Source organism: Micromonospora aridisoli, assembly GCF_056150025.1.
This window is the reverse complement of record NZ_JAXCFK010000005.1, coordinates 1-56059: the sequence shown is the minus strand read 5'-3', so window position 1 is coordinate 56059 and position 56059 is coordinate 1. Positions and strand designations below refer to the sequence as shown.

Below are 56059 nucleotides of genomic sequence, written 5' to 3'. Positions count from 1 at the left end.
CCTGCGCGGCCACCACCGACGGCGGCAGCCGCAGCGGCCGGCCGGTCCACGAGGCCCACCGCAGCCGGGCCACCCCGCGCACCCCGAGACTGGTGGCGACCCGCCCGCCGGTCAGCGCGCGCAACCGGGTCAGCCGGGAGTCGCTGAACGAGGCCAGCAGCACCCGGTCGGCGGCACCGGCCCGGTCGACCGTGGCGACGGTGGGTGCCACCCCGGCGTCGGACTTGACGTCGATGTTGAACCGGACCTGCGGCCACGCGTCCAGCACCTCGTCGAGGCGGGGCACCACGGCGGAGCCGCCGACGCGCACCGTGGCCAGGTCGGTCCAGCGCATTGCGCCCACCCGGCCCCGTTGCCCGGTGACCCGCTCCAGGGTGTCGTCGTGGAACACCACGGCCACCCCGTCGGCGGTGCCGTGCACGTCGGTCTCGACGTACCGGTAGCCCAGCGCGACCGCCCGGGCGAACGCGGCGGCGGTGTTCTCGTCGCCGTCGGCGGCGCCGCCGCGATGGGCGAAGGCCAGCGGGACGGGTGCGTCGAGGTAGGGGTACACGGCAGGTGACACGCCGCGCAGTATGCCTGCCGCCGGTGACCCCCGGGTGGCGGGCCGGCGGCCGGCCGGGTGAACCCGACCGTCCACACCCCGACGGGTGATTGCAAGAAGCCGGACAGTAACCTTCCCGGTCGGCGCGAACCCGGCGACGATGCCCGGGTGATGGCGTGGATGGATCCCGCACGGCGGCGGGACGATCGGCCGTCGGCACCGGCGGTGCTGACCACCCGTCCCGTGCACGCGCTGCCGGGACGGGTCGCGTCGCCGCACCGCCCGCCGACCCGTGGGGTCCCGGCCGGCTTCGCCGTGGTGCTGGTCACGACGCTGGCCGTCGGCAGCCCCTGGGGATACCAGGCGACCAGGGAACTGAGCCTCGCGCTGCCCCGGACCGACGGCCCGGCCGGAATCGTCACGACGGTGCTCGACGCGATGCTGCGGGGGCTGTCGTGGCTGCGCTGGGGCGGCGTGGGGGACACGCAGACGTGGTCCGGTTACCAGTTGGGCCGGGCCCTCCAGGTGGTCCTGTTCCTGCTGGTCCTGCTGCTGTTGGCGCGCCGGCTGGCCGGCGGGGCCACCCCGTCGCGGGCGTACCGCTTCTTCGGCGCGCTCGGCGTCTCGGTCGCGGCGGCGGCCCTCGCCACGCTCGGTGCCGCCTTCGTGTACCCGGCCGTCGGCAGCGACATCTACCTCGGCTCGGGCACCCGCGGGGAACTGCTCAACGAACTGGTCGGGGCGCTGCTCTGCGGTGTCGTCATCGGGCTGTTGCTGGCGGTGTCGTCCGCCCGAGGTTCCCCGTCTCGACCGACCATCCCCGGCCTGGGAGGGAACTGACATGGTCATCCGCCAGGGCGCCGGCGCGACCTCGCAGGCGGGTCCGGTGGACGCGGCCAGCGAGGCGACCCGCTACCTGTGCGTGGCGGCGCACACCGACGACAGGTTCGCCGATTCGGCCCTGGCCGAGGTCTTCGACGACGACCTGCGGGCGGTGGCGCCCTCGGTCGGGTTCGACCTGACCACCGTCCTGCGGCACTGCTTCGAGGCCCGCCGGCGGCGCATCCGCCGCGACGCCGGTCTGCTGATCGCCGGAGGTCTGGCGCTGCTGCTGGCGCCGCTGTGGACGCTGCTCGCCGCGGCGGTGCTGGCGATCGGCATGTCACTGGCCCGGACCAACCGGCACGGTCCGCTCGGCCCGGCGCTGGCGTTGGTGGCCGTCGCCTGGGTGTCGCTGTGGCTGGTGGGGCAGTTCGCCGGGATCGACACCGACGACGAGGACGGCATGCTCGGCTGGCTGATCGGCCTGCCGTGGCTGGCCCTGGTGGCCGGGCTGGTCGCGTACCTGATTCTCGTGCTGCACCTGCTGGACACCCGGCGGCTGCTGGCGGACCGGCTGCGACGCGGCCACTTCCGACCCGCCACGACCGGCACCGGCCCGGTACCGCAGCGGCACGCCGCACGCCTGGCCCGCCTCGACTCGGCGCAGCGCGGCAACGTCACGATCTACAGCGGGTACACCCCGTTCGTCGGGCACGGCGCCCCGGTGGCCGGCTGGTCGTTCGCCCTGCCGATCCGCCCGGCAGATCCGACGTCCGCCGACGACGCCACCGTCCGGTTCCCCGTCGTGGACCTGATCGACCACGTGCGGCAGCGGCTGGCGGGGATCCGCCTCGACCCGGCCGGCGAGCCCGAGGTGAATCCGGAACGACTCGCCGGGCTGGTGCTTCAGGACCGGGTCTTCGTCAACGGCGGCCTGCTGACCGACGATCCGCAGTTGCTGCCCGACCGTGACCGGATGCCCCGGCACAGTTGGTCCGACGAGCGGTTGCGGGCGGTCGCCAGCCGGCCGCAGGGCGCCGCCCGACACTACCTGTGCGCGCTGGTGCCCTCCTGGGGCGGCGAGGTGGTGGCCTGCACCTTCCTGCATTTCTCCACCGATGGTCGGGTGCTCTACCTGGAGTGCGCCCGGACCCTGCTGGAGCCCCCACGCATCGAGTACCACGACGTGGACCGGCTGACCGAGTGGATCCCGGCGCGGCAGTTCGTCCAGTTGTTCACCGCCGCCGCCGAGCAGTTGGTCCGTACCGCGTTCGGTGCGCCGGCACGCCTGACCCGCGACGGCGTCCAGGTGCTGCGCCACCAGATCCGGCAGGCGCGCGCCCGCCGGATGGCCCGCGAGGACCTCGGCTACGACTACGGCGCCCGGGCCGGGGTGCGGGAGATGGCCACCGGAACCACCTACCACAACTACTTCCAGGTGCTCGACGCCGCGAAGCACCTCAAGGTGGTGGAGCGTCACGTGCTGGCGGCGATCGTCGACTTCCTGGAGGACCGAGGTGCCGACACCGCCGAGTTCCGCACCCGGCAGACCATGATCCTGAACCAGGGCGTCATCCAGACCGGCGGGCTCAGCGTCGTGGGCAACCAGGCGGTGGGTGCCGGGGCGCGGGCCGAACAGCAGACCACGGACCAGTCGTCGCCGCAGGACACCAATCGTCGAGCCGGCACCGGGAGGCCGTCATGACCACGTCCGACAACTCGATCAACTTCGGTGTCCAGCAGTCGGGCGGGGTCAGCCAGGTCGGCAACCAGGCGGTGGGCCCGGGGGCCCACGCCGTCGGCGGGGCACTGTGGGCCACGGCGCCGGGGGTGGACGTACCGGCCCTGGTCACTCGCCTGGTGGAGACGCTCGACCGGCACCGCGACGAGTTGCCGGAGCCGGCCCGGGCGGTCGCCGCCGAACTGCGCGTCCAGCTTGCCCGGCCGGCGCCGGAGCCGGCGCGGGTGACCGCGCTGTTGCAGCGCCTGGCGGCGCTGGCCGCGCCGGTGGCGCCGGTGGCCTCGGCCGTGACCGAGGTGTTGCGGGCGGTGCAGCAGGCGAGCTGAGCTCAACCGGCGGGGCGGCGCCGGTGGGTGCGGCTGGTGTCGACCGGCCGACCGGGGTCGACGTGCCGGGGCCGGTCGGGTTCGTCCGGCCGCAACGGGACGAGGGCGTCGGTCAGCGCGTCGATGATCCGGTCGGTGGCCCGTCGGGCCGCACCGGGCGCGCCGTGGGCCAGGTCGGCCAACTCCACCGGGTCGCCGAAGTGCACCCGTACGGTGGGGCGACGCACCAGTGCCCGGGCGATACCGCCCAGCAGCCCCTCGGGGGCACGGTAGGGCAGCACCTCGTGTGAGCCCCACTGGGCGAGCGGGATGACGGGCGCGCCGCAGGCCAGGGCGAGTCGGGCGGCCCCGGTCTTGCCACGTTCGGGCCACATGCCCGGGTCGAGCCCGATCCGCCCTTCCGGGTAGACCAGGATCGGCGCGCCGGCCCCGACCGCGGCGGCGGCGTCGTCGAGGGCCCGGTGCACGCCGCTGGTGCCCCGGTCGACGCGGATGTGCCCGGCGCTGCGCATCGCGGCACCGATCAGCGGGGCCCGGAACAGCCCGCCGGTGGCCATGATCCTCGGTGCCACCCGCCGGGACCGGCAGGCGGCGGCCAGCACGATCGGGTCGAAGGGGCTGATGTGGTTGGCGGCCAGGATCAGCGGCCCGTCGCGCAGCCGGGCCGGAATGTCGCCGGTGACCTCCAGCCGGGCCAGCATCCCGACGACGACGCGGGCCAGCAGCAGCGCTGCCCGCCAGATCAGCGGCGGGCGCCAGGGGGAGTGGGCTGCTTCCATCAGCGGGACATGGTCGCACGCCGGGCGGGAGCCACGGCGGCCAGGGCGGGCCGTACGGCAGAGGTGAGCAGGGTCATTGGTCCCGGCCCGGATCGGGCCGCCCGCCTCTGCCGATCCGCGTACGACGGACTGTAGTATTTACTACGTCTTGTAGTATGAACAGCTGGGGGTCGCAGGTGGACGCGTTGGACGTCGCCCGCTGGCAGTTCGGTGTCACCACCGTCTACCACTTTCTCTTCGTACCGTTGACCATCGGCCTGTCGGTCCTGGTCGCCATCCTCCAGACGCTCTGGCACCGCACAGGTGACGAGAAGTACCTGAAGCTCACCAAGTTCTACGGCAAGCTCTTCCTGATCAACTTCGCCATGGGCGTGGTCACCGGCATCGTGCAGGAGTTCCAGTTCGGCATGAACTGGAGCGACTACTCCCGCTTCGTCGGCGACATCTTCGGCGCACCCCTGGCCATCGAGGCCCTGGTCGCCTTCTTCCTGGAATCCACCTTCATCGGCCTGTGGATCTTCGGTTGGGACCGGCTGCCCAGACGCCTGCACCTGGCCAGCATCTGGGCCGCGGCCATCGGCACCAACCTGTCGGCCTACTTCATCCTCGCCGCGAACTCGTTCATGCAGAACCCGGTCGGCTACCGCTACAACCCCGAGACCGGCCGGGCAGAACTGACCGACTTCGTCGCCGTGCTGACCAACAAGGTCGCCCTGATCACCTTCCCACACACCATCGCCGGCTCCTTCCTGGTCGCCGGGTCGCTGCTGGTGGCCGTCGCCCTGTGGCACCTGATCCGCAACCGCGACAGCGCCGACACCCCGGCCTACCGCTTCGCCGCCCGCTTCGGGTCCTGGGTCACCCTGGTCTCCGCCGCCGTCGTGGTCATCACCGGCGACATCCAAGGCAAGATCATGACGCAGGTGCAGCCGATGAAGATGGCCGCCGCCGAAGGGCTCTACTCCACCGAGAGCCCCGCGTCGTTCTCCGTGCTGACCATCGGCAGCCTCGACGGCAGCCGCGAGCTGTTCGCCCTCAAGATCCCGTACCTGCTGTCCTACCTCGGCACCGGCGACCCCAACGGCACCGTGCAGGGCATCAACGACCTGCAGGCCCTCTACAGCGCCCAGTACGGCGCCGGCAGCTACACCCCGATCATCCCGGTCACCTACTGGAGCTTCCGCCTGATGATCGGCTTCGGTCTGGCCGCCGCCGCCATCGCCCTGCTGGTGCTCTGGACCCAGCGCAAGGGCCGCACCGTCCCGAACAGCAAGTGGCTGCTGCGCGCCGGCCTGGCCATGCCCCTCCTGCCGCTGCTGGCCAACTCCTTCGGCTGGATCTTCACCGAGATGGGTCGCCAGCCCTGGATCGTCTTCGGCGAGATGCTCACCCGCGACGGCGTGTCCCGCAGCGTGTCGCTGACCGAGGTCCTCACCTCCTTCACCGCCTTCACCCTCATCTACGCCGTCCTCGCCGTCATCGAGGTGAAACTGCTGATCCGCTACGCCAAGGCCGGCGTACCCGACCTCACTCCGGCCCCCGAACCCGACGACACCGACGACGCCGAGCGCCCGCTCGCCTTCGCCTACTGACCTGCGGAGCCTGCCGTGGAACTGACCACCATCTGGTTTCTCCTCGTCGCCGTGCTGTTCACCGGCTACTTCATCCTGGAGGGCTTCGACTTCGGCGTCGGCATGCTGCTGCCCGTGCTCGGCCGCGACGACCGGGAACGCCGCGTCATGATCAACACGATCGGGCCGGTCTGGGACGGCAACGAGGTCTGGCTGATCACCGCAGGCGGCGCCATGTTCGCCGCCTTCCCCGAGTGGTACGCCACCCTCTTCTCCGGCTTCTACCTGCCCCTGCTGCTCATCCTGCTGGCCCTGATCGCCCGCGGCGTCGCCTTCGAGTACCGCCACAAGCGCCCCGAGGCGTCCTGGAAACGCCGCTGGGACGCGGCCATCTTCTTCGGCTCGCTCGTCCCGGCCGTGCTGTGGGGCGTCGCGTTCGCCAACATCCTGCGCGGCGTGCCCCTGGACGCCAACCACGAGTACGTCGGTGGCCTGTTCGACCTGCTGAGCCCCTACGCCCTGCTCGGTGGCGCGACCACCGCCGCGCTGTTCGCCACCCACGGCGCCGTCTTCGTCGCCCTCAAGACCGTCGGCGACATCCGCGGCCGGGCCGCCGTCCTGGCCGTGCGGCTCGGTGTCACCGCCGCGGGCCTCGCGGTGGCCTTCCTGAGCTGGACCCTGACCATCCGGTCCAGCGCCGCCGCCGTCGTGCTCGCCGTCGGCGCCGCTCTCGCCCTGCTCGGCGGGCTCGCCGCCGCCACGGTACGCCGGGAAGGCTGGGCGTTCATCGGCACCGCCACCGCGATCGGCCTGGCCGTGGCGACCCTGTTCGCGGCCCTGTTCCCGAACGTGCTGCCGTCCACCCTGGACCCCGCCGGCACGCTCACCGCCACCAACGCCGCCTCCACCCCCTACACCCTGACGATCATGACGTGGGTGGCGGTGTTCTTCACCCCGATCGTGCTGGCCTACCAGGGCTGGACGTACTGGGTGTTCCGCAAGCGCATCGGCGTGGCCCACATCCCGCAGCATTGACCGATCGGCGGGACCCGGACCGCAACCGGGTCCCGCCGATCGGTCACGCCGCCGCCAGGGCCCGCTCGGCCCGCCGCCGAACCACCTCCAGTACCCGCGCCGCAGCCGCCAGGTCGCGCTCCGGCAGATCGGCCCACAGGCGGGCACCGATCTCGGCGGAGGCCGCCGCGACCAGGCGCTGCACCTGCCGTCCGGTCGGGGTGACCGCGACCCGGGAGGCGTCGCCGGCCAGCGGCGTCACCAGGGTCGCCGCGATCAATTCGGCCAGCGTGTCGCGCGCGCTGGCGGCGTCGACCCGCATCGCGTCGACCAGTCGCTGGGCGGCCTCGGCGCGGGGGAGCGGGGCATCGGCGGCCACCAGCGCGTTGAGCAGCAACGCCTGCGGAAAGGTCAGCCCGAGTCGGGTCAGCTCCCGCTCCAGCACCGCCCGAGCGGCATAGTGGGTCCGGCCGAGGGTCTGACCGTTGACAGTGGACATGACGCGCTCCTACCTATTGGTCGAACCAACGTTGGCCCGACCAACGTAACACGGGTCGTGGGTGCCGCCAACGATGTCGCGTACAGTCCACCGCATGGAGCACACCAGCGCCCCCACACCAAGCCGACTGCGCACCACCCCCAGCTGGTTGCTCACCCAGACCGCCGCCCACGCCACCCGCCTCGTCACCACCGCCCTCGGCGCCCGCGAAGCCCGCGGCTACCACTACCGGCTACTGGCCACCCTCGCCGAAACCGGCCCCGCCAGCCAGGCCGACCTCGCCCGACACAGCGGCATCGACCGCAGCGACATCGTCGCCACCCTCAACGACCTCACCGACCGCCACCTCGTACGCCGCCAACCCGACCCCACCGACCGACGCCGCAACATCGTCCACATCACACCCGCCGGCCAACGCGAACTCACCCACCTGCAACACGCCCTCGACACCGCCCAGGACACCCTGCTCGCGCCACTGGACCCCGCCGACCGCCGCGAACTCGTCCGCCTGCTCGACCTGCTGCTCACCCACCACGAACCGAAAGGCCGCTGATGGCCCGCGACCACCACTACGCCACCACCGTCACCTGGACCGGAAACCTCGGCACCGGCACCAGCGGCTACCGCGACTACCGCCGCGACCACGACATCACCACCGACGGCCGCCCACCCATCCCCGGCAGCTCCGACCCCACCTTCCGCGGCGACCGGACCCGCTGGAACCCCGAACAACTCCTGCTCGCCGCCCTGTCCCAGTGCCACATGCTCGCCTACCTGCACCTCTGCGCCGACAACGGTGTCGTCGTCACCGACTACGTCGACCACGCCACCGGCACCATGACCACCGACCGCACCGGCAACGGCCACTTCACCGAAGTGATCCTGCGCCCCCACGTCACCGTCGCCGACCCCGCCACCGTGGACCTCGCCACCACGCTGCACGACGACGCCCACCACACCTGCTTCATCGCCAACTCCGTCAACTTCCCGGTCCGCCACCAACCCGCCACCACCACCTGAAACCCGGTCGACACCCGCACCACGGCCGCTATCGTCGACCGGTGCCCGACGTACGTGAACTCACCCCCGACGAGATGGCCGACGCCTGGCAACTCGGCCGGCTCGCCTTCGGCTCCGACCCCCAACCACCCTCACCACCATCCCCGGTCGGCCGCACCCACTACGGCGCCTTCGACCCCGCCGGAAAGCTCATCGGCAAAGCCGTCGACCTGCACGACGAGCAGTGGTGGAGCGAACGAGCCGTACCCGCCGCCGACGTCGCCGGCGTCGCCGTCGCCCCCGAGGCACGCGGCACCGGAGTGGCCCGCGACCTGCTCCGCACCCTGCTCCGCGACGCCCGTGACCGGGGCGCCGCCGTCAGCGCGCTGTTCCCCACCACCGCCGCCCCCTACCGCGCCTGCGGCTGGGAGATCACCGGACAACTGCGCACCCTCGACCTGCCCACCGCCACCCTGCCCCGACACCGCCCCGAGCCGCGGCTGACCGTACGCGCCGGCGCCGCCGCCGACCTGCCCGCCACCGTCGAGCTGTACCGCCGCGTCGCCCACCACCGCAACGGCCTGCTCACCCGCACCCACCCCCGGTTCACCAGCACCGACGAACTGCCCTACGACGGACTCACCCTCGTCGAACACGACGGACAACTGCTCGGCCACGCCGGCTGGGACCGTGGCCGCGGCTACGGCCCCGACGCCGTCCTCACCGTCGAAGACATCCTCGCCACCACCGCCGACGCCGCCCGCGCCCTCGTCGGTGTCCTCGCCAGCTGGCACAGCGTCACCCCGACCCTGCGTCTGACCCCGCTGCCCGACGACACCGTCAGCCTGCACCTGCCCCTGGAACGCGCCCGCGAACACGAACGTGACGCCTGGATGCACCGGCCCGTCGACATCGTCCGCGCCGTACAGGCACGCGGCTGGCCCACCCACACCCACGGCGAGGTCACCTTCACCCTCACCGACGACCTCGCCGACTGGAACACCGGCACCTGGCAGCTCACCGTCGCGGACGGCCACGCCGACCTGCGGCGCAGCACCGGCGACGCCGACCTGCACCTGACCGTACGCGGCTTCGCCCGCCTCTACACCGGCACCGCCACCGCCCGCACCCTCGCCGAGTCCGGGCTGCTGCACCACAACACGCCCGACCCGAGCGCCCTGGACCTGCTCGCCGCCGGACCCACCGCCCACCTCATCGACTACTTCTGACAAACGCCGGTGGCCCGGCCAGGCGTGTACGTGCCCGGCCGGGCCACCGCTGAACCAAGACCCACGGCGTCGCTCAGCCCGCCTCGCGCAACTCCGCCAACCGAGCCTCGATCTCCGCCAACTCGGCCCGCAACTTCTCCGCCTGCCGCTCCGCCTCCGACCGCTCCGCGGCCAGGATCTGCTCCACCGCCTCGTGCACCCCCGGCACGTCCACCAGCGCCACCATCCGCAGCGCCTCCGCCGGCTTGAGCACGTAAGGCTTGGCCAACACCTTCCCACCCTGCTGCGCCGAGACCGTCCACTCACCATCGGCGTAGGCCAACGTGACGGTCAACCCCGCCGGCCCCTTCGGCTTGGCCGCCTTCACCGCCCGCCGCGCCGGCGGCTTCGCCTCCACCTTCGGCTCCACCGTCTCCACCCTCGGCTCCTCCCGGCCCAGCTGCTCCTCGCGGCGCGGCTGCGGCACCCGATCCAACACGAACTCCGGCCCCACCACCGCCGGTGCCGGCTCCACCTTCGACTCCGCCGGCCGACGACCCGCACCCCGCGGCGCCACCGCCACATCGGCGGGGGAGAAGGGCAACTCGTCACGCCCGAACCGCACCACCACGAACTCGTCGGACTCCGCCGGATCGGTCAACTCCACCACCTGACCCAGCTGACCGGCGATCTGACCGGCCGTCGCCGTGAACACCACCTTCGGCTTACGACCCGCGGCCAACGCCTCCCGGATGCCGCGCACCTCGTCCTCGGACAACCCCTGACCAGCGGCACCCATCGCCCACCCTCATTCCTCGTACACGTGTTCAGCCGCCTGCCTTGATACCAGCCGCCAGCGACAACCCGAAGATCAGCCCCCCAGCGCCCGCAACGCCCGATCCGCGTGCTCGTTCGTCCCCAACTCGCTGTGCACCACCTCGATCACCCGCCGGTCCACCCCGATCACGAAAGTCATCCGCCGGATACTCAACGGCCCCAACGGCAGCCGCCGCCGCACCCCGAACCGGTCGGCCACCACACCGTCCGGATCCGACAGCAACGGAAAGTCGAACCCGTGCAGCCGCGAGAACTCCGCCTGACGCGGCACCGGATCCCGGCTGATGCCCACCCGCTGCGCCCCCACCGCCGCGAACTCCGCCGCCAGATCCCGGAAATGGCAACTCTCCGCCGTGCACCCCCGCGTCATCGCCGCCGGGTAGAAGAACAACACCACCGGCCCAGCCGCCAACAACTCCGTCAGCCGCCGCGGACGACCCGTCTCATCCGGCAGCTCGAAGTCCTCGACCAGATCCCCGACACCCACACCCGCCACAAGCCCTCCCCACCGACACCGTCGTCGGCGAGCGTAGGCCATCGACCACCACCGGACGTGCGCTCGACCACACTCCGCTGTCCGCCCCCGCGACCACCCCGGTAACGTCCCCGACACCGGTCCGGGGCAGGGGAGAGGTCCAATGACCAACGTCACCGTCATCACCGGCGGCAGCCGCGGCATCGGCGCCGCCACCGCCCGCCGCCTTGCCCACGCCGGCCACCACATCGCGCTGAGCTACCGCCGCGACCGCTCGGCCGCCGACACCGTCGTGGCCGACCTGCGCGCCACCGGGGTACGCGCCACCGCCGTACCCGCCGACACCCGCGACCCCGACCAGGTCACCGCCCTGTTCGACGCCGCCGCCGAACTCGGCACCCTCACCGGCCTGGTCAACAACGCCGGCATCACCAGCCCGATCGGCCCCTTCACCGACCTCGACCCCGACGACCTGCGCCGCGTCGTCGACGTCAACCTCGTCGGCTACGTCCTCTGCGCCCAGCAGGCCGCCCGCCGGATGACCGACGGCGCCGCCATCGTCAACCTCTCCTCCGTCGCCGCCACCCTCGGCAGCCCAGGGGAGTACGTCCACTACGCCGCGGTCAAGGCCGCCACCGACGCGCTCACCATCGGCCTGGCCAAGGAACTCGCCCCCCGCGGCATCCGCGTCAACGCCGTCGCACCCGGCATCATCCGCACCGACATCCACGCCCTCTCCGGCCAGCCCGATCGGCCGGACCGCGCCGCCGGCCGCATCCCGCTCGGCCGCCCCGGCGAACCCGACGAGGTCGCCGCCGCCATCGCCTGGCTGTTGAGCCCCGACGCCTCCTACACCACCGGCGCCATCCTCCGCGTCGGCGGCGGCCTGTAGACCACCTCTCGGGCGCGCCGCTCACCCGACCGCGTCCCTGGTCGGCGACTCTCCGGCACCGCTTTCGGGCATGGGCCGGCGCCGCCGCGCCCTCGTTACATTGCGGTCGCATCGTAAACCGGCTACGGTCGTAGGCAATGCAGTCGTATTGCAAAAGAGGGGCGTACCAACCCATGCCGACCATCCTGCTCTCCGACATCACCGCCGACATGATCGACCTTGTCGGCGGCAAGGCGGCCGGCCTGGGGGAGCTCATCCGCCACGGAGAACGCGTACCGCCCGGCTTCTGCATCACCACCCAGCACCACGGACAACCCGCGCCGACAGCAGACATCCTCGCCGCCTACCAGCGCCTCGGCGGTGGCCCAGTCGCCGTACGCTCCAGCGCCACCGCCGAAGACCTGCCCGACGCCAGCTTCGCCGGACAGCAGGACACCTTCCTCGACGTCACCGGCACCGCGGATCTCCTCGCCGCCGTCGACGCCTGCCGGGCCTCCCTGCACAACCCCCGCGCGACCGCCTACCGCGACGCCCACCACATCGACCACGACACCGTACGAATGGCCGTCGTCGTCCAGCAAATGATCAACCCCGCCGTCGCCGGAGTGCTCTTCACCGCCAACCCGCTCACCGGCTGCCGCACCCAGATGCTCGTCGACGCCGCCCCCGGCCCCGGCACCACCGTCGTCGAGGGCGCCACCAATGTCGACCACTACCTCCTCGACGGCCCCGAGCACCCCGCCACCGGCTGCCTCACCCCAGCGCAACTCGCCGACCTGCACGCCCTCGGCACCCGCCTCCAGCACCACTTCAACGCCCCACAGGACGTCGAATGGGCCATCGACCACAACGACACCCTCTGGATCCTGCAGACCCGGCCGATCACCACCCTGTTCCCCGCACCGCCGCCGACCGACCGGCCACAACCCCGCGTGTACCTCGAATTCGGCCACGTCCAGGGCATGCTCCAACCGGCCACCCCCATGGGCATGTCCTCCCTCAAGACCGTGATCGCCGCGATGCTCGCCACCCTCGGCGTACGCGCCGACATCGTCGACATCGGCGGACGCCTGTACGGCGACCTCACCGACCTCACCCGCAACCCGGCCACCCGCAAACGGCTGATCAAACTCATGGCCGTCGACTTCGGACCCCGCGCCCAAGCGGTCATGCAGCACGTCCTCGCCGACCCCCGCTTCGCCCCGCAACCCGGCACCACGAAACACACCCGGACCACCGGCAGCTCCACCGCCCGCACCGCCGGCCGCGCCGCCAGTGGAATCCTGCGAGCCCTGGCCCGACCCGACGCCGCCCGCACCCGCCTGCACGACGCGGTCGACCGGATCCGCCGCACCTCGACCCCACCGACCGATCTGACCAGCCCCGCCGACCGGCTCCGCTTCGTCCGCGAGCTGAGCAGCGAAAGCGACGACGAACAGCTCATCTGGCCCATCGCCGCCGGCATGCTCGCCAGCGCACTGCCCGAACACCTGCTCAAGGGAATCGCCGAACCGCACGAGATCCAGACCGTCCTCGGTGGCATGCCACACAACGTCACCATCGAGATGAACCTCGCGCTGTGGCGACTCGCGCAAGACGCCACCGAACACCGGCAGCTGCTGCTCGACATCCCCGCACCCGAACTCGCCACCCGCTACCAGCAGGGCACCCTGCCCGACATCGGCCTCGCCGCGTTCCTACACACCTACGGACACCGCGGCATCGCCGAGGTCGACCTCGGCGTGCCCCGCTGGGACGAGGACCCCACCCCGGTCTTCGCAATGATCGCCAACTATCTGCGGATCACCGACCCCGAGCAGGCCCCCGACCGGCGGTTCACCCGCGCCGCCACCACCGCCGAAGCAACCCTCGCCGACATCGCCGTCCGCGCCCGGCGCCGACCTGTCCGGGGACGCATCGCCCTGTTCCTGCTACGCCGCGCCCGCTCCCTGGCCGGCCTACGCGAGGCCGGCAAGTTCGCCGGCCTCTACCGCCTGCGAGAGATGCGCCGGCAACTGCTGCTCATCGGCGTCCACCTGGCCGACGCCGCCCTGCTCAAACAACCCGACGACATCATGTTCCTCACTCTCGACGAGGCCCACGACGCCGTGCACCACCACGCCGACCACCGAAACACCGTCACCGCCCGCCGGGCCACCCACCGCCGGGAGACGCGCCGCCGAACCGTACCCGTGGCGCTGCTGTCCGACGGCACCGACCTGGAAACCGTCCTACCATCCACGCCCGCCCCCGACGGCGCGTTGCGCGGCGTAGCCGCCGCACCCGGCCGGGTCACCGGCCCCGCGCGGGTCGTCCACGACCCCGCAACCGCCCGCATCGACCCTGGCGACGTCATCGTCGCGGCCACCACCGACCCCGGCTGGACCCCGCTGTTCCTCACCGCCGGCGCGCTGATCACCGAAACCGGCGCGGTCATGGCCCACGGCCCCACCGTGGCCCGCGAATACGGCATTCCGGCGGTCATCTCCGTCCTCGACGCCACCCGCGCGATCACCACCGGGCAGATCGTCACCGTCGACGGCGCGGCCGGTACCGTTACCACCACGGACACACCGGTAACCGGCAACGCGAGCACCCTGTGACAGCATCGACATCATGCCCAGGAAGGTGGACCGCCAGGAGCGGCGCACGCTCATCGCCGACGCCCTGATGCGGGTCGCCGCCGAACAGGGACTGGAAGCCATCAGCCTGCGGCAGGTGGCGGCAGCGGCAGGCGTCTCCGCCGGCATGGTGCAGCACTACTTCCGCACGAAGGACGAGATGATGTCCTTCGCCATGTCGGTGGTCCGCCACCGCAGCCAGGCCCGAGTCACCGACGCCGTCTCGGCGCTGGGCGACCAGCCGCCGCCACGGACGCTCCTCCGCACGATGATCACCGCGCTGCTGCCTCTGGACGAACCATCCCGCGAGGACGGCCGGGTCACCCTGGCCTTCCTCGCCTACACCGCCGTACGCCCGCAGGCCGCCACCCTTTTGCGGAAGGACCACGCGCAGATGGTGGCATTCGTCGCCGGCCTCCTACCCGCCCCGCATGCCGACGACAGCGCAGCCGGCCTCCTGGCGCTGATGGAAGGCCTCGGTGTCCACCTGCTCGGCGGATCCCAGACCCCGCAACAGGCACTGCGCGCCCTGGACCACCACCTCGACCTGATCTTCGACCCGCCCGGTGGGGCAGGGGAGGGAGGCACCCACACCGAGCCCACGAACTGCGCCTGAGGCAGCCGCGCCCTGATCGCCCTCACCACCTGGTCGTTCGACATCGGACTGCACCGCCTGGAACTCAACCACTCGACGGCCAACCCTGCCTCCTGCGCCGTCGCCCGCCGCGCCGGCTATCCCGCCGAGGGCACCGCCCGCAGCGAAGGCCACCACGCCGACGGCTGGCACGACCCCCACCGCCACGCCCGACCACGCACCGACCCAACGGTCGACCACTCGGCCTGACACCCGACACGGCCAGCGACCCGGAGCGCACCGCCATTGCCCGGGCGGCACCACAGGTGCGAGGGTTGGCAGCGAGCCCGATGGCCGGACCGAGTAGGCAGGTGGGGACGTATGGGAACCATTTACCACGAGGCGAAGCTGACGGTGACCGCGGACGTGGCGTGGGACTTCCTGGACCGCTACACACGCTCGGAGGTGCACGTCTTCTCAGCCTGCACGAACGAGCGCCAAGAGGACGACTACCGCGTGGTCACGCTGGCCGACGGCACCGAGATCCGGGAACGCAACGTAACCGTCGACCCCGCACGGATGCGCGCCGTCTACGCGATACCCGGGTTTCCCGGCGCGGAGCACCACCAGGCCGAGATGCGGGTGCTGACCGACGGCGACGGCGCGGCGACTCTGGTGTGGACCACCGACATCCTGCCGCACGAGCTGGTGGCACACCTGAGCGAGGCGTACGAGGTCATGTTCGGTGAACTGGTCACCGCAGTCAACGAACACGGCGTGCAGTCGGATCAGGCGTCCTGACCCGGTGCGTCACCTGGCGGCAGGTGACGGGCAAGTTCGGCACACAGGACGTCCGTCCCGGGCCGGAGCATGCCGACGTTGACGGTGTAGACCGGCTTGCCGGCACGGAGCCGGGCACGAAGGGTGGTGGTGGGTGCGACCACCGCGGGAAGCAGAGTGACCTGAAGGACCGCGAACGGGCCCGGACGACGGACCGTCGCCGACTCGATCACCTCCCAGGGAAGCAGCGCCGTCCGCCGCCGCTCGGTGAGCCTCAGCGCGGCGTCGGTGACCTCGACCGTTGACCAGTTCCCTCGGTGCAGCAGAAGCGAGAAACCGCTGAACAGGACGGCGTAGAGAACGCCCGAGCCGACGCTGATCGCCAGGTCGGTGGGCATCCCGACGACGAGTGTCAGCACGGCGCGGACGAGGGCCCAGGCCAACAGACCGACCAGCAGCAGGAACAGGAACATGAGGCGGGCGGAGGTGCGGAACACCGGCCCGTCGCTCTCGGCCACGATGATTCCTCCCGTCGGTCGATGGAGTCCACTGTAGGCAGAGAATCAGCGCGACTCAGCCCTCATAGGCGAGGATTCGATAATGTACATTATGTAAAGTTGAAGGGGTTGGGCCCCTCACCCGGCAGCGACCGCCCAGCCGGCCACACCGAACGCGACCTCAGCGGCGTTCCGGCGGTACGACCGGGTGCGCTCTGGAAGCTCCAGTAGAGATTGGTGTGGGCGATGACCTGCTCCGGCGACGGCGCCCCGTAGGCGGTCAGGTCTGCCGTGGTGTGCGCGTCGCCGACCAGGATCGTGTCGTACCCCCGGACCAGCGCGCCGTGCAGGTGCCCTACTGCAGGTGTTCCGCTCCCCTCTCGACGACGCCTGACGCGAAAATCATGCATAATATGCCTTATGCATGACAAACAGGACGAATCGGTAGCCGACTGGATCGAGGAGTTCCTGACCGCCCGGGCGACCCGCAAGCCCTCCCCCCACACCCAGGCGGCCTACCGCCGTGACCTGACCAGCGTCGCCACCCTCGCCGCCGAGTTGGCCACCCCTCCCCTCCCCCTGGTCCGCATGCCGATCGACATGCTCTCCCCCAGGCTCATGCGGGCAGCGTTCGCCCGCTTCGCCGCCGGTCGGGCGGCCAGCTCCGTCGGCCGGGCCTGGTCCACCTGGAACGGGTTCTTCAGCTTCCTGGTCGCCGAGCAGGTGGTGCCCGGCAATCCGATGCCGGCGGTGGGCCGCCCCCGCAGCCCGCTGCCCACACCTAAGCCGCTGCGCGGTGAGGACACCCCCGAACGGTTGCTCGCCTCGGCCGCCCGGGGTGAGGGGCGGCAGCGGGACCCGTGGCCGGAACGGGACGTAGCGGTGCTGGCCCTGGCCCTGTGCGCGGGGCTTCGGCTGTCGGAGCTGTTGGCGCTGCGGGTCGGCTCGCTCGGTGGCCGGCCCGGTGAGCGGCGGCTGGAGGTCGCCGGCAAGGGTGGGCGTCCCCGGGTGCTGCCGGTGGAGCCGGGTCTGGACGCGGTGCTGGCCAGCTATCTGGACAGCCGGGTACGCCGCTTCGGCGCGCGTACGGTGCGGCCGGTTTCGCCGCTGTTGGTGGACCGGCGGGGTGAGCCGCTGCGCCGCGGCGGCCTGCAGTACCTGGTGGAGTCCTGTTACCGGCGGGCCGGGATCGGTGACCGGGTGCCGTCCGGGGCGCGGTTGCACGCGCTGCGACACACGTTCGCCACCCGGCTGGCCGAGGACGGCGCCGGGGCGGCGGAGATCATGCGCCTGTTGGGGCACGCCTCGTTGGCGTCGTCGCAGACCTACATCGAGGTGACGTCGGGGCAGCAGCGCGAGGCGGTGCGGGCCAACCGCACGAACCGGGCGCTGGTCGGGCTGCTGCCGACACGCGACTGACCCAAGGGTGGCCCCGGCCGGTGGTGTGGCAGGGTGGTACTGACGCGACTGGCGGCATCAGGGATGGGATCGACCATCGGGAAGCTCGTCGTGGAGGTCGTCCGCCTGGGCCTTCCACGGGCGAGGTGAGCCATGTCGACGACGATGACGAGTGCGCGGTTGCTGCCGGGTAGGCCGGTGGCGGAGGCGATTCTGTCCGAGGTGGCCGCAGGTGTGGCGGAGCTGCGGGCCGCAGGGGTGACCCCGGCGCTGGCGACGGTGCTGGTGGGTGACGACGAGGCCAGTGCCGGGTACATCCGGATCAAGCAGCGGCAGGCGGCCCAGTTGGGTTTCGCCTCGCCGCATGTGCGGCTGCCGGGGTCGGCGTCGCAGGCCGACGTGCACGCGGTGCTGGCCGATTTCAACGCCGACCCGGGGGTGCACGGGGTGTTGTTGCAGTATCCGATCCCCGGTGGTCTGGACTACGACCGGGCGCTGCAGGCCCTCGACCCTGATTCGGACGTGGACGGAATGCATCCGGTGAACATGGGGCGGCTGGCGTTGGGGTTGCCGGGTCCGCTGCCGTGCACCCCGGCGGCGATCGAGGCGTTGCTGGCGTTCCACGCGGTGCCGGTGGCGGGCCGTGAGGTGGTGATCCTGGGTCGTGGGGCGACGTTGGGTCGGCCGTTGGCGATGTTGTTGGCGCAGAAGCGGTCGACGGCGAACGCGGCGGTGACGGTGGTGCACACCGGGGTGGCCGACTGGCCGCGGTACACGCGTCGGGCGGAGATCCTGGTGGCGGCGGCCGGGGTGCCCGGGATCGTTCGGCCGGAGCATGTGCGGCCGGGTGCGGTGGTGGTCGGCGGCGGCGTGCGGTACGCGGGGCGCCGGTTGTTGCCGGATGTGGACGAGTCGTGTGCGCGGGTGGCGGGGGCGATCACGCCGCGGGTCGGTGGGGTGGGTCCGGTGACGGTGGCGATGTTGTTCCGCAACGCGTTGCGGGCGGCGCGGTCAGCGGCTGGTCTGGTGGACCATCCGTAGGGCGTCGGCGACGGCGGCGGAGATGTCGGTGACGGGGTAGATCGCGCCGGTGATCGTCCGGGTGTGGTCGACGACGAGGATCAGGCGTTTGAGGCGGGTCTGCTGGCCGGCGCGGAAGGTGGGTAGGCGCAGCGCGGCGGCCAGTCGCAGGTCGGTGTCCGAGAGCAGGTGGTACGGGATGGCTTCGGCGGCGGCGAAGGCGGCCTGTTCGTCGGGGCGTTGGGTGCTGACGCCGTGGACGGTGGCGCCGGCGGCGGTGAAGTGGTCCCACTGTTGCCGGAAGAGCCGGTTTTCCAGGGTGCATCCGGCGGCGCCGGGGATGTCTGTCCAGCGTGGTGGCAGGGGGTTCGGGGTGCCGGTGCCGGGATAGGTGAACAGCACGGTGGTGGGGGTGGTGGCGACCGGGTCGGTCGGGGTGTGGTCGGTGGCGGTGAGGGTGACGTCGGTCGGTATCCGGGTGCCGACGAGGGTCTGCACCCGGGTGGCCTCGGCGCTGTCGGGGTCGGTGGTGGCGGTGAGGTTGCCGTCGCCGAGGACCCATTGGTCGGCCCAGTCCTGCATGGCGACGAGGGCCGGTAGCAGTGCCCGGCCCCGGTCGGTGAGCACGTACTCGTGGCGGGGTGGGTGCTGTTGGTAGGGGCGGCGGGTGAGGACGTCGTGGTCGACCAGATCGCGCAGGCGTTGGGTGAGCACTTTGCGGGAGACGCCGAGTTCAGTGACGAGGGTGTCGAAGCGGTGGTGGCCGCGGGCGATCTCGCGCAGTACGAGCAGGTTCCACCAGTCGCCGAGCACGGCGGCGGCCTGGGCGATGCCGCAGGTGTCGTCGACGCGGCGTCCGTTGGTCATGGTCGGATCCTGCCGTAGTGGTGGGTCGGGGGTGTACAGGGCCACTCTTCCTCAAGTAGGTTCCCTTTGGGAACTCACTGGGGGTGTGTGGTGTCGGTCATGGGGGCCACCTTCGTGCGCAACTGGCGGATCACGCTGCGCGCCTACCCGTGGACCTACTTCATCGGCACGCTGGCCACCGGTGTGCTGACCATCGGGGTGTCGATGTTGGCGTACCGGGCCATCGGGGGAGGTCGGGTCGGGGCGGGGTTCACCGTCGCCACCGGAAGTGCCGACTATCTCGGCTACGTCACCATCGGCGCCGCCGCGCTGACCTTCACCACCCGGATGGTGCTGTGGGTGGCCAAGGCGCAGATCACCGAGTACCGCGAGGGCACCCTGGAGAGCCAGTTGCTGACCCCGGCCCGGCGGCTGCCGTACCTGTTGGGGGTGACCGCGCAGGCGCTGAGCACCACGACTGTGGAGATCACTGTGTTGGTCGCCGTGGCCACGGCGCTGGGGGTACGGCTGACCGTGGCCGAACCGTTGACCCTGCTGGTCGCCGTGGTGGCGGCGACGGTGGCGGTGGTGGGCATGTCGGTGCCGCTGAGCGCGCTGATGCTGGCCGCCGGCGAAGCCCACATCACCCAGAACACGCTGTTCACCGCGATGGCGCTGCTGTGCGGGTTCACCTTCCCCACCAGCTATCTGCCGACGGCGGCGCGTTGGCTCGGCGAGGCGCTGCCGGTCACCTGGGCGCTGCGGGTGCTGCGGGCGGCCACGCTGCCCGGCGCTGACGTCGATCCCTGGCCCGCGCTGGCCGTGTGTCTGGTACTGGGTGGGGCGTACCTGCTGTTGGGACTGTCCATTCTCAGGCCTGCCGAGCGGCGGGCCCTGCATCGGAGCGCGCGTGCATGAGCACTGGCATCGTCACCACCGACCTCTGCAAGGTCTTCCCGGCTCGGCGTCGGCAGGGCTGGCGCCGCCGGGCGGCCTCGCCGCCGGTGGCGGCCGTCGACGGCCTCTCACTGCACATTCCGCCGGGGCGGGTCACCGGGCTGCTGGGGCTCAACGGCGCCGGTAAGACCACCACGATCCGGATCCTGTCCACCCTGCTGCGGCCCACCGGCGGCACGGTGAGCGTGGATGGTCTGGACGTGGTGGAGCATGCCCGCGAGGTGCGCCGCCGGATCAATGTGATCTCCGGTGGTGAGCGGATGGTGTACGACCGGCTGACCGCCCGCGAGAACCTGTGGTACTTCGGCCAGTTGTACGACATTCCCCGCGCCCGGTTGCGAGCGCGCATCGGGGAACTGCTCGACCTGGTGGGCCTGACGGAGGCGGCTCACCTGCCGGTGGAGCGGTACTCGCGGGGCATGCGTCAGCGGCTGGTCATCGCCCGAGGCCTGATCAATGATCCGGCGTACCTGCTGCTGGACGAGCCGACGTTGGGTCTGGACGCACCGATCGCGCACCAGCTGCGGGCTCTGGTCGCGCAGCTGGCCGCGGACGGGGTCGGGGTGCTGCTGACCTCGCACTACCTGGCCGAGGTGGAGCAGTTGTGCCAGCACGTGTATCTCATCGCCCGGGGGTCTCTGGTGGCTCAGGGCAGCCCGGCTCGGCTGGCCGGCCAGACGGTGCGACGGCACACCCTGCGGCTGGTTCTCGCCGCGGCCGACCCGGCGGTGACCGCCGTGCTGCGCGCGCTGGCCGAGCGGCACGGCGCGGAGCTGACCGTCGACGTGGACGAGGAGGGCCGGCCACGGTTCGCGCTCCGCCACCCGGAGGACCTGGTGGGGGCGGTGGTCACGGCGGTGGTGCGGGCAGGCGGAACGATCGCCGGGCTGGTGGTGACTCCGCCGACCCTGGAGGACGCGATCCTTGCCCTGACCGAACGGGCTGCGGTGGCGGCGACGCGGTGAGCCACGCCCTGCGGGTCGTTGCGGCCGAGGCCCTCAAACAGCACCGTCGGCTGTTCGGGCAGCCGCTGGTGCTGTTCTCCATGCTGTTGTGGCCATTGCTGACCCTGGCCGCCACCTACTACACCGTGTTACCGGTCATCGAGTCCGCGGTGGCGCCGCAACGGTGGCCGGTGGCCGCCGATCCGCGCCGGTTGCTGTCGTTTCTCGCCGCCGGCGCGCTGGCGTACACGTTCTTCTTCTCCCTGGTGCAGTCGGCCTGGCACTTCTCCTTCGAACGGGTCAGCGGCACCCTGGAGGTGCTGTTCCTCTCCCCCGCCAGCCGGATGGCGCTGGTGATCGGCAACGGTGCTGCGGCGCTGACGCAGAATGCGTGGCTGTTCGGGTGTTTCGCGGTGGCCGCGGCGGTGGCCGCCGACGTGCTGCACGTCGCCCATCCCGGCATGTACGTCGTGGCGGCGCTGGCGCTGGTGGTGCCCGCGGTCGCCTGGGGCGCGTTCCTCAACAGCCTGTTGGTGTTCTCTCGGGACTCGGCGTTTCTGTACACGCTGCTGGACGACCCGCTGTGGTTCGTCGCCGGGGTGCGTCTGCCGTTGTTCGCCCTGCCGGTGTGGGTCAAGGCGGTCGGCTTGGCGTTTCCGCTGACCAGCAGCCTGGTTGTGCTGCGTGGCGCGTTGCTGGAGGGCGCGACCGTCGGTGACCTGGCGGCCCCGCTGGGGTGGCTGGTCGTGCTGACCGTCGGCCTGCTCGCCGCGGCGTCGGCGCTGTTGCGCCTGGGTGAGGCGCGGGTTCAGCGCACCGGCGGGCTCCAGGTGTTCTAGGCGGCGTCGAAGGCCCTAGCGGTGTGCGCCGAGGTCGACCAGCAGGGGGCGGTGGTCGGAGATGGTGGACAGCGGGGTGCGCACGGCGGTGACCGGGGGCAGTCGGTCGAAGTGGTGGCGGTCGGCGAGGATGTGGTCGAGTTGGACGCGGGGTTGCGTGGCGGGGTAGGTGGGTCGGCGGGCCAGCAGGTGCCAGCCGGAGACGGCGCGGGTGGCCCAGGCGGGCAGGTTCAGGTCGCCGAGCAGGATGCGTGGGGCGGGCAGGGCGCGCAGCGCGCGGATGACCTGGCGCAGTTGGCGGACGTTCCATCCGGCGACGAAGGACAGGTGGGTGGCGGCGACGGTGAGGGGGCCGTGTGGGGTGTCCAGCACCGCGGCGAGGACGACCCGGGGTTCGTCGCGGAGCAGGATGAGGCCGCCGCCGGGGCCGGGCACGTAGACCGGGGAGCGCACCGGCGCGGGGTGCAGCCGGGTGACGCGCCAGCTGGTGACCGGGTGGCGGGAGATCAGGCCGACGCCGTAGCAGGGTTCGCCGTGGCCGTCGTCGTCGTGGGTGAGGGGGCGGAACGCCTCGCCGGGGGTGCCGACAACGGCGGCGGCGAAGCGGTGCTCGGGTGCGTCGAGAGCCTGGGCGGCGATGGCGGTCAGGTCGAGGTTGCCGCTGCGGGACTGGTCACGGTCGACTTCCTGCAGGGCGAGGACGTCGGCGTCGAGGGTGGCGACGGCGGTGGCCAGTCGGGTGGGGTCGACCAGGCCGTCGGCCAGGGACCGGCCGTGGAGCAGGTTGAACGTGGCCAGGCGCACGCTGTCACCTTAGCGACGCCGTGGGACAGTTGTCCGATGGTGCGGGCCTTGTTCTGTTCGATGCTGCTGTTCGTGGCGGTCGGAGCGGTGGGCATCTGGGTACGGCGTCACCGGGGCCGGTGAGGCTGGCCACAGGCGGCCGCGTGAGCTGGGTGTTGGTGGGAAGAATGGCCGCTCGTGGAGTTGGACCCGCTGACGATCGCGACCCTGCTGACCGCCGCCGCGCTGGCCGGTTGGGTGGATGCCGTGGTGGGTGGTGGCGGGCTGCTGCTGTTGCCGGCGCTGTTGGTGGCGGTGCCGGGGATGCCGCCGGCGACGGCGTTGGGGACGAACAAGTTGGCGGCGATCGCGGGCACGTCGACGGCGGCGGTGACGTACGCCCGACGCACGAAGATCGACTGGGTGGTGGCGGGGCCGGCGGCGGCGTTGGCGGTGGTGTGCGCGGGGCTCGGTGCGGCGTTGGCGGGGGCGGTGCCGCCGTCGGCGTACCGGCCGGTGGTGCTGGTGGTGCTGGTGTCGGTGGCGCTGTTCGTGGTGCTGCGGCCCCGGTTGGGGGTGCTGGCGGTGCCGCAGCGGCGGACCCGGGTGCGGGTGGCGGTGGCGGTGCTGGTGGCGGGGGTGGGCATCGCCGCGTACGACGGGTTGATCGGTCCGGGGACCGGCACGTTCCTGGTGTTGGCGTTCACGGCCCTGGTGGGGGCGGATTTCGTGCACGGTTCGGCGATGGCGAAGGTGGTCAACGCGGGCACGAACGCCGGTGCGTTGGCGGTGTTCGCGGTGACCGGGCACGTGTGGTGGCTGCTGGGTGCGGCGATGGCGGTGTGCAACATCGTCGGGGCGTCGGTAGGTGCGCGGATGGCGTTGCGCCGAGGCTCGGGGTTCGTGCGGGTGGTGCTGCTGGTGGTGGTGTTGGCGCTGGTGGCGAGGTTGGGTTACGACCAGTGGGTGGCCGGGTGACGGTGCCGGCACCGAACGTGTGATCATCGGCTGGTGTCGGTACGCGCGGAACACGACCGGGCTGTCCTGGCGGAGTTGTTGAGCCGGGATCCGGTGCTGCACGCCTACCAGTTGGGTGATCTGGACGACTTCTTCTGGCCGTACACGTCGTGGTATCGGCGTGGGGAGTCGGTGGTGTTGCTGTACCACGGTGCGCTGCCTGCGACGTTGTTGGCGTTCGCCCGGCCGGCGCAGGTGGATGCGGTGGCGGCCCTGCTGGGTGAGGTGGCGCCGGTGCTGCCGGCGCGGTTGTACGCGCACCTGTCCCCCGGTCTGGAGTCGGCGTTGCGCGGCACGTTCCGCGTCACCGGGACGGGGCCGCATCTGAAGATGGCGTTGACCGACCGGGCCCGGTTGGCGGCGGTGGTGCCGGCCGGTGAGGTGTTGGGGCGGGCGGACCTGCCGCGGCTGCACGAGTTGTACGCGGCGGCCTATCCGGGCAACTGGTTCGACCCGCGGATGGTGGACACCGGCCGGTACGTGGGCGTCGACGACGGTGGGCGGCTGGTGGCGGTGGCCGGGGTGCACGTCGTCTCCGGTGTCCATCGGGTGGCGGCGTTGGGGAACGTGACCACCCGGCCCGGGTGGCGGGGTCGGGGGCTGGCGGCGGCGGTGGTGGCCCGGGTGTGCGGGTTGTTGGCCGCCGAGGTCGACCATGTGACGTTGAACGTGGCGGCGGCCAACACCGTGGCGGTGCGGTTGTACGAGCGGTTGGGGTTCGACCGGGTGGCCGACTACGGCGAGTTCGCGCTGGTGGCGCGGGACGACTGACCGGTCGCGTGTCGCGGGGCGGTTGGGGTCAGCCGCGGCGGGAGGAGTCGAACCGGCCGGCGCGGATCTCGCGGAGGGCACGGCGGCGGGTTTCGCCGCGCAGGGTGTCGACGTAGAGGCGGCCGGCGAGGTGGTCGGTCTCGTGTTGCAGGGCGCGGGCGAGGAAGCCGCTGCCGGCGATGGTCAGGGGTTCACCGTGCTGGTCGTAGCCGCGGGCGGTGGCGTGCAGGGCACGGGGGGTCGGGAAGTACAGCCCGGGGATGGACAGGCAGCCCTCGTCGTCGTCCTGGAGCTCGGTGGACAGTTCCAACGTCGGGTTGATCATGTGGCCGCGGTGGCCATCGGCGTCGTAGACGAAGACCTGGACGTTCACGCCGATCTGCGGGGCGGCGACGCCGGCGCGGCCGGGCGCGCCGAGCAGGGTGTCCATCAGGTCGGTGACCAGGCTGCGCAGCTCGGCGTCGAAACTGGTGACCGGTTCGCTGGGGGTGCGTAGCACCGGGTCGCCGATGATTCGGATGTCCCGCATGGTCATGTCGGCAAGGTTATCGGTCGGTGGGCTCGACTGGGTGGCGGGCGTCGACGAGGACGGCGATGCCGTCGAGGATGCGGCCCAGACCGAAGGCGAACGCGGCGGTGGGGTCGGCGGCGGCCTGGTGGTGCTCGCCGGCGGCGGTGCCGACGCGGGCGGCGAGGGGGTACCGGCGTGGGTCGAGGGCCTTCTCCAGGTAGGGGGCGTGGGCCTGCCACCACTGTTGTTCGGTCAGGCCGGTGCGCCCGGCGGCCTGGGCGGCTTCCACGGCGGTGCGGACGGCGCCGTGGACGTAGCCGGTGACGAGGGTGAGCACGGCGTCCATCTCCAGGTCGGTCAGGCCGATGCCGTCGACGGCGCGTAGTTCGTGGTCGTAGGTGGCGATGACGTGGGGGCCGAGGGCGGGGCGGGTGGTGGCGACCTGCAGCAGCCAGGGGTGGCGCAGGTAGAGCTGCCATCGGGCGTGGGCGACGTGGGTCAGGCGGGTGCGCCAGTCGTGGTCGTCGTGGTCGGGGTGGGTGAGTTCGCCGTGGACGGTGTCGAGCATGAGGTCGAGCAGTTCACCCTTGCCGGGTACGTGGGTGTACAGCGACATGGTGCCCACGCCGAGGGTCTGGGCGACGCGGCGCATGGACAGCGCGGCCAGCCCGTCGGTGTCGGCGAGGTCGATGGCGGCGTGCACGATGCGGTCGACGGTCAGGTCGGGGTGGCCTTTGCGGCTGGCGCGTTCCCGGGTGCGCCAGAGCAGGGCGAGGCTGCGCGCGGGGTCGCCGGTGCCGCTGTACTCGGTGTTCACCACCGCCACTCTAGCCGTACGCCGTACGGCGTCAGTCGAGGGCGGCCCGGACGGGGCCCGTCTTCGCGGCCGCCTCGGCGACCTCGGCGGTGGGGTCGCTGTCCCAGGTGATGCCGCCACCGGCCCACACGTGCACGGCGTCACCGTCGACGGCGGCGGTGCGAATGGTCAGGCCGAGGTCGAGGTGGTCGGGGCCGACCCAGCCGAGGGCGCCCATGCCGGCGCCGCGTCCGACGGGTTCCAGGGCGGCGATGTGGTCGAGGGCGGCCAGTTTCGGCGCGCCGGTGACGGAGCCGCCGGGGCAGACCGCGCGCAGCAGGTCGGCCAGGCCGAGTCCGTCGGCGATGTCGGCGCGGACGGTGGATTCGGCCTGCCACAGGTCGCACCAGCGGCGTACGGCGAACAGGTCGTCGACGCGGACGCTGCCGGTGCGGGCGACGCGGGCCAGGTCGTTGCGTTCCAGGTCGACGATCATGATGTGTTCGGCGCGTTCCTTGGCCGAGGTGAGCAGGTCGACGCGGCCGGCGGCGGTGGCGGGTCGGGTGCCCTTGATGGGTCGGGTGGTGAGGGTGCCGTCGCGGAACTCGATCAGGGTTTCCGGGCTGGCGCAGCCGATGGCCCAACCGGGGCCGGTCAGCACACCGCCATAGCGGGCGCCGGGCAGCCGGCCGAGGCGGGTCAGGGCCGGCAGCGGGTCGCCGGTGTAGGTGGCGGCGGCGTGGCCGACGAGGTTGACCTGGTAGACCTCGCCGCGGCCGATGGCCTCGCGGATGGCGGTGACGGCGTCGGCGTGCTGGCGGGGGCTCCAGCTCTCGGTCCAGGTGCCGTGGCACCACGGCGGGGGTGGGCCGGCGGGACGCTCCGGGGTCGTGCCGGTGTGGGCGTAGACGACGACGGCGACCTCGGGCAGGTTGGCGGGGTTGGGTGCGCCGGGTGCGCCGCCGGCGAGCCGGGCGCCGGCGGCGGCGGAGACGTACAGGGCGGCGCCGCAGACGCCGTCGGGGTGGTGGCGTGACGCCGGGCGACCCAGGTCGTGCAGGTGCAGGCCGTGCTCGGCGAGGAACTGCTCGGTGTACGCGGCCGGGTCGCCGCCGTCGGCGGGGCGCCACTGCCAGCGGGCCCGTTCGACGAGTCGGCCCCGGCAGGGCGCGGGAACCGCGGGCGGATCGACAACCATCCGTGGGAGCGCTTCCACGACGTCCGGGCGGTTCATGCTCATCCGTTCAGCGGATTTCCCGCGAACCACGCGCACATCTGCTCGATGCGGCATGCTTCCGCTTGGTACTGTGCGTCACTGGTCATGTGAACCATGACACAGTGCCCCCACAGTCCGGAGAACCCGATGTGCCAGCACCAACCCACCTGTCCCTCCGCCGAAGCCACCGACCGGGAAGCCGCCAAGGTCATCGCCTGCTTCCGTGAACAGGGCTGGAGCCTGCTCTGCAACGGTGTCATCGTCTTCGACGACACCGGCGAACTGCTGCCCGACGGCAGCAGCATCGCCCCGCACCGTGGCCCCGCCCGACACGCGCTCGCCGCCTGACCACCTGACCACGACCACGATCCGTCACGACGTCTTCCCGCGCCGACCCAGGCTAGTCCCCCGGTCAGGGACCGCCACGACCAGGTCGGCGCGGCGCCGCCAGCACCCGCCCGGTCAGCTCTCGTAGGCCTGCGGTGACGGGCACGAGCAGACCAGGTTCCGGTCGCCGTACCCTCCGTCGACCCGCCGCACCGGCGGCCAGTACTTCCCCGCCCGGTCCACCCCGCCCGGCCAGGCACCCACCGACCGTGGGTACGGGTGCGACCACTGGTCACCACCGACCATCGCCGCCGTGTGCGGCGCGTTGGCGAGCGGATTGTCCCCCGCCGGCCACTCACCCGACCCCACCTTGTCGATCTCCGCCCGGATGGCGATCATCGCGTCGCAGAACCGGTCCAGCTCGGCCAGATCCTCACTCTCGGTCGGCTCCACCATCAACGTCCCCGCCACCGGGAACGACATCGTCGGCGCGTGGAACCCGTAGTCGATCAACCGCTTGGCCACGTCGTCGACACTGACCCCGGTCGCCTTCGTCAACGGCCGCAGATCCAGGATGCACTCGTGGGCGACGAGGCCCTTGTTGCCCGCGTACAGCACCGGGAAATGCTCACGCAGCCGCGTCGCCACGTAGTTGGCCGCCAGCACCGCCACCCCGGTCGCCCGGGCCAACCCGTCGGCACCCATCATCCGCAGGTACGCCCACGGAATCGGCAGGATCCCCGCCGACCCGTACCGGGCCGCCGCGATCGCCGGCCGACCGTCGACCGGCGCAGCGGCCGGATCACCCGGCAGGAACGGCGCCAGATGCGCCCGCACCGCCACCGGACCCACCCCCGGACCCCCACCGCCGTGTGGAATGCAGAACGTCTTGTGCAGGTTCAGGTGCGACACGTCAGCCCCGAACCGGCCCGGCCGGGCGAACCCGACCAGCGCGTTCAGGTTCGCCCCGTCGACGTACACCTGCCCACCCGCGTCGTGCACCTTCGCGCACAACGACGCGATGCCCGTCTCGTACACCCCGTGCGTCGACGGGTACGTCACCATGATCGCCGCCAGGGTGTCCCGATGCGCTTCGATCTTCGCGTCCAGGTCGACCAGGTCGACATTGCCGTCGTCGTCGCAGCCGACCACCACCACCCGCATCCCGGCCATCACCGCGCTGGCCGCGTTCGTGCCGTGCGCCGACGACGGGATCAGACACACGTCGCGGTGCCGCTCACCCCGGCTGCGGTGCCACGCCCGGATCGCCAGCAGCCCGGCCAGTTCCCCCTGCGAACCGGCGTTGGGCTGCACACTCACCGCGTCGTACCCGGTGACCTCCGCCAGCCACCGCTCCAACTGGCCGACCAGCTCCCGGTAGCCGGCGGTCTGCTCCGCCGGGGCCAACGGGTGGATGTGCGCGAACTCCGCCCAGCTCACCGGCTCCATCTCGGTGGTGGCGTTCAGCTTCATCGTGCACGACCCCAACGGGATCATGCCCCGGTCCAAGGCGTAGTCGACGTCCGCCAGCCGACGCAGATACCGCAGCATCGCCGTCTCCGACCGGTGCGTACGGAACACCGGATGGGTGAGGAAATCACCGGTACGGGCCAGCCGCGCCGGCAACGCCTCGGGCACCTCACCGGTGACCCCGTCCACGCCGAACGCCGCCCACACCGTGGCCAGGTGCGCGTCCGTGGTCGTCTCGTCGCAGGAGATCCCAACCCGGTCGACGTCCACCAGCCGCAGATTCACCCCACGCCGCCCGGCCTCGGCGACCACCTCGGCGGCCCGACCCGGCACCCGCGCCGTCACCGTGTCGAAGAAGGCGACATCGGCGACGTCGACCCCACCGGCCCGCAACCCGGCCGCCAACCGGGCCGCCATCCGGTGCGTCCGCGCCGCGATCTCCCGCAGCCCGTCCGGGCCGTGGTACACGGCGTACATGCCGGCCATCACGGCCAGCAGCACCTGCGCGGTGCAGATGTTGCTCGTCGCCTTCTCCCGACGGATGTGCTGCTCACGGGTCTGCAACGCCAACCGGTACGCCGGGGCGCCGGCCGCGTCGCGGGACACCCCGACCAGCCGGCCCGGCAGCATCCGCTCCAACCCCGCCCGCACCGCCAGATAGCCGGCGTGCGGGCCACCGAACCCCATCGGCACACCGAAGCGCTGCGTGGTGCCGGCGGCGATGTCCACACCGATCTCCCCCGGCGGCCGCAGCAACGTCAGGGCCAGCAGATCCGCCGCCACCGTCACCAGCGCCCCGACCCCGTGCGCCGCCTCGACCAGCGGGGCGTGATCCCGCACCGCCCCACCCGCCCCCGGGTACTGCAGGTGCAGACCGAAGAACTCCGCCGGCAACGGCTCCACATCCAGGTCGAGCACCCGCACCTCGATGCCCAGCGGCTCCGCCCGCCCGGCGATCACCGCGATGGTCTGCGGCAACGCGTCGGCGTCGACCACGTACACCGGGCTGCCGCTCTTCGACGCCCGCCGCGCCAACGTCATCGCCTCCGCCGCCGCGGTGCCCTCGTCGAGCATCGACGCGTTCGCGGTGGCCAGCCCGGTCAGATCCGACACCATGGTCTGGAAGTTCAGCAAAGCCTCCAGCCGCCCCTGGCTGATCTCCGGCTGGTACGGCGTGTACGCGGTGTACCAGGCCGGATTCTCCAACACGTTGCGGCGGATCACCGCCGGGGTGTGGGTGCCGTGGTAGCCCAACCCGATCATCGACACGGCCACCGTGTTGCGGGCCGCCAGCGCCCGCAGCTCCGCGAGAGCCTCGTGCTCGCTGGCCGGCTCCGGCAGATCCAGCCGGCCGTGCCAGCGGATCACCTCGGGAATCGCCGCGTCCATCAGCTCGTCGATCGAGGCGTACCCGACGGTGTCCAGCATCCGGCGCTCGTCGTCGGGGCCGGGACCGATGTGACGGTCGGCGAACTGCTCTGCGGTCATGGGGCGCTCCTGCGAGGGCGGGGGTCGACACGTCGGCCCTCCCCCTCTGTCACACCCACGGGCGCTCCACAGTGCCTGACCCGACGCGGTCCTTCTGCCTGAGAGGTTCCGGGGAGGATTTGCCCCTTCGGCGCCGCCCGGCTGCCGCCAGGCGGTCTCTCCCACGTCGGTGCTACCGGCACGATCAACGCTACCAGCGTGCCCGATGACCCGCAGCGAAGCCCCTGCTCCGCCCCGGTCACCGCCCGACGGGACCCGCCCCCGCCGACGACGCCACCGCCGCCACCTCGCCGAACAGCCGGTCGGCCAGCGCCGGCAGCAGCCGCCCCAACGGCGCGTCCACCCGCAGACAGGCGTACCCGTCACCACGGGTCGGCCCCTGGTTGACGATCACCACCGGCACCCCCCGCTGCGCCGCCCGCAACACGAACCGGCGCCCCGACATCACCGTCAACGACGATCCCAGCACCAACAGCAGCCGCGCCCGCTCCACCATCGCGAAACACGACTGCACCCGAACCGCCGGCACCGTCTCGCCGAAGAACACCACATCGGGCTTGAGCATCCCGCCGCAGCTCACGCAGTCGACCGTACGGAAGGTGGCCACCTGCTCGTCGGAGAGATCCACGTCACCATCGGGGTTCACCGCGGCCGCCTGCCCAACGAAGCCGGGATTGGCCGCCCGCAGCCGCCCGTCCAACTCCGCGCGCGACGTACGCCGTCGACACCCCAGACAGACCACCCCGTCGAGCCGGCCGTGCAGCTCCGTCACCGCACGGCTGCCCGCCGCCGAATGCAGCCCGTCGACGTTCTGCGTGATGATCCCCGTCACCACACCGCCCTGCTGCAGGCGGGTCACCGCCCGGTGCCCCTCGTTGGGCGCCGCGCGGGCGATCAACCGCCACCCCAGGTGACTGCGCGCCCAGTACCGGCGACGCGCCGCCGCGTCACCCAGGAACGTCTGATACGTCATCGGCGTGTGCCGACGCGCCACCCCACTGGGACCCCGGTAGTCGGGAATGCCCGACTCGGTGGACAACCCGGCGCCGCTGAGCACCACCACGCCACCGGCGGCCACCAGCTCCGCCACCGGTTCGATCAGCTCCTGCACCCACCCATCGTGCCCCAGCCCGGCCGTCGGCGACGAACACCACCGACGGCCAGGCCACCGCGCTCGATCACATCCCCGCCATCGGTGATCCACCCGGCCAGCTCGCGCGGAAGACCGACCGCCGCGGCGGCCCGGCGTCGGCGCGTCAACGCTGCTGGTGCCGGGGCAACGACCGGGCCGCCGACCCCGCCGCCGCCGGCTGCCCACCGATCCGGTCCATCGTGCGGGCCAACTGCTCACTGCCGTCGTCGAGATGCCGCGCCGCCGCCTGCATGTGCGAGATCATCATCTCGCCGTAGATGCGCAGCGCCTCCCGCGCGGCCACCCCGTCGTCGAACGTCGGCCCCGCCGACGCGTGATAGTCCTGCACGGCCCGCTCCGCCTCCTGACGAGCCTCCTCCACCGCCGCCCGCACATAGCTCTCGTACTGGGTACGGGCGTACTCGGCGACCCGCCGCGCGTAGTCGTGCGCCTGCGCGATGATCTGCTCCGCCTCCCGCTGCGCCGCCGAGAGCAGATTCACCTCCTTCGCCGCCGGCACCTTCACCGCCGGCTCCGAACTCGGAATCACCCCGTGCCGGTGCAGCTCCACGTGGTCGTTGAGCCGCTCGTTCTCCGCGCGCAGATTCGCCACCTGCGTCGACAGCAGGTCCAGCTCGTCGGCCACCTGAAGCCGGAACCGGTCCACGTCACTCTGGTCGTAGCCGCGCCGTCCGAACGACGACGACCCGAACTCCCACCGCCGCACCCGGTCGGCGGTCATCCGCACCTGCACACCACCGGAGACCTGCCCACCGTCGTACCTGCCCACCGTGGCAGTGCTCACCGTGCCGGCCCGCCACTCACGGCCACGAGGCTCACTCACCGGGTACCTCCGGAATCGTCAGAGACGGCAGGGCCTCCCACCGCCGTCCGCCACGAGGGGCCGTACCAGTGCCGACCCAGACCCTCGTGATGCACCTGCCCGGCGTGGAAACCGGACCGGCTCAGGACCGCCACCGTGTGCGACACCATGTCGTCGGAGCCACACACGTACACATGCCGGGACCGCCAGTCACCGTCGGCCAGCGCCCGGTCCACCGGATACACGAACTCCCCGGGCCGGTTCAGGTCCAACCCGACCACCTGCGTCACCGACAACCACGGATACGAGGCGGCCAACTTGTCCAACGCGTCGCCGTCGTAGAACTCGCTGCGCGAACGCGCCCCCACGTACACGTCGACCCGACGCCGCGCACCCTCCGCGGCCACCTGCTCCACCAGCGCCTTCAACGGCGCCCAACCGGTACCACCGGCCAACAGCAGCAGATCGGCCGAACCAGCCGGCCGCAACGTCAACCCGTCACCCACCGGAGCAGCCAGATGCAACTGGTCGCCCGCCGCGCACCCGTACACCAGCCGCGACGACACCGCCCCACCCGGCGCGGCACGCACATGCAACTCCAACGTGCCGTCCGCCCGCGGCGCGTTCGCCGGCGAGTAGTACCGCCACGACCGCACCGCCGGATGCGACACCCCGATCGACTGGCCCGCAGTGAACGGCAGCAGGTACTGCGGACGCAACGTCAACACCGCCACGTCGAACGCCCGCCGCTCGTGCCCCACCACCTCCGCCACCCACCACGGTGGATTCACCGCCTCGGCGGCCTGCGCCGCCTCGCTCATCACCTTCGCCACCAGCCCGTACGCCGCCGTCCAGTCCTGCGCCAGCTCGTCGGTCCACTGGTCACCGAGGAAATGCCGCAGCGTCGCCAGCAGCGCCTCCCCCACCGCCGGGTAGTGCTCCGCACGCACCGCGAACTTGCGATGGTCGACGCCGAGATCCTGCAGGAAACCGACCAGCCGGTCCACCTGGTCCACCTGGGACACGATGTGACCGAGCGCCGTCACCAACCGGTCCCGCTGACCCGCCATGTTGGTCGGGAACATCTGCCGGGTCTCCGGATACGCCAGAAACAGCGTCGAGTAGAAGTAGAGCGGCACCTGGTCGCCGTGCGCGGCGACCAGCGACCAGCTCTGCTTGAGCCGGTGCACGTCCACAATCAGGCGCCCGCCGAGTCCCCGCCGGCCACCACCTGGTCCTGCACCTGCGCCAGCACCGCCTGCACGTCGGCGATGATGTCACCCGGCACGTCCAGCTGCGTCAACGTGGCCGTCAGATGCTCACCCACCTTGACGTAGTGCGCCACCGGAATGTTCAACGGCTGATGCGCCGAGGCCAGGTCCCGTCCCGCGTACTCGTTCGGGCCACCGAGCACCACCGTCAACATCAGCGCCAGGTGCCGACGCTGCCCCACCATGTCCACTTCGGTGAAGTAGCCGGCAAGCTCCGGGTCGGCGAGCACCCGGTCGTAGAACAGCTCGACAGCGGCCTTCACCGAACCCGCCCCGCCGATACGTTCGTAATGCGAGACCGGAGCGGTCTCCTCGGTAACCGTCACGGTTGTGTCCTTCCGTCGTGAGGGGACGCGCGGCATCAGCGCACGCAACGACGACCCGCCGGCACCGACACCACAGCACGGCAGCGGAACCCGACAGACCGTGTCGGACGATAGCGTGCCGCGTCCCTCCCGTCACCGCCGGCCCATCGGATTCCCGGCAACAAGCAGACACGAAGAGTCACAAAACCCACCCGGATTGCTCACCTACGGAGAACCCGCCCTCAACGCAGAGTAAGAACACCCGGGCTGACCAGCCCCTCGACCGTCCCGCCGGTCGGTCACACCCCGAACACGACCTCAGCGGACCGCGGTGGACCTCAGCCGGCCCGCCGCCGGGCCCGCCGCGCGGCCAACTCGTCGCCCACCGGACCGCCCTCGGCGACCTCCTGCGGCCCCGGCTCCACCGACACCGCCGCCGGCTCCGCCGGAAGATGCGACAACGAACCCTGGATCTCCTTGAACGCGCCGCCGATCGCGATGCCGAACACGCCCTGGCCACCCTGCAACAGGTCGACCACCTCCTCCGGCGAGCGACACTCGTACACCGTTGTCCCGTCAGAGATCAACGTGATGCCCGCCAGATCCTCCACGCCCCGCGACCGCAACGCCTCGATCGCCTTACGGATGTTCTGCAACGACACCCCGGCGTCCAGCAGCCGCTTCACCACCTTCAACACCACCAGGTCGCGAAACGAGTACAGCCGCTGCGTACCGGAACCCGACGCGTCACGCACACTCGGCACCACCAACGACGTACGCGCCCAATAGTCCAACTGGCGGTAGCTGATCCCGACCGCATGGCAGGCCGTCACACCCCGGTACCCCACCGCACCGTCACCGTCAGTTGCCGATCCGGGCATCCCACCCGGCTCACCCGGCCCCGCACCCTGATCGGAATCCCGCGGCTCGTACATCCGGACAACCTCCCCGTCAGTGCGGTGCCACGTCGTTTCCGGAACGCGCACCCCTCGACACGGCAACCCTATAGCGACCGCCAGGAGTTACCACGGAGAAACCGTCGCGACACGCCGCGCGTCGACAGCGATGACCATCACTATCACCGACAGTCACCGCCCGCGCGGCGGCGATCCCGGCACGACACCGGCCGGGCACCAGCCCTCAGCCGGCGAAATCCTCCGGGCGCACCTGCTCCAGGAACTCCCGGAACTTCTCCACCTCGTCCTCCTGCTCGTCGGGAATCACGATCCCCGCCTCAGAGAGGACCTGCTCCGCACAACGAATCGGCGCACCCACCCGCAACGCCAGAGCGATCGAATCACTCGGCCGAGCCGAGACCCGCACCCCGTCACCGATCAACAGATCAGCGAAGAACACGTTCTCCTTCAACTCGGTGATCTCCACCGCCCGCAACGGCGCCTTCAACGCCGCCAACACATCCCGCAGAAGATCATGGGTCAACGGACGCGCCGGCTTGACACCCTGCTGCTCGTAAGCGATCGCCGTCGCCTCGACCGCGCCGATCCAGATCGGCAGATAGCGGTCCCCCTCGACCTCCCTGAGCAGGACGATCGGCTGGTTACTGGGCAACTCCACCCGAACCCCGACCACGCTCAGCTCGCGCACCGCTGCCTCCGTGTCGTTGTCACCTACGCCGCACCGCGCCCTTCCCTGCACGGTACACGGACCGCGACACGGCCGTCTCATACGCTTCGCGCACCCACGCCCGCGCCAGAAGAGGGGTTACCCCCGCAAGCCTACGCCACTCACCAACTGGCCGATCAGCACGCACACGCACCTCACCGCCCCAACGTCGAGCGCAACCCGACCCGCACCAACGCCGCATGCAACTGCTGCGACAGCGCCACCAACTCCCGCGCCGTCTCCGCCGCCCGCGCCCGCGCCGCCGGATCGCTCTGCCTCGCCAACGGCGCCACCAACTGCGCGAACAGACCGACCTCGCGATCGGCCGCCGTCCGATAACCCCGCAGATGCCGCGGCTGGAACCCGTACGCGGCCAGACCCGCCACCGCCCGCGCAATGATCAACGCGTCACCGTCGTACCACCCCGGCGGATCCGACACCACCAGACCGAGCCGCTCCAACTCACCCAACGTCGACTCGTCCAGCCCACTACGCGCCACCAGCTCCGCACGGTCCAACCGGACCTGAGCAGACTCGCCCGACGCCGCACCACGACCCGGCACCTCACCGTCGGGACCCACCGCCACCAACGCCGGACGGGACCGCTCCGGCGCCTCACCGTCGGCATCCCACCGCGCCAACTGCTCCCGGATCACCCGCAACGGCAGATACTGGTCCCGCTGCGCGGTCAACACGAACCGCAACCGCGCCACGTCGTCCCAGCCGTACTTCCGGTAACCCGCCGCCGTTCGCTGCGGCTCCACCAGGCCCTCGGCCTCAAGAAACCGCAACTTCGAGATCGTCACGTCCGGAAAATCCGCCCGCAGCTGGGCCAGCACCTCGCCGATACTCATCAACGGCTGGGCGCCACCCGCCCCGGACGACCTGGAGGCCGCAGGCTCGTTCACCCCCGGCCGGCCTCACCCTCCGGGCGCGGACCGGCGATGAACACCACCCGGAACTTGCCGATCTGCACCTCGTCACCGTTGCTCAAGGTCGCCGCCTCGACCCGCTCCCGGTTCACGTACGTGCCGTTCAAACTGCCCACGTCCCGCACCGTGAACGTTCCACCGTCGCGGTGGAACTCCGCGTGCCGACGCGACACCGTCACATCATCGAGGAAAATGTCACTGTCCGGATGCCGCCCGCTGGTCGTCACATCATGATCCAACAGGAACCGGGCACCCGCGTTCGGCCCCCGCCGGACCACCAGCAGCGCCATCCCCGGCGGCAGCGAACCGGACATCCGGCTCGGCACCACATCGGTGTCGGGCCCCTCCAGCGCTTCCTCGAGCGAACCGAGATTGAGCGTCGACGTGACGTCGAGCGGGGGGAACTCGTCGCCTGGGCGAGTCATGGGGACCACCTCACGGATCTGTTTCGGTCGGCGTCGGGTGACGGCGGGTCTGGCCGCCGGGCTCTCATCCACCCGGCGGCTGGCTCTCCATGCCCCGAAAGGCTGTCCGCGACGCTCAACTAATGGGTTCTCGGTCGACTGGGCGAGCCTAGCCAGCGCCGAAAAACAGGGCAACCGGACGCGCGGCAGACACCGCCCGCCCACACAGCAAAACGCTCAGCTCTCGGTCAACTCGCGATACGCGTCCGCGCTCAACAGGCCGTCCACCGCCGCCGGATCCGCCACCGCGATCTCCACCAACCAACCCGCACCGTACGGATCAGTGTTGATCACCTCAGGCGTGTCGACCAACGCCTCGTTGCGCGCCGAAACCGTACCGCCCACCGGCGCGTACAGCTCAGACACACTCTTGGTCGACTCGATCTCACCGAGCGACTCACCGGCCGCCACCACCGCACCCGCCTCCGGCAACTGCACATACACGATGTCGCCAAGAGCATCCTGCGCGAAATGAGTGATGCCCACCCGGACGGCCCCGCCGTCCGCGGCGGCCACCCACTCGTGCTCGGCGGTGTAACGCAGGTCCTCAGGAATCACCAGCAGCGTCCTCATCCATCGCGACACCGGACCGACCGGTGCCGGCCCCGCCGGCCTTCAGGAGACCGGACGGGCATGTTCCAGCGGGCGGGGCACGTGCAGCGCCGACACCTCGGCAACCTCACGATCCTCAACGATCACGTTACCGCCGTCGCGAGCCACCGACGCGACCACCCCACCAGGAATGTTGAGCGCCGTACGCATCGTCGCAGGATCACCCACCACCGTGATCGTGAACGGCCCCGTCAACCGGCGCCCGTTCACGATCAACGACCCGTCCTCCCCGTTGACGAAGTACGTCGACGCCACGATCCGCACCGTCGCCCGGTCACCGCCGGAGATCTCCATCGCCTCCGCCCCGGCACCCCGCAACTCCTGCACCGCGTCCAGCACCCGCATCGCCGAGATCGGCTTCGACCCCGCCTGGAACCTCACCGCCAGACCCGGGCCCCGCGCCGGCAACGTACCCGCCAGGATCCCCAACTCGTCCGCCCGCCGCGTCGCCTCCTCCAACGCCGCCTGGCGCCCCTGCTCGCCCGACCGCAACTGCCGCTGGCTCTCCTCCAACGCGGCGATGTCCTGCCGCAGCCGGATCTCCCGCGCCTCCAGGTCGTACAGGATCCGGACCAGGTCCTCCTGGCGTGCCGCCGCCAACGACGAATCGGTCGACGTCGTCTTCAACTGCACCGCCAGGGTGAAACCCAGCAGGCCCAGCAGCACACCGATCATCACCGCAGCCGAACTGAACCGGCGCCACGGCGACCCGACCGACGCCGGCCCCGCCGCCGCGGCATCCTCCACGGGCTCCACCGGCAGACCCTCGTCCGGCGCCACCGGATCCTCGTCATCCGCCGGCCGCCCCTGCGGCGACAACGGACTCAACTCGTCCGGATCCGGTGCCTCCGGACGCGGATCCGGCTCCCCCGCGGGACCGTCCGGCCGTGCCGGCTCCGCCGGCTGCGGCCACCCCGTACCCGTCTGCGTGTGCTCGTCACTCACGCCACAAACCTACGCCCGGAACAGGTGCCGACGGATCGCCGCCACATTGCCGAAGATGCGGACCCCCAGCACGACCACCACACCGGTGGACAACTGACCGCCCACCCCCAACTGGTCACCCAGATACACGATCAGCGCGGCCACCAGCACGTTCGAGATGAACGACACCACGAACTGCTTGTCGTCGAAGATGCGGTCCAGCTTCGCCCGGACCCCACCGAACACCGCGTCCAGCGCGGCCACCACCGCGATCGGCAGATACGGCTGCAACGCCGCCGGCACCGTGGGATCGAGCCACAGCCCGAGCAGCACACCGGCCAACAGGGCCAGCACCGCGATCATCGACCACCTCCGGAGGGACTGGGGGACGTACCCGAGCCGGACGACTCGTCACCGCCCGACGGCGACACACTCGGACTCACCGCAGGCTCCGCGTAGCGTAACCGCGGCTCCGGAGCCGCGGGCAGAGTGAGGTCGTCGGCGTCCCGCACCGCGAACGAGAGACCGACCGCCTGGGCCACCTTCCGCATGGTCAACGCGCTGTAGCTGCTCTCGTACCGCTTGCGCATCCCACCCGGCCCGATCGCCGACACCTCGTACGGCCCGGTCACCGGGCGGAAGTCCACCAGGATCGCCTCACCCGCCGACCGGATCGTCGACGTCGACGTCAACCGCTGACCGTTGATCGCGATCGCCTCCGCCCCGGCACCCCACAGATCGTTGGCCACAGCCTGCAGATCCGTGTACAGCACCTCGGTCGGACCGACGTTGGCGCCACTGAGCGCACTCTGGCCGTCCGGCGCGTCCGCCAACCGGACCACCACACCGTCGCCCCGCACCCGCCCCAGGCCGGTGCTCGCCTCCAGATCCCGCAACCGGGCCGCGTGCGAACCACCCAGCGCCGCCTCCCGCTGCCGGTTCACCTCCTCACGCAGCTCCTCAGCCTGCGTGGACAACGCGTCGGTCTCCACCTGCCGCTGCTTAATCTGCGCCACCAGGCCGGACCGGGCCTGCGCACGCCCCGGCTCCTCGGCGATCGTCTGCCGGTAGGCCACCGCGAACAGGAACCCGAGCAGCACGACCACCACCAGGCCGGCCGGCCCCACCGACCAACCCGGCCGAGCCGGCCGCCCGGTCTTCGCCCGCCGGGCCGCCGCGTCGGCGTAACCCGGGTCCAACGGGTTACGGAACAGCTCGGTGAGGAAGTCCGGGGTGAACCCGCGCGCCCCACGCCGGCCCTGACCGGGATCGTCGCTCATACCGTCGCTCCTCGCCGCCCGCGTGCCGCCCGCACCAACTGCCGCGCCTGGATCACATACAGCGCACCGGCGACCCAGTAGAGCACCAGACCCCACCACGCCAACGCCCAACCCATCGCGCCCGCCACCGCCGCTGCCGCCGGCACCACCGCGGCCAGAAGCAGCAGCGGAAAGGCCGCCAGCAGCAGGAAGGTGGCGGTCTTGCCGACGTAGTGCACCGGGGGCGGCCCGTAGCCGTGCCGCCTCAGCACCCCGAGCGAGCCGAGCAGCAGCACCTCCCGGGCCAACAGCGCGGCGGTGAACTGCCAGGGCACCACCTCGCGGGCGGTGAACGCGACCAGGGTGGCCAGGATGTAGAGCCGGTCTGCGAGCGGGTCGAGCAACTCACCGAGGCGGCTGACCTGTCCCAGCCGCCGGGCGATCCAGCCGTCCACCCAGTCGCTGGTGCCACCGACGGCCAACACCACGATCGCGGCCACGTCGGCGCGGACCACCAGGAACAGGTAGAGGAACAGAGGAACGCCCAGCAGGCGGACGAAACTGATCAGGTTCGGCCAGGTGAGCACCCGATCGTCGCGGGGCTGCGGTTGCTGCGCCCGACCCGACACCGAACCTCCTCCGCGCCGCCCTCGGGCACCGCGGCCCGTGGCCCGCCGTGCGGCGTCGTACGCGTACGTCCAGCCGGCTGCGCCGGCGCCCCCTGTGGTCCCGTCCGTGACCCGCCGCCCACCGTTGATGATCACGGGCCGGTCGAATGCGCTGCCACTATAACGGGCCCCCTCCATTCCTCCGCTGCCCAGAGTGTTCGTGGCGGGTGCTGAGTTGGCGCTTGTGTGAGGGGCGTCACCACCCGTAAAGCGTCCTAGGATACTGGTGCGAGACTGATCAGGCGCTGCGGGCCGAGGTGTCCGAGGTGTCCGCGACCGACGCGGCCTGCCCGAACGCCACCAGCGCCCGCAGCAGGTCCTGCTGCCCCCGCGCCGGCATCCGATCGAGCACGGCCCGCACCGCCTCGTGTCGACGCGATCGCAGCTCCCCCAGCAGTCCCTCGGCGGCGGCGGTCGGGACAAGGCGAACCTCACGGCGGTCCCGCGGGTCGGCCATCCTGCGCACCAGGCCGATCGCCTCCAGCCGGTCACAGAGCCGACTGGCCGAGGAGGGGACCACGTCCAGCAACTCGGCCAGGCCGTTGACGTTGATCTCCGGACGGGCGCTCAACAGCGACAGCACCCGCAGCTGGGTCGGCGAGACCGACAGCCGGTGCCGGGAGACGGCGGAATCGAGCACACCCACCAGCGCCTCGGCGGCCGCGTCGATCGCCGCGGCGAGATCCGGTCGCTCCACCCGATGTCCCCTGCGATTGTCCCGCTGGTACTACCCGACCCGCCCGGTGGACCGGTCAACCCTGCTCCCGGTCGACCGCGCCACGCCAGTCCAGACAGACGACGACCGCGTCGTCGCGCAGATCCGCGTCCGCGTGGAAGGTCTGCAACTCGCGCATCACCGTACCAACCGCCTCGGTCGGCGGCTGCAACCGCGTGGCCCGCATCGCCCGGGCCATCGCCCGCTCACCGTACGTCTCCCGCCCGCTCGGATCGGCCGCCCACACCCCGTCGGAGACGACGAACAACCGGTCCCCCGGGTCGAGGTCGAACTCCTGCAGGTCGTAGCGGGTCTCGGCGAACATCCCCAGGGGTAGTTGCTGTTCGAGGGTGACCCGGGAGACGGCGCCGCCGCGCACCCGCACCAGATGCGGCGACCCGGCGTCGACCGCACGCACCCGCCCGGTGGCACAGTCCAGTTCGAGCAGCAACGTCGCCACGTGGCGGTGCCCCCGGTGCTGGTAGTAGACCGTGTCGGAGGCAAGCTCGGCCTGTTCCACCAGGCCACCGCCGGAGCGGCGGGCGTTGCGCATCGCGTTGACCGTCACCGCCGTCAACAGCGCCGCGGCGAGCCCGATGCCGTCACCGTTGAGCACGGTGACCGTCAGCCGGCCGTCGTCCAGCGACCAGTCGAAGTGGTCACCGCCGACCGTGTACGCCGGTTCCAGCTGACCCGCCAACTGGAAGGAGTCGTGACTGACACTGCGTCCCGGCAGCAGCTCCCACTGCAACTCCGCGGCCATGCTCAGCCGCTCCCGCCGCCGGGCCCGCCGGTAGCGGTCGGTCTCCCGGTCGGCCGCCCGCAGCGCCATGGCCATGTCCCCGGCGATGTCGACCGCGGCACGCACCACGGTCTCCGACGGTTCCCCGACCAGCTCGACCATGAGCACCCCGAGCCGCTCCCCCCACACCGACAGGGGAAGGTAGAGCCGGCACCGCCCGTCCTCACCGGACTCCCGGACCGGCTGCTGGCTGCTGAAGCAGCGTTGGACCGTATCCTGGACGACCGCGCCGGACTGCCGCGCTTCGAGCACCGGCCAGAGCCCACTGATCCGGTAGTCGGCGATGAACACGGCGGTGCCCGCCGCGCCGAGCACCGACCGGATGGCCCGGTCTGCGGCCTCGACCACGCGGTCGGGCGGGGCCTCGCGCAGGGCGCGGGAAATCCCCGTGGGCGCATCCGCCATGACCATCCTCCGAAAAATACTTGCTCTAAGGCAAGCATCATACGGAGGCGGATCCAACCATGGTCACCCGGCCGACCGCACCGCGACCGCACCGTGAAACGCGTCCGGCACCTCCTCCGGCTGGCCCTCCGGCCGCCAGTGGGCCACCGGCACGATCCCCTCCGGAGTGGGCGTCCACCGGCCGAGCAGCGGCGCGAACGCGGCCGGTGGACGCATCCGGAACGCCGGCCCCATCATCGCCAGCGCCTCCGGGTGGGCGGCGAGTTCCTCGGTGTCGAAGTCGATGGCCAGGTGGCTGCCCGGCGCCGCCGCCGTGTACAGCTCGTCCAGGGTGCGGGCGAGCGTGTCGTCGTCGAGGAACGCCGCCAGGCCGAGGAACACCACCCCCACCGGGCGCCTGCCCCAGCCCGGCACGAACCGGTGCAGCAACGCCGGGTCGACCGTGCCGATGTCCGTGGCGTCACCGAAGCCGTAACCCGCCCGGTCGCTGTCGGCCAGCATGCGCTGCCCGAGACGAATCGTCACCGGGTCCACGTCGGTGTAGAGCACCGTCGCCCCGGGGGCCACCTCGTGCACGTTGCCCATCGTCGGGACCCCGGCGCCGAACACCAGGAATTCGTCCACACCGGTGGCGGCGATCGCGCGTACGGCGCGGCCCAGGAAGGCGCGCAGTGCCCGGAAGACCGGGGCACACGGACCGTACGCCTGCTCGAAGGCGCGGGCGGCGGCCACGTCCACCGGATAGTGGTGCTCCCCGCCGAGCCAGAAATCGATCATCCGTGCGGTACTCGGCTGGTCGGGCTCCACCATCGACGACGCTCCCTCCCCAGGCGGCCGCCGCCAGCGTACCGACATCGCGGCGCTTGCCGGTATCGCCCCGCAGGCCACCGCCGACGGCGATACTGGCCCAGTCCGGCCCGATGACGGCCCGGCACGGGAGGCGACGGTGAACTCGGCCAGCGGCGCGGCGGTGGTGGTGGGAGTGGACGGTTCCGAGTCCGCTCTCGCCGCGGTACGACTCGCCGCCGTCACGGCGGCTCGGCACGGCCGGCCGCTGCGGGTGGTGCACGCCTTCATCTGGCCGACGCTGCACTCCCCCGTCCGGCCGGCCACCGAGGGCGCGCCCGGCGGAGGACTGCGGGCGCGGGCGGAACAACTGGTCTCCGCCGCCGTCGACGAGGCCGAGGCGGCCGCGCCCGGAATACGGGTCACCGGTGAGATCGTCGACGGGGAGCCCACCGCCGTGCTGCTCGCCGAGGCGCCCAGCGCGGCGATGGTGGTGCTCGGCGACCGGGGTGGAGGTGGGTTCGCCGCGCTGGTGGTCGGCTCGGTGGCGGTGAAGCTGGCCGCGTACGCCGACTGCCCGGTGCTGGTGGCGCGCGGCGCGCAGCGCACCGACGGCGCTGTCGTGGTCGGAGTGGACGGCTCGGAGCTGTCCCGCCGCGCCGTGGAGTTCGCCGTGCACGAGGCGGCCGTGCGCGGCGCGCAGGTGCTCGCCCTGCACGCCTATCGGCACCCGGTCTCCACCGGTCCGGGTGACATGCAGCCGCTGGTGTACGACGAGTCGGAGTTGCGGGTCGACGAGGACCGCGCGGTCGCCGAGTCCATCGCCGGGCTGACCGAGCGGTACCCGGAGGTGCCGATCGTCCGCGAGTCGGTGCGGGGCCGGGCCGCCCGGGTGCTCACCGACGCCTCCCGCCAGGCGCAACTGCTGGTGGTGGGGGGTCAGGGGCGCGGTGAGGTGACCGGGTTGCTGCTGGGTTCGGTGAGTCAGTCGCTGCTGCACCACAGCCACTGCCCGGTCGCGGTGGTGCGTGCGCCCCGGTGAGCGGGCCGGCACGGTTGGCCGCCGCCCAGGCGGGTAGACGGGCCGCGTACGCCATCAGCGACGACCGTAAGGGTCACCGACGCCACCGGCGACGACCGTAAGGGGTCACCGACGCCACGGCGACGAGCAAGGGAGACAGCGATGCCAGGACCTCGGCCCGGCAGCAACGCCTACGACAAGCAACGCGCCCGCCTCCGCAACGCCATCGACGGATCGGGCCGGCGCACGCCGGACCAAAAGGCCGACGAGGTGGCGAACCGGATCCTGCAGGAGGACCGGGGCCAGCGGGGCATCGTGCGGGGCGAGCGCACCTACGGCCCCAAGGGCAACCGCGAGCCCGGGGATCCGAAGAAGTGAGGGCCGCCGCCCTGACCGACGGCCTCATCGCCGGGGCCGTCGGTTCGACCGTGCTCAACGTCGTGACCTACCTGGACATGACCGCCCGGGCGCGGCCGGCCAGCCAGACACCGGAGGAGAGCGCCGGCAAGCTGGCCGGTGTCGCCCACGTGTCCCTGGGGTCGCCGGAGCAGGCCGGCAACCGGCGTGCCGGCCTCGGCGCCCTGCTGGGTTACGGGCTGGGTACGGCCGCCACGGTCGGCTTCGCACTGCTGACCCGGGGCCGCCGCCAACCCGTGCTGCGGGCCTCCGCTCTGCTCGGCGGCGGCCTGATGACCCTGTCGGACGGGGCGCTGACCCTGCTCGGCCTCACCGACCCGCGCACCTGGCGTCGCGTCGACTGGATCGCCGACCTGGTGCCGCACCTGGCCTACGGGCTGACGGCCGCAGCCACCTGGAACCGGCTGCGGCCGTCGGCGTAGGCCCGCGGAGCAGACCTAGGAACGGTCGCTGTCGTCCTCGGCCACCGGTTGACCGGTCGGACCGTACGGCGACACCTGGCCGCGCGGCACCGGCCGGCCGGTGTCCCCCCGCGACGAGCCGCGGTTGCGGGGATGACCCGCCGGGTCGGGGCCCTTGTTGTCCTGGCTGGTCTCGCCGAGGGCGTTGCGTCGAAGCTCCTGCTGCTGCGGGTTCGTCACGGTCGTCTCCCTTCGCCGGTGCGGCGACGTGGTGCCGCGTCACCCGCGGCTTACCCGTCGCCGTCGGCGGCATTCCGGCTCGGTGACCACGACGAGGGCTATCCGGGGCACCGGTGGGTACACCCCGACGATGGGCGACCAACCGGCGCTGGCGCGGGCGTTGCTGACCCGCCGCACGTACGCCGAGGAGGCCGGCATCGCGCTGGCCGACCGGCCGACGCCGCTGTACCAGCTGCTGGTGCTGGTGACCCTGCTCAGCACCCGGATCCGCGCGCAGGTGGCGGTGGCGGCGGCCCGCGAGCTCTTCGCGGCCGGCTACCGCACGCCGCAGGCCATGGAGGCCGCCGATTGGCAGGCGCGGGTCGACGCGCTCGGACGCGGCCACTACCGCCGCTACGACGAGCGGACCGCCACGATGCTCGGTACCGGTGCCCGGCTCTGCCTGGATCGTTGGCACGGCGACCTGCGGCGGCTGCACCGGGAGGCGGCCGGTGAGCCGGCACAGCTGCGCCGGTTGCTGACCGAGTTCCCCGGCATCGGGCCCACCGGCGCGGACATCTTCCTGCGCGAGGTGCAGACGGTGTGGCCGGAGCTGCGCCCGTACGCCGACCGGCGGGCGGTGGCCGGCGCGCGGCGGCTCGGTCTGCCCGTCGCGACGGACCGGTTGGCCCGGCTCGTCGACGACGTCGACTTCGGCCGGCTCGCCTCGGCCCTGGTCCGGGTGGCCCTCGGCGAGGAGTCGGCCGGTCAGCTCAGTCGGGGCGTGCCCGCCCGCTGAGCGTCGTCACTTCGCCGCGTCGCCGCCGGGTTTGGTCAGGTGCCACACCAGCAGCGCGGCCAGCAGCGCCAGCACCACCAGCCCGCCGGAGAGGCCGCCACCCTCCTCCGGCGACCGGCCGGTGGTGCCGAAGTAGATCACGGCGAGGCCGGCCAGCACCGCGACGAACTTCCGGATGCCTCGGTCCTTCACAGCTCGCACCGTACGGTCGACGACCGCGATCTGCCGGGCTTATCCGGATCTGTCCCCCACCGGAGGGACAGCTCAGTCGACCTCCAGATCGTCGAGCGAGATCTTGTGCGTCATCAGCCACCGGGCCAGCGCCGACATGCCGAACAACCACAGCGGCGCGGACTCCGTGGTGCCGTTGGTGGCGTAGATCGCGAACCGCAGATCCGGCGCGCGGTACGCCTCGATCCGCCACCGGCGCTGCCGGTCCCGCCAGATCGCGGAGGGGTCCATGCCGTCACGCTATGGTCCCCGCCGCGGTCCCGACCGCCGATGTGCTCAATCCACCACCACGACCCGGGCGTCGTCGGGCAGCCGGCGGGTCAGTCCCTGCCGGTCCAGCAACTCCAGCAGCGGCACCGCCACCCGCCGGGTCGTGTCCAGCGCCTGCCGGGCCGCGCTGAGCGTGAACGGCTGCGGCAGCCCGGCCAGCACCCGGACCGCCTGCCGCGGCGCGCCGGGGAGCAGCAGCACGTTGCCGGTCAGCCGGAGCAGCACCCCGGCGCGTACCGCCACACCGATCTCCCGGGCCCCGAGCCCGACGGCGGCGAGCCGGTCGGCGTCGGGGGCGCGGAACGGATGCGCGGCGTAGTCGTCGCCGACCAGGGCCAGTGCACGGGCCACCGGCTCGGGCAACGAGGCCGCGCCGGGACCGACGACCCGCCCGGCGACCATCCGCAGCGGCGGCCGGACCAGCGCCTCGACCAGGACCCGGTCGGGCAGGTCGAGGTGTCGGCGCAGCACCTCGACCGGGGCGCCCGGCGCCAGCGGATGCGCACGGGCGTGCTCGGCCACGGCGTCGGTGAGCCGCTCGCCCAGCCGCCGCCAGTGTCCCGGATCGGCCAGCCAGTCGCCCGCCACCGGGGCGACCGTCACCGGCACCCCGGCCCGGACCAGGTCGGCGACCCGGGCCAGGCCCCGGCGGCTCAGCTCACCGACGACGTCGGGACGTCCGTCCACGGTGGCCAGGACGGCCGCCCGCGCCGCCGCGGCACCGCGACGGCGCAGCGGCGGCGGCAGCACGTCGAGCACCGTGACGCCGCCGGCCACGTGGTGGCGGCCCGGATCGCGCAGCAGCGCCCGGTCCCCCACCAGCAGCGGCAGCGGGCGGCCCAGCCGCAGCCGGGCGGTGTCCACGCCCAGCGGTCGGACCCGTACCGGCACCGCGGCCGATCCCACGTGCAGGGTCAACGTCGACGGCAGCTCGGCAACCGGATCGCCGGCCAGCCGCACGTCGACCAGATCGGTGCCCCGGAACCGACCCGGGGTCACCAGGGCGTCGCCGCGGGCGACCCGGTCGCGGGTCACGCCGCGCAGGTTGACGGCCACCCGGGCCACCGCGACCGCCTCGTCGCAGGCGGCACCGAGCCGGTGCAGGCCCCGGATCCGCACCGGGTCGCCGGAGCCGGCCAGCACCAGTTCGTCGCCGACGCGCAGCCGCCCACCGCCCAGCGTGCCGGTGACCACGGTGCCGCTGCCGCGCACCGTGAAGCTGCGGTCCACCCAGAGCCGGACCGGTCCGTCGGCCGGCGGAACGGGCACCCGGTCCGCCAACCGGCTCAGCGCGGCCCGCAGGTCGGGCAGGCCGGCCCCGGTGACGGCGCTGACCGCCACCGCCTCCACCTCGCCGAGCGAGGTCGCCGCCAGCTCCGACCGGGCGCGGGCCGTCGTCGCGGCCGGATCGGCCAGGTCCGCGCGGGTCACCACCAGCAGCCCGTACGCGACGCCGACCGCGTCGAGGGCGGCCAGGTGCTCGGCGGACTGCGGCATCCACCCCTCGTCGGCCGCGACCACCATGACGGCGGCCGGTACCGGGCCGACGCCGGCCAGCATGTTGGGCACGAACCGCTCGTGCCCCGGCACGTCGACGAACGCGACGGTGCGACCCGACGGCAGCGTCGTCCAGGCGAACCCCAGGTCGATGGTCATGCCCCGGCGACGTTCCTCCGCCCACCGGTCCGGTTCCATCCCGGTCAACGCCCGCACCAGCGTGGACTTGCCGTGGTCGACATGCCCGGCGGTGGCCACCACCAGCATGGTCAGTCGTCCCCCGGCACGGCCAGCACCGCGGCGCGCAGGCTCGCGTCGGCCGGCTCGGGCACGCAGCGCAGATCCAGCAGCAGCCGGCCACCGACCACCCGACCGAGCACCGGCGGGTCACCGACACGCAGCGGACCCGCGTACCGCTCGGGCAGGCTCAGCGCCCACGAGTCCAGTTCGACACCGGGTGCGCCACCGCCGCCCACCACCGACACGGACGGCACCACCTCCGCCTTGCGACCGTCGGCGGCCAGCGCGTCGCGCAGCCGCTCGGTGCGTTCGCGCAGCGCCGACCCGTCGGCGTGCAGGGCCCGGCGGGTGGGGGTGACCGGGTCGCCGAGGGTGGCCGCGAGGGCGGCCAGGGTCAGCTTGTCCACCCGCAGCGCCCGCGCGAGCGGGTGTCGGCGCAGCCGCTCCACCAGCTCGACGGTGCCGAGCAGCAGCCCCGCCTGCGGGCCGCCGAGCAGTTTGTCACCGCTGGCGGTGACCAACGCCGCCCCGGCCCGCAGGGTGCTCGCGGCGTCCGGTTCGTCGGGCAGCAGCGGATCGGGCACCAGCAGCCCCGAGCCGATGTCGGCCACGACCGGCGCACCCAGGCCGGCCAGCCGTCGCACCGGCACCGCGGAGGTGAAGCCGGTGACCCGGAAGTTCGACGGGTGCACCTTCAACACGAAGCCGGTACGCGGTCCGACGGCGGCGGCGTAGTCGGCGAGGGTGGTCCGGTTGGTGGTGCCCACCTCGCGCAGCCGGGCGCCGGTGCTGGTGAGCAGGTCGGGCAGGCGGAAACCGTCGCCGATCTCCACCAGTTCGCCCCGACTGACCACGATCTCCGCGTCGGCGGCCAGCGCGGTGGCAGCCAGGACGAGCGCGGCGGCACCGTTGTTGACCACGTGCACCGCCTCGGCGGCCGGTACGGCGGCGGCCAGGGCGTCCAGCGCGTCACGCCCGCGGCGGGCCCGCCGCCCGGTGCCCAGGTCCAACTCGACGTCGGTGTGCCCGGCGGCGGCGGTCACCGCGGCAACCGCGGCCTCGGAGAGCGCGGCACGCCCGAGATTGGTGTGCAGCAGCACCCCGGTGGCGTTCAGCACGACCCGGGGCACGGCCGGCGGCAACGCCGCCAGTGCGGCGTCGCGTACCTCGGCGGGGTCGATCTCACCTCGGCGGGCCCGCTCCTGGGCCTGCCGCACGGCGCTCCTGACCCGATCGCGGCCGAGGGCGGCGGCGGCCGCCACCAGCGGCGGCTCCGCCAACAGCAGGTCGGTACGCGGCACCCGGCGCCGCGGGTCGACGCCGCCCTCGCCCATCGGTTCATCTCCTCGCAGCCTGGCGGAGACGGACGGGAATCGAACCCGCCTGGCCCGGATCCCGGACCACACCGGTTTTGAAGACCGGGAGGGGCACCAGCCGCCTGAACGCCTCCACCGGCCATTGGATCACAGCTCGACGGCGGGTGTGCGCCCGAGTCGACGCACGGTCACCGGCCAGGTTCGGTCGCCCGCCGCCGGTCGAGACGCTCCCGCTGCGGCAGCACCGTGTACTTCGGATCGCGGGCCGAGGCGACGCCGGCGTGGAAGACGCCGAAGCGGGTCGCCACCGAGGCGGCCAGCAGCGCGGCGCCGGAGACCGCCGACACCAGCCGGCTACGCCCGCCCAGCATCGCGCCGGCCACCCCGGCGACGGTCAGCGCCCGCCCGGCCCGCAGCAGGCGGCCGGCCCGACCCGTCCGGTAGGGCTCGGCGAGCAGGCCGAGCCGGGTCTCCACCCGGTGCGCGCCGAGGAGTTCCAGTCCGGCGCCGGCCACCGCCATCCGCCGGGCCGGCCCCGCCTGGGCCGCCGGCACGGCGAGCAGACCCACTCCCGCGCCGCTGGCCAGCGCGCTGCCCGCGAAGACGAACGGCAGGTCCGGGTACGCCTCGTGCCACGACGGCACGGCCGTGTCGGCCAGCAGCACCGCCGTGTACGTGCCCAGGGCCGGCGCGGTCGCCGCGGCGGCCATCCCCGCGACCCGTCCCACCGGCGGCAACGCCCGGCGGAGCAGCCCGAGCGGTCCCCGGGCGGGCAGCAACGGCGCCGCCTCGGCGACCGCCGCCAACCCGGCGGCCGGGCCGTACGCGGTGAGGATCCAGGTGCCCACCGACATCGGTGAGGTCGGCTTGGCCACCCGCAGCATGTGGTGGAACCGTTCCGGCCGGCCGAGGTCCTTCACCAGCAGACCGGCGCTGGCGGTGACGGCGGCCAGCGCGGCGACCCGGCCGGCGCGGCGCACCGCGGGTCGGCCGGTCACCTGCCCACCCGCCGCGAGCAGCGACGAGCCGGCGGCCAGTCCACCGGTGAACAGGTAGGCGGCGATCTCCCACGTCCACACCGGCGGCTTCAGGATCGGCCGTCCGTAGTAGGAGGTGAACTCGGCCGGTGGCACGGCCAGTTCCTCACCGACCCGCCGTCGGTCGCGGAAGCGCCGGAACCGGTCGCCGACGGCCGGCCGGTCGGGGCTCACCGCCGGCCGCCGAGGAACGCGCCGACGGCCACGGCCGTCATGGCCAGCGCGGCCAGCCCGGCCCGGCGCCACATCGACGGCAGGTTCCGCGTGCTGACCCGCGGATCCGGCGGCAGCCCATACACCTCCGGCTCGTCGAGCAGCAGGAAGAACGCGCCGTCACCGCCGACGCCGTCGTCCGGGTCGTGGCCGTAGAGCCGGGCCTGCGGCTCCCCCCGCTCGTGCAGCGCGGCGACCCGGGCGGCGGCCCGCTCCCGCAGCTCGTCCAGGGGGCCGTACTGGATCGACTCGGTCGGGCAGGCCTGCGCGCACGCCGGAGTCAGCCCTGCGCCGATCCGGTCGTAGCAGAGCGTGCACTTCCACACCCGGCCGTCACCGACCCGACGGTCGATCACCCCGTACGGGCAGGCCGATACGCAGTAGCCGCATCCGTTGCAGATGTCCTCCTGCACCACCACCGTGCCGAACTCCGTACGGGACAGGGCACCGGTCGGGCAGACGTCGAGGCAACCCGCCCGGGTGCAGTGCTTGCACACGTCGGACATCATCAGCCAGCGGAAGTCACTGCGTCCCTCGACACTTCCGGTGCGTCCGGGCGGCCCGGACCCGGGCATGCCGAGGAACTCGGTCATCCGCGCGGCGGCCGGCGGCGCGCCGGGCAGCACACCCGGGTCGGTGCCGGTCGGGTTGACAGTGCCGGCCGACCGGGCGGCGGACACCGCGCTGGCCGTGGCGTCGGTCGGGGCTCCGGCGAAGGGTGCGGTGCCGTGAGCGGCGGGGCGGGGCTGCTCGACGAAGGCGACGTGCCGCCACGAGTTCGCCGTCAACGCACCGGTGTTGTCGTAGGACATGCCGAGCAGGTCCAGCCCGGAGGTGGGCACCCCGTTCCACTCCTTGCAGGCCACCTCGCACGCCTTGCAGCCGATGCAGACGCTGGTGTCGGTGAAGAAGCCCATCCTCGGCGGCGCGTCGACCCAGCCGGCCGCGGTCGCCGGATCATCCGCTCCCGGTACCGGCGACGACGCGGGTACGGCGGGCCGGCCGCGCGGATCGACCATCAGGGATTCTCCTCTGCGTCGGTGGCGGACCGGGGCGGTTCGACCGGCACGCCGGGGGTGACCGCCGGCGGGACGACACCCGGCACGATGTCGGCCCGGGCGCGGTAATCCTGCACCAGGTCGCGCAGCGCCGCCCCGGTGGGCCGCCGTCCCGGCCGCACGTCACAGGTGCCGATCTTGCTCTCCTGGATCAGCACGTTCGGATCCAACGTGATGCCGAACAGGTCGTTGGCCGAGTCACCGGTGACCAGACCTTCGAAACCGAAGTGGTACGGCAACCACAGCTGGTGGATCACCCGGCCGTCCACCGACAGCGGCACCAGCCGGTCGGTGACCAGCACCCTCGCCTCGATCACCGCCCGGGCGCTGATCAGGTGCGCCCACCCGAGATGGGTCAGCCCGGCCAGTCCGGCCAGCTCCGGGGAGACCTCGACGAACATCTCCGGTTGCAGTTCCGCCAGCGGCGCGACGGTGCGGCTCATCCCGCCGGCGGTGTGATGCTCGGTGAGCCGGCTGACCGTGAACACGTACGGGAAGACCTGGTCGTGCTGCTGCGGCGGGCTCGGGTTCGTCGAGTTCACCGGGTGGTCGTACATCTTGCGGGTCGGGTTCGCCTGCTGGCCGTAGAGCGGGTTGCGCACCGGCGACTCGGCCGGCTCGTAGTGCGTCGGCAGCGGCCCGTCCAGCACGCCGCTGGGCGCGTACAGCCAGCCCTTGCCGTCGGCCTGCATGATGAACGGGTCGTCACCGGCCAGCGCCGCCACGCCGGTGGCCCCCTCCGGCGGCCGGTACGACGGCGGTTTCGTCACCTCGAAGTCCGGCACGTCACGACCCGTCCACCGGCCGGCGTCGGCGTCCCACCACACGTAGCGCTTCCGCTCGCTCCACGGACGGCCCTGCGGGTCGGCCGAGGCCCGGTTGTAGAGCAGGCGCCGGTTCGCCGGCCACGCCCAGCCCCACTCGGCGGCCACCCAGTCCTGCTCGTGTCCGGGCCGACGCCGGGCGGCCTGGTTCACCCCGTCGGCGTACACCCCGGTGTAGATCCAGCAGCCGATCGCGGTCGTCCCGTCGTCACGGGCCTGGGTGAACGCCGACAGCGGACGGCCACTGGTCGTGTCGTACCCGTTGATCTCCCGCAGCACCGCCTCGGCGTCGGGCTCGGCGTGCGGACCGTGGGTGGGATAGTCCCAGGTCAGGTCCAGCAGCGCGCGGTCGCGCGGCAGGGGCGAGTCGGCCAGCTTCTCCCGTAACCTGCGCCCCAGATGGTAGAAGAACCACAGCTCGGAGCGGGCGTCGCCGGGCGGTTCGACGGCCTTCTCCCGCCACTGCAACAGCCGCTGGGTCTGGGTGAACGTGCCCTCCTTCTCCACATGGGAGGCGGCGGGCAGGAAGAACACCTCGGTCGCGCACCGCTCCGGCACGATCTCACCGGTGGCGACCTCGGGGCCACGCTGCCAGAACGTCGCACTTTCGATCATGAACAGGTCGCGGACGACCAACCAGTCCAGATTGGCCATGCCCAGCCGCTGCGCCCGGCCGTGCGCCGAACCCACCGCCGGGTTCTGGCCGAGCAGGAAGTAGCCCTTCACCTTCCCGTCGATCATGTTCAGCACCTGCTGGTAGGTGCCGTGGTCGCCGGTCAGCCGGGGCAGGTGGCCGTAGCAGAAGTCGTTGTCGGGTGTGGCCGCCTCTCCCCAGTACGCCTTCAGCAGGCTGGCGGCGTAGGCGCGGGCACCGCCCCAGAAGCCCTTCTGGCCCGGGTGCCGGATGCTGTCCACCCACGCGGCGAAGTCGGGGTGCCGGGCGTGGTGCGGCATCGGCAGATAGCCGGGAAGCAGATTGAACAGGGTCGGGATGTCGGTGGAACCCTGGATGCTCGCGTGGCCGCGCAGCGCCAGCACCCCACCGCCGGGCCGGCCCACGTTGCCCAGCAACAGTTGGATGATCGCCCCGGTGCGGATGTACTGCACCCCGACGGTGTGCTGGGTCCAGCCGACCGAGTAGATCAGGCAGCCGGTGCGTTCCCGCCCGGAGTTCTCCGTCCAGGCGCGGGCCAACTCGAGGAACTTTTCCCGGGGCACCCCGCAGACCCGTTCCACCATCTCCGGTGTGTAACGGGCGAAGTGCCGCTTGAGGATCTGGTACACGCAGCGCGGGTGTTGGAGGGTCTCGTCCCGCCGCACCTGCCGGGAGACCGGAGCGCCGTGCGACTCGTGGCGCAGGCCGGCGGCGGTCTCCCGCTCCTCGGCCGTGTGACCGCTGCCCGAGTCCCGCTCGTGGCCGGCGTACTGCCAGCTGTCCTGCACGTAGCTGCCGGTCGCCGGATCGAAGCCGGAGAAAAGCCCGTCGGCGTCCTCGGCGTCGACGAAGTCGTCACTGACGATCGTCGCGGCGTTGGTGTACGCCAGCACGTACTCCCGGAAGTCCAGCTCGTTGCTGAGGATGTGGTTGACCACCCCGCCCAGCAGGGCGATGTCGGTGCCCGCCCGGATCGGGAGGTAGGCGTCCGCCATGGCGCTGGTGCGGGTGAACCGCGGATCGACGTGGAAGATCTTCGCACCGCGACGTTTCGCCTCCATCACCCACTGGAAGCCCACCGGGTGCGCCTCGGCCATGTTGGAGCCCTGGATGACGATCACGTCGGCGTTGGCCACGTCCTGCTGGAAATCCGTCGCGCCACCGCGACCGAAGCTGGCCCCCAGACCGGGGACGGTGGCGGAGTGTCAAATACGGGCCTGGTTCTCGATCTGAAGCGCCCCCATCGCGGTGAACAGCTTCTTGATGAGGTAGTTCTCCTCGTTGTCCAGGGTGGCCCCACCCAGACTGGCGATCCCCAGCGTGCGGTTGAGCGGCCGCCCTTCCGCGTCGACGTCCTCCCACGTCTCGGCGCGGGCCGCGAGCACCCGGTCGGCGATCATGTCGAGCGCGGTGTCGAGGTCCAGGTCCTCCCACTCGGTGGCGTACGGCCGCCGGTAGCGCACCGTGGTCTGCCGCAGTGGGCTGGTGACCAGACTCCGACTGGCCGCGCCCTTCGGGCAGAGCCTGCCCCGGGAGATGGGACTGTCCGGGTCACCCTCGATCTGGGTGACCCGGTTGTCGGCCACGAAGACCCGCTGCCCGCACCCGACGGCGCAGTACGGGCAGACGGAGCGCGCGACCCGTTCGGCGTCTTCCGTGCGGGCGGTCAGCGCGGAGCTACGGTCGGAACGTGCCGCCGCACCCCGGCCCAGCGGGTCGGTGCCGGTGAGCTGCCGGTAGACCGGCCAGCCCAGCAACACGTCCCGCAGTCCCACGCTCGACACCTCCGGTCTCGACCTTAGGACAGCGCGACGGGATCGGCGACTCACCTGTGCGGAACCCACCCGACGACACCGCCCCCGGCCCGATTTCGGGCCGGGGGCGGCGAAGGGTGTCGGTGTGCAGGTCGCCTCTCGGCGAGTGGCGCGACGCGGCTCCAGCCGAACGGTATTCCGCGAAGGCAATTTAGGTGAGGCCCGGGGACACTGGAACACACCGACACCCGAGTCAACAGGGTACCCGCTCCAGTTCTTCCTATCCCTGTCGTGACCGTCGCCACAGCGGGCCCTGCGGGCACATGTGACGGACCGCCGGCCGGCGCCCTGGTTCGGGTGCCGGCCGGCGGTCTTGTTTCCCCCTGTGGAGGAATGTCTAGGGTTGTCAGCTGTTCCAGTGTTGGGCGACGAGGTCGGCGGCCTGCTGTTCCCACTGGGCGTAGTGGTCGGGGTAGGCCGACACCTGCACGGTCTGGGCGGCCTTGGTCAGGGGCATGTCCTGCCAGCCGTCGACCTGCTTGAGGCCCTTGAGGAACGCCAGGGTCGAGTACTCGGGGTCGGTGATCTGGGCGACGGTGCCCCAACCCGAGGAGGGGCGCTGCTGGAACAGGCCCTGCGAGTCGTGGTCGTTGCGCTCACCCAGGTGACCCAGGTTCTCCAGCTTCGACTCCTGCAGGGCGGTGGCGATGGCCACCACGGCGGCGCGTTCGTCCATGTCGGCCTTCTTCGTCGCGGCGATGATGGCCTTGGTGTTCGCGACCTGCTCGTCGGTCAGGTCGATGCGCGACTGGCCGGTCGGGGTG

The 56059-nt window shown here is 72.2% G+C and carries 60 protein-coding genes, 1 tRNA gene, 1 pseudogene and 2 riboswitches (1 of these 64 cut by a window edge); of the genes and pseudogenes, 24 read left to right on the top strand and 38 right to left on the bottom strand.

From position 1 onward, the window contains the following. Nucleotides 1-565: the 5' portion of a glycerophosphodiester phosphodiesterase family protein gene (locus SM447_RS12275; protein ID WP_474572882.1), read on the bottom strand. 206 nt of this gene lie to the left of the window's left edge; 565 of the gene's 771 nt are visible here — the first part of the coding sequence; the start codon lies at nt 563-565; the stop codon falls past the left edge of the window. A gap of 159 nt (nt 566-724) precedes the next feature. Here SM447_RS12275 and SM447_RS12270 point away from each other — a divergent pair, with 159 nt between their 5' ends. The 3 genes from SM447_RS12270 to SM447_RS12260 are packed head-to-tail and all read left to right on the top strand — an operon-like array spanning nt 725 to nt 3433. Next, nucleotides 725-1384, top strand: a complete 660-nt coding sequence (locus SM447_RS12270) for a hypothetical protein (protein WP_474572881.1) — start codon at nt 725-727, stop codon at nt 1382-1384. Between the two features lies 1 nt (nt 1385). Next, nucleotides 1386-3071: a hypothetical protein gene (locus SM447_RS12265; RefSeq protein WP_474572880.1), complete on the top strand. Its 1686-nt coding sequence runs from the start codon at nt 1386-1388 to the stop codon at nt 3069-3071. Beyond that, nucleotides 3068-3433 (top strand): hypothetical protein, encoded by a 366-nt coding sequence (locus tag SM447_RS12260; protein ID WP_474572879.1) that lies wholly within the window; start codon nt 3068-3070, stop codon nt 3431-3433. Before SM447_RS12265 ends, SM447_RS12260 begins: the two co-directional genes overlap by 4 nt. 2 nt (nt 3434-3435) lie before the next feature. On the opposite strand, the gene SM447_RS12255 is transcribed toward SM447_RS12260, so the two are convergent. Beyond that, nucleotides 3436-4212: a lysophospholipid acyltransferase family protein gene (locus SM447_RS12255; protein ID WP_474572878.1), complete on the bottom strand. Its 777-nt coding sequence runs from the start codon at nt 4210-4212 to the stop codon at nt 3436-3438. A gap of 176 nt (nt 4213-4388) precedes the next feature. Here SM447_RS12255 and SM447_RS12250 point away from each other — a divergent pair, with 176 nt between their 5' ends. Both SM447_RS12250 and cydB read left to right on the top strand, forming a co-directional pair. Beyond that, a complete protein-coding gene (locus SM447_RS12250) occupies nt 4389-5804 on the top strand; it encodes a cytochrome ubiquinol oxidase subunit I (RefSeq protein ID WP_474573259.1) in 1416 nt (471 codons plus the stop codon). A 15-nt stretch (nt 5805-5819) separates the two neighbouring features. Beyond that, nucleotides 5820-6818, top strand: coding sequence for a cytochrome d ubiquinol oxidase subunit II (gene cydB / locus SM447_RS12245; protein WP_474572877.1), 999 nt, complete (start codon nt 5820-5822; stop codon nt 6816-6818). Between the two features lie 43 nt (nt 6819-6861). Here cydB and SM447_RS12240 read toward each other — a convergent pair whose 3' ends face one another. Then, entirely contained in the window at nt 6862-7296 is a 435-nt protein-coding gene (locus SM447_RS12240) for a hypothetical protein (protein ID WP_474572876.1), read from the bottom strand. Between the two features lie 94 nt (nt 7297-7390). Here SM447_RS12240 and SM447_RS12235 point away from each other — a divergent pair, with 94 nt between their 5' ends. The 3 genes from SM447_RS12235 to SM447_RS12225 are packed head-to-tail and all read left to right on the top strand — an operon-like array spanning nt 7391 to nt 9524. Further along, complete coding sequence (locus tag SM447_RS12235) at nt 7391-7849, top strand: MarR family winged helix-turn-helix transcriptional regulator (protein WP_474572875.1); 459 nt, start codon at nt 7391-7393, stop codon at nt 7847-7849. Beyond that, nucleotides 7849-8316, top strand: a complete 468-nt coding sequence (locus tag SM447_RS12230; protein ID WP_474572874.1) for an OsmC family protein — start codon at nt 7849-7851, stop codon at nt 8314-8316. Before SM447_RS12235 ends, SM447_RS12230 begins: the two co-directional genes overlap by 1 nt. Before the next feature lie 41 nt (nt 8317-8357). Further along, complete coding sequence (locus SM447_RS12225; RefSeq protein WP_474572873.1) at nt 8358-9524, top strand: GNAT family N-acetyltransferase; 1167 nt, start codon at nt 8358-8360, stop codon at nt 9522-9524. 73 nt (nt 9525-9597) lie between these two features. Here SM447_RS12225 and SM447_RS12220 read toward each other — a convergent pair whose 3' ends face one another. Together SM447_RS12220 and SM447_RS12215 are read right to left on the bottom strand one after the other, a co-directional pair. Continuing rightward, a complete protein-coding gene (locus SM447_RS12220) occupies nt 9598-10302 on the bottom strand; it encodes a hypothetical protein (protein ID WP_474572872.1) in 705 nt (234 codons plus the stop codon). A gap of 72 nt (nt 10303-10374) precedes the next feature. After that, nucleotides 10375-10836, bottom strand: a complete 462-nt coding sequence (locus SM447_RS12215) for a peroxiredoxin (protein ID WP_474572871.1) — start codon at nt 10834-10836, stop codon at nt 10375-10377. A 142-nt stretch (nt 10837-10978) separates the two neighbouring features. On the opposite strand from SM447_RS12215, the gene SM447_RS12210 reads away from it, so the two are divergent. From SM447_RS12210 to SM447_RS12195, 4 genes are all read left to right on the top strand, one after another. Continuing rightward, complete coding sequence (locus tag SM447_RS12210) at nt 10979-11707, top strand: SDR family NAD(P)-dependent oxidoreductase (protein WP_474572870.1); 729 nt, start codon at nt 10979-10981, stop codon at nt 11705-11707. Between the two features lie 173 nt (nt 11708-11880). Continuing rightward, a complete protein-coding gene (locus SM447_RS12205) occupies nt 11881-14310 on the top strand; it encodes a PEP/pyruvate-binding domain-containing protein (protein ID WP_474572869.1) in 2430 nt (809 codons plus the stop codon). A 13-nt stretch (nt 14311-14323) separates the two neighbouring features. Continuing rightward, nucleotides 14324-14944, top strand: coding sequence for a TetR/AcrR family transcriptional regulator (locus SM447_RS12200; RefSeq protein WP_474572868.1), 621 nt, complete (start codon nt 14324-14326; stop codon nt 14942-14944). Nucleotides 14945-15283: 339 nt separating this feature from the next. After that, nucleotides 15284-15703, top strand: a complete 420-nt coding sequence (locus tag SM447_RS12195) for an SRPBCC family protein (RefSeq protein ID WP_474572867.1) — start codon at nt 15284-15286, stop codon at nt 15701-15703. On the opposite strand, the gene SM447_RS12190 is transcribed toward SM447_RS12195, so the two are convergent. After that, nucleotides 15691-16200, bottom strand: a complete 510-nt coding sequence (locus SM447_RS12190; RefSeq protein ID WP_474572866.1) for a hypothetical protein — start codon at nt 16198-16200, stop codon at nt 15691-15693. The two genes, SM447_RS12195 and SM447_RS12190, sit on opposite strands and share 13 nt — an antisense overlap. A gap of 399 nt (nt 16201-16599) precedes the next feature. On the opposite strand from SM447_RS12190, the gene SM447_RS12185 reads away from it, so the two are divergent. Together SM447_RS12185 and SM447_RS12180 are read left to right on the top strand one after the other, a co-directional pair. Continuing rightward, nucleotides 16600-17598, top strand: coding sequence for a tyrosine-type recombinase/integrase (locus tag SM447_RS12185; RefSeq protein ID WP_474572865.1), 999 nt, complete (start codon nt 16600-16602; stop codon nt 17596-17598). Between the two features lie 34 nt (nt 17599-17632). Next, nucleotides 17633-17716, top strand: a riboswitch (ZMP/ZTP riboswitch). A gap of 26 nt (nt 17717-17742) precedes the next feature. Beyond that, nucleotides 17743-18618, top strand: a complete 876-nt coding sequence (locus tag SM447_RS12180; RefSeq protein ID WP_474573258.1) for a bifunctional 5,10-methylenetetrahydrofolate dehydrogenase/5,10-methenyltetrahydrofolate cyclohydrolase — start codon at nt 17743-17745, stop codon at nt 18616-18618. On the opposite strand, the gene SM447_RS12175 is transcribed toward SM447_RS12180, so the two are convergent. After that, nucleotides 18589-19464, bottom strand: coding sequence for a winged helix-turn-helix transcriptional regulator (locus SM447_RS12175; protein ID WP_474572864.1), 876 nt, complete (start codon nt 19462-19464; stop codon nt 18589-18591). The genes SM447_RS12180 and SM447_RS12175 overlap by 30 nt on opposite strands. Before the next feature lie 99 nt (nt 19465-19563). Here SM447_RS12175 and SM447_RS12170 point away from each other — a divergent pair, with 99 nt between their 5' ends. From SM447_RS12170 to SM447_RS12160, 3 genes are read left to right on the top strand one after another with little or no spacing between them, the layout of a single operon-like run. After that, nucleotides 19564-20361, top strand: a complete 798-nt coding sequence (locus SM447_RS12170) for an ABC transporter permease (protein ID WP_474572863.1) — start codon at nt 19564-19566, stop codon at nt 20359-20361. Beyond that, nucleotides 20358-21365 carry an ABC transporter ATP-binding protein gene (locus SM447_RS12165; RefSeq protein WP_474572862.1) on the top strand — a complete coding sequence of 336 codons (1008 nt, stop codon included), beginning with the start codon at nt 20358-20360 and terminating at the stop codon, nt 21363-21365. The genes SM447_RS12170 and SM447_RS12165 overlap by 4 nt, the downstream gene beginning before the upstream one ends. Continuing rightward, nucleotides 21362-22183, top strand: coding sequence for an ABC transporter permease (locus tag SM447_RS12160; protein ID WP_474572861.1), 822 nt, complete (start codon nt 21362-21364; stop codon nt 22181-22183). Before SM447_RS12165 ends, SM447_RS12160 begins: the two co-directional genes overlap by 4 nt. A gap of 15 nt (nt 22184-22198) precedes the next feature. Here SM447_RS12160 and SM447_RS12155 read toward each other — a convergent pair whose 3' ends face one another. Then, the gene (locus SM447_RS12155; protein ID WP_474572860.1) at nt 22199-22987 is read right to left on the bottom strand and encodes an endonuclease/exonuclease/phosphatase family protein; all 789 of its coding nucleotides are present in this window, start codon (nt 22985-22987) and stop codon (nt 22199-22201) included. 177 nt (nt 22988-23164) lie between these two features. Between SM447_RS12155 and SM447_RS12150 the strand changes: the two genes are divergently transcribed. Both SM447_RS12150 and SM447_RS12145 read left to right on the top strand, forming a co-directional pair. Further along, a complete protein-coding gene (locus SM447_RS12150; RefSeq protein WP_474572859.1) occupies nt 23165-23944 on the top strand; it encodes a sulfite exporter TauE/SafE family protein in 780 nt (259 codons plus the stop codon). Nucleotides 23945-23977: 33 nt separating this feature from the next. Continuing rightward, nucleotides 23978-24754 (top strand): GNAT family N-acetyltransferase, encoded by a 777-nt coding sequence (locus tag SM447_RS12145; protein ID WP_474572858.1) that lies wholly within the window; start codon nt 23978-23980, stop codon nt 24752-24754. 28 nt (nt 24755-24782) lie between these two features. Here the strand turns inward: SM447_RS12145 and def are convergent, their stop codons facing one another. The 3 genes from def to SM447_RS12130 are packed head-to-tail and all read right to left on the bottom strand — an operon-like array spanning nt 24783 to nt 27328. Then, nucleotides 24783-25289: a peptide deformylase gene (gene def, locus SM447_RS12140; RefSeq protein ID WP_474572857.1), complete on the bottom strand. Its 507-nt coding sequence runs from the start codon at nt 25287-25289 to the stop codon at nt 24783-24785. Nucleotides 25290-25299: 10 nt separating this feature from the next. Beyond that, nucleotides 25300-26082, bottom strand: a complete 783-nt coding sequence (locus SM447_RS12135; protein WP_474572856.1) for a TetR/AcrR family transcriptional regulator — start codon at nt 26080-26082, stop codon at nt 25300-25302. Nucleotides 26083-26113: 31 nt separating this feature from the next. Continuing rightward, nucleotides 26114-27328 (bottom strand): chorismate-binding protein, encoded by a 1215-nt coding sequence (locus tag SM447_RS12130; protein WP_474572855.1) that lies wholly within the window; start codon nt 27326-27328, stop codon nt 26114-26116. A 96-nt stretch (nt 27329-27424) separates the two neighbouring features. On the opposite strand from SM447_RS12130, the gene SM447_RS12125 reads away from it, so the two are divergent. Further along, a complete protein-coding gene (locus SM447_RS12125) occupies nt 27425-27625 on the top strand; it encodes a DUF5999 family protein (protein ID WP_474572854.1) in 201 nt (66 codons plus the stop codon). A gap of 114 nt (nt 27626-27739) precedes the next feature. Here the strand turns inward: SM447_RS12125 and gcvP are convergent, their stop codons facing one another. From gcvP to SM447_RS12040, 17 genes are all read right to left on the bottom strand, one after another. Further along, entirely contained in the window at nt 27740-30562 is a 2823-nt protein-coding gene (gcvP, locus tag SM447_RS12120; protein ID WP_474572853.1) for an aminomethyl-transferring glycine dehydrogenase, read from the bottom strand. A 76-nt stretch (nt 30563-30638) separates the two neighbouring features. Beyond that, nucleotides 30639-30736, bottom strand: a riboswitch (glycine riboswitch). A gap of 64 nt (nt 30737-30800) precedes the next feature. After that, on the bottom strand, nt 30801-31673 hold the full coding sequence (locus SM447_RS12115) for an NAD-dependent protein deacetylase (RefSeq protein WP_474572852.1): 873 nt from the start codon (nt 31671-31673) through the stop codon (nt 30801-30803). A gap of 145 nt (nt 31674-31818) precedes the next feature. Further along, on the bottom strand, nt 31819-32538 hold the full coding sequence (locus tag SM447_RS12110; RefSeq protein ID WP_474572851.1) for a DivIVA domain-containing protein: 720 nt from the start codon (nt 32536-32538) through the stop codon (nt 31819-31821). Beyond that, a complete protein-coding gene (locus SM447_RS12105) occupies nt 32535-33713 on the bottom strand; it encodes a globin domain-containing protein (protein ID WP_474572850.1) in 1179 nt (392 codons plus the stop codon). The genes SM447_RS12110 and SM447_RS12105 overlap by 4 nt, the downstream gene beginning before the upstream one ends. A 2-nt stretch (nt 33714-33715) precedes the next feature. Further along, a complete protein-coding gene (locus SM447_RS12100) occupies nt 33716-34114 on the bottom strand; it encodes a group I truncated hemoglobin (protein WP_474572849.1) in 399 nt (132 codons plus the stop codon). 317 nt (nt 34115-34431) lie between these two features. Then, complete coding sequence (locus SM447_RS12095) at nt 34432-35028, bottom strand: MerR family transcriptional regulator (RefSeq protein WP_474572848.1); 597 nt, start codon at nt 35026-35028, stop codon at nt 34432-34434. 205 nt (nt 35029-35233) lie between these two features. Next, nucleotides 35234-35698 carry a bifunctional nuclease family protein gene (locus tag SM447_RS12090; protein WP_013733914.1) on the bottom strand — a complete coding sequence of 155 codons (465 nt, stop codon included), beginning with the start codon at nt 35696-35698 and terminating at the stop codon, nt 35234-35236. Nucleotides 35699-35871: 173 nt separating this feature from the next. After that, nucleotides 35872-36570: a transcriptional regulator FtsR gene (ftsR, locus tag SM447_RS12085; protein WP_474572847.1), complete on the bottom strand. Its 699-nt coding sequence runs from the start codon at nt 36568-36570 to the stop codon at nt 35872-35874. Between the two features lie 50 nt (nt 36571-36620). After that, complete coding sequence (gene odhI / locus SM447_RS12080) at nt 36621-37073, bottom strand: oxoglutarate dehydrogenase inhibitor Odhl (RefSeq protein ID WP_093402417.1); 453 nt, start codon at nt 37071-37073, stop codon at nt 36621-36623. Between the two features lie 216 nt (nt 37074-37289). Beyond that, complete coding sequence (gene gcvH, locus SM447_RS12075) at nt 37290-37670, bottom strand: glycine cleavage system protein GcvH (RefSeq protein WP_474572846.1); 381 nt, start codon at nt 37668-37670, stop codon at nt 37290-37292. A gap of 57 nt (nt 37671-37727) precedes the next feature. Continuing rightward, nucleotides 37728-38669, bottom strand: coding sequence for a DUF881 domain-containing protein (locus SM447_RS12070; protein ID WP_474572845.1), 942 nt, complete (start codon nt 38667-38669; stop codon nt 37728-37730). 9 nt (nt 38670-38678) lie between these two features. Further along, nucleotides 38679-39011, bottom strand: coding sequence for a small basic family protein (locus tag SM447_RS12065; RefSeq protein WP_093402419.1), 333 nt, complete (start codon nt 39009-39011; stop codon nt 38679-38681). Beyond that, nucleotides 39008-39928 carry a DUF881 domain-containing protein gene (locus SM447_RS12060; protein WP_474572844.1) on the bottom strand — a complete coding sequence of 307 codons (921 nt, stop codon included), beginning with the start codon at nt 39926-39928 and terminating at the stop codon, nt 39008-39010. Before SM447_RS12060 ends, SM447_RS12065 begins: the two co-directional genes overlap by 4 nt. Next, nucleotides 39925-40536: a cardiolipin synthase ClsA gene (gene clsA, locus SM447_RS12055; RefSeq protein WP_474572843.1), complete on the bottom strand. Its 612-nt coding sequence runs from the start codon at nt 40534-40536 to the stop codon at nt 39925-39927. Before clsA ends, SM447_RS12060 begins: the two co-directional genes overlap by 4 nt. A 277-nt stretch (nt 40537-40813) precedes the next feature. Next, nucleotides 40814-41272, bottom strand: a complete 459-nt coding sequence (locus tag SM447_RS12050; protein ID WP_474572842.1) for a MarR family winged helix-turn-helix transcriptional regulator — start codon at nt 41270-41272, stop codon at nt 40814-40816. Between the two features lie 55 nt (nt 41273-41327). After that, entirely contained in the window at nt 41328-42497 is a 1170-nt protein-coding gene (locus SM447_RS12045) for a PP2C family protein-serine/threonine phosphatase (protein WP_474572841.1), read from the bottom strand. A gap of 63 nt (nt 42498-42560) precedes the next feature. Further along, nucleotides 42561-43307: an SAM-dependent methyltransferase gene (locus tag SM447_RS12040; protein WP_474572840.1), complete on the bottom strand. Its 747-nt coding sequence runs from the start codon at nt 43305-43307 to the stop codon at nt 42561-42563. Between the two features lie 136 nt (nt 43308-43443). Here SM447_RS12040 and SM447_RS12035 point away from each other — a divergent pair, with 136 nt between their 5' ends. The 3 genes from SM447_RS12035 to SM447_RS12025 all read left to right on the top strand — a co-directional run bounded on the left by SM447_RS12035 (nt 43444) and on the right by SM447_RS12025 (nt 45143). After that, nucleotides 43444-44325 (top strand): universal stress protein, encoded by an 882-nt coding sequence (locus tag SM447_RS12035; protein WP_474572839.1) that lies wholly within the window; start codon nt 43444-43446, stop codon nt 44323-44325. 141 nt (nt 44326-44466) lie between these two features. Next, entirely contained in the window at nt 44467-44682 is a 216-nt protein-coding gene (locus tag SM447_RS12030) for a phosphatidylethanolamine-binding protein (RefSeq protein ID WP_474572838.1), read from the top strand. Next, nucleotides 44679-45143, top strand: coding sequence for a hypothetical protein (locus tag SM447_RS12025; RefSeq protein WP_474572837.1), 465 nt, complete (start codon nt 44679-44681; stop codon nt 45141-45143). Before SM447_RS12030 ends, SM447_RS12025 begins: the two co-directional genes overlap by 4 nt. 15 nt (nt 45144-45158) lie before the next feature. On the opposite strand, the gene SM447_RS12020 is transcribed toward SM447_RS12025, so the two are convergent. Then, nucleotides 45159-45362 carry a hypothetical protein gene (locus SM447_RS12020; RefSeq protein WP_474572836.1) on the bottom strand — a complete coding sequence of 68 codons (204 nt, stop codon included), beginning with the start codon at nt 45360-45362 and terminating at the stop codon, nt 45159-45161. A gap of 130 nt (nt 45363-45492) precedes the next feature. On the opposite strand from SM447_RS12020, the gene SM447_RS12015 reads away from it, so the two are divergent. Next, a complete protein-coding gene (locus SM447_RS12015; protein WP_474572835.1) occupies nt 45493-46140 on the top strand; it encodes a hypothetical protein in 648 nt (215 codons plus the stop codon). Between the two features lie 6 nt (nt 46141-46146). Here the strand turns inward: SM447_RS12015 and SM447_RS12010 are convergent, their stop codons facing one another. From SM447_RS12010 to SM447_RS11970, 9 genes and pseudogenes are all read right to left on the bottom strand, one after another. Next, nucleotides 46147-46332 carry a hypothetical protein gene (locus SM447_RS12010; protein ID WP_474573290.1) on the bottom strand — a complete coding sequence of 62 codons (186 nt, stop codon included), beginning with the start codon at nt 46330-46332 and terminating at the stop codon, nt 46147-46149. 72 nt (nt 46333-46404) lie between these two features. Next, nucleotides 46405-46602 (bottom strand): hypothetical protein, encoded by a 198-nt coding sequence (locus SM447_RS12005; RefSeq protein ID WP_474572834.1) that lies wholly within the window; start codon nt 46600-46602, stop codon nt 46405-46407. A 45-nt stretch (nt 46603-46647) separates the two neighbouring features. Next, the gene (gene selB / locus SM447_RS12000; RefSeq protein ID WP_474572833.1) at nt 46648-48405 is read right to left on the bottom strand and encodes a selenocysteine-specific translation elongation factor; all 1758 of its coding nucleotides are present in this window, start codon (nt 48403-48405) and stop codon (nt 46648-46650) included. Between the two features lie 2 nt (nt 48406-48407). Then, nucleotides 48408-49712 (bottom strand): L-seryl-tRNA(Sec) selenium transferase, encoded by a 1305-nt coding sequence (gene selA / locus SM447_RS11995; protein ID WP_474572832.1) that lies wholly within the window; start codon nt 49710-49712, stop codon nt 48408-48410. Nucleotides 49713-49732: 20 nt separating this feature from the next. Continuing rightward, nucleotides 49733-49828, bottom strand: a tRNA-Sec gene (locus SM447_RS11990). A 54-nt stretch (nt 49829-49882) separates the two neighbouring features. After that, nucleotides 49883-50905, bottom strand: a complete 1023-nt coding sequence (gene nrfD / locus SM447_RS11985; protein WP_474572831.1) for an NrfD/PsrC family molybdoenzyme membrane anchor subunit — start codon at nt 50903-50905, stop codon at nt 49883-49885. Beyond that, nucleotides 50902-51963: a 4Fe-4S dicluster domain-containing protein gene (locus tag SM447_RS11980; RefSeq protein ID WP_474572830.1), complete on the bottom strand. Its 1062-nt coding sequence runs from the start codon at nt 51961-51963 to the stop codon at nt 50902-50904. The genes nrfD and SM447_RS11980 overlap by 4 nt, the downstream gene beginning before the upstream one ends. Before the next feature lie 56 nt (nt 51964-52019). Then, nucleotides 52020-55256, bottom strand: a pseudogene (fdh, locus tag SM447_RS11975) (formate dehydrogenase); the annotation flags it as partial. A gap of 385 nt (nt 55257-55641) precedes the next feature. Next, a partial coding sequence (locus SM447_RS11970) for a hypothetical protein (protein ID WP_474572829.1) occupies nt 55642-56059 on the bottom strand: 418 nt, incomplete at its 5' end.

What these genes read in the sequence shown, in the direction of transcription:
- SM447_RS12240 (WP_474572876.1), bottom strand. Translation starts at nt 7,296, where the DNA reads ATGTCCACTGTCAACGGTCAGACCCTCGGCCGGACCCACTATGCCGCT.
- def (WP_474572857.1), bottom strand. Translation starts at nt 25,289, where the DNA reads ATGACCATGCGGGACATCCGAATCATCGGCGACCCGGTGCTACGCACC.
- SM447_RS12030 (WP_474572838.1), top strand. Translation starts at nt 44,467, where the DNA reads ATGCCAGGACCTCGGCCCGGCAGCAACGCCTACGACAAGCAACGCGCC.
- SM447_RS12220 (WP_474572872.1), bottom strand. Translation starts at nt 10,302, where the DNA reads ATGGGTGCCGCTGGTCAGGGGTTGTCCGAGGACGAGGTGCGCGGCATC.
- SM447_RS12065 (WP_093402419.1), bottom strand. Translation starts at nt 39,011, where the DNA reads ATGATCGCGGTGCTGGCCCTGTTGGCCGGTGTGCTGCTCGGGCTGTGG.
- SM447_RS11980 (WP_474572830.1), bottom strand. Translation starts at nt 51,963, where the DNA reads ATGGTCGATCCGCGCGGCCGGCCCGCCGTACCCGCGTCGTCGCCGGTA.
- SM447_RS12230 (WP_474572874.1), top strand. Translation starts at nt 7,849, where the DNA reads ATGGCCCGCGACCACCACTACGCCACCACCGTCACCTGGACCGGAAAC.
- SM447_RS12235 (WP_474572875.1), top strand. Translation starts at nt 7,391, where the DNA reads ATGGAGCACACCAGCGCCCCCACACCAAGCCGACTGCGCACCACCCCC.
- SM447_RS12005 (WP_474572834.1), bottom strand. Translation starts at nt 46,602, where the DNA reads ATGGACCCCTCCGCGATCTGGCGGGACCGGCAGCGCCGGTGGCGGATC.
- SM447_RS12095 (WP_474572848.1), bottom strand. Translation starts at nt 35,028, where the DNA reads ATGTACGAGCCGCGGGATTCCGATCAGGGTGCGGGGCCGGGTGAGCCG.
- SM447_RS12255 (WP_474572878.1), bottom strand. Translation starts at nt 4,212, where the DNA reads ATGGAAGCAGCCCACTCCCCCTGGCGCCCGCCGCTGATCTGGCGGGCA.
- selA (WP_474572832.1), bottom strand. Translation starts at nt 49,712, where the DNA reads ATGGGCGAGGGCGGCGTCGACCCGCGGCGCCGGGTGCCGCGTACCGAC.
- selB (WP_474572833.1), bottom strand. Translation starts at nt 48,405, where the DNA reads ATGCTGGTGGTGGCCACCGCCGGGCATGTCGACCACGGCAAGTCCACG.
- odhI (WP_093402417.1), bottom strand. Translation starts at nt 37,073, where the DNA reads ATGACTCGCCCAGGCGACGAGTTCCCCCCGCTCGACGTCACGTCGACG.
- SM447_RS12265 (WP_474572880.1), top strand. Translation starts at nt 1,386, where the DNA reads ATGGTCATCCGCCAGGGCGCCGGCGCGACCTCGCAGGCGGGTCCGGTG.
- SM447_RS12260 (WP_474572879.1), top strand. Translation starts at nt 3,068, where the DNA reads ATGACCACGTCCGACAACTCGATCAACTTCGGTGTCCAGCAGTCGGGC.
- SM447_RS12210 (WP_474572870.1), top strand. Translation starts at nt 10,979, where the DNA reads ATGACCAACGTCACCGTCATCACCGGCGGCAGCCGCGGCATCGGCGCC.
- SM447_RS12195 (WP_474572867.1), top strand. Translation starts at nt 15,284, where the DNA reads ATGGGAACCATTTACCACGAGGCGAAGCTGACGGTGACCGCGGACGTG.
- SM447_RS12270 (WP_474572881.1), top strand. Translation starts at nt 725, where the DNA reads ATGGATCCCGCACGGCGGCGGGACGATCGGCCGTCGGCACCGGCGGTG.
- ftsR (WP_474572847.1), bottom strand. Translation starts at nt 36,570, where the DNA reads ATGAGTATCGGCGAGGTGCTGGCCCAGCTGCGGGCGGATTTTCCGGAC.
- SM447_RS12015 (WP_474572835.1), top strand. Translation starts at nt 45,493, where the DNA reads ATGGGCGACCAACCGGCGCTGGCGCGGGCGTTGCTGACCCGCCGCACG.
- SM447_RS12060 (WP_474572844.1), bottom strand. Translation starts at nt 39,928, where the DNA reads ATGAGCGACGATCCCGGTCAGGGCCGGCGTGGGGCGCGCGGGTTCACC.
- SM447_RS12185 (WP_474572865.1), top strand. Translation starts at nt 16,600, where the DNA reads ATGCATGACAAACAGGACGAATCGGTAGCCGACTGGATCGAGGAGTTC.
- SM447_RS12200 (WP_474572868.1), top strand. Translation starts at nt 14,324, where the DNA reads ATGCCCAGGAAGGTGGACCGCCAGGAGCGGCGCACGCTCATCGCCGAC.
- gcvP (WP_474572853.1), bottom strand. Translation starts at nt 30,562, where the DNA reads ATGACCGCAGAGCAGTTCGCCGACCGTCACATCGGTCCCGGCCCCGAC.
- SM447_RS12165 (WP_474572862.1), top strand. Translation starts at nt 20,358, where the DNA reads ATGAGCACTGGCATCGTCACCACCGACCTCTGCAAGGTCTTCCCGGCT.
- SM447_RS12045 (WP_474572841.1), bottom strand. Translation starts at nt 42,497, where the DNA reads ATGGCGGATGCGCCCACGGGGATTTCCCGCGCCCTGCGCGAGGCCCCG.
- SM447_RS12175 (WP_474572864.1), bottom strand. Translation starts at nt 19,464, where the DNA reads ATGACCAACGGACGCCGCGTCGACGACACCTGCGGCATCGCCCAGGCC.
- SM447_RS12170 (WP_474572863.1), top strand. Translation starts at nt 19,564, where the DNA reads ATGGGGGCCACCTTCGTGCGCAACTGGCGGATCACGCTGCGCGCCTAC.
- SM447_RS12180 (WP_474573258.1), top strand. Translation starts at nt 17,743, where the DNA reads ATGACGAGTGCGCGGTTGCTGCCGGGTAGGCCGGTGGCGGAGGCGATT.
- SM447_RS12205 (WP_474572869.1), top strand. Translation starts at nt 11,881, where the DNA reads ATGCCGACCATCCTGCTCTCCGACATCACCGCCGACATGATCGACCTT.
- SM447_RS12040 (WP_474572840.1), bottom strand. Translation starts at nt 43,307, where the DNA reads ATGGTGGAGCCCGACCAGCCGAGTACCGCACGGATGATCGATTTCTGG.
- SM447_RS12125 (WP_474572854.1), top strand. Translation starts at nt 27,425, where the DNA reads ATGTGCCAGCACCAACCCACCTGTCCCTCCGCCGAAGCCACCGACCGG.